This is a genomic window from Tardiphaga sp. GW821-FHT12E02 (assembly GCF_058807155.1).
The window spans coordinates 4,222,277-4,279,947 of sequence record NZ_JBXAQK010000001.1; the positions used below are offsets into that span (position 1 = coordinate 4,222,277).

42 protein-coding genes and 1 tRNA gene (2 of these 43 running past the window's edge) are annotated in these 57,671 nt (G+C 62.3%); 11 read left to right on the top strand and 32 right to left on the bottom strand.

Going from position 1 to position 57,671, the window contains the following annotated elements:
• The 6 genes from AC1RQ5_RS20040 to AC1RQ5_RS20065 all read right to left on the bottom strand — a co-directional run.
• Positions 1 to 298 carry the start of a 2-hydroxyacid dehydrogenase gene (locus tag AC1RQ5_RS20040; RefSeq protein ID WP_493201222.1) on the bottom strand. The gene continues 656 nt to the left of window position 1, outside the view, so 298 of the gene's 954 nt are visible here — the first part of the coding sequence; the start codon lies at positions 296 to 298; its stop codon lies beyond the left edge, outside the window.
• 83 nt (positions 299 to 381) lie between these two features.
• Positions 382 to 1,074, bottom strand: coding sequence for a 50S ribosomal protein L1 (gene rplA, locus AC1RQ5_RS20045; protein ID WP_493201224.1), 693 nt, complete (start codon positions 1,072 to 1,074; stop codon positions 382 to 384).
• 6 nt (positions 1,075 to 1,080) lie between these two features.
• Positions 1,081 to 1,509 (bottom strand): 50S ribosomal protein L11, encoded by a 429-nt coding sequence (gene rplK, locus AC1RQ5_RS20050; protein WP_398484288.1) that lies wholly within the window; start codon positions 1,507 to 1,509, stop codon positions 1,081 to 1,083.
• A gap of 244 nt (positions 1,510 to 1,753) precedes the next feature.
• Positions 1,754 to 2,284, bottom strand: coding sequence for a transcription termination/antitermination protein NusG (gene nusG, locus AC1RQ5_RS20055; RefSeq protein ID WP_493201227.1), 531 nt, complete (start codon positions 2,282 to 2,284; stop codon positions 1,754 to 1,756).
• 13 nt (positions 2,285 to 2,297) lie between these two features.
• Entirely contained in the window at positions 2,298 to 2,489 is a 192-nt protein-coding gene (secE, locus tag AC1RQ5_RS20060; protein WP_211909060.1) for a preprotein translocase subunit SecE, read from the bottom strand.
• A 311-nt stretch (positions 2,490 to 2,800) separates the two neighbouring features.
• Positions 2,801 to 4,915, bottom strand: coding sequence for a hypothetical protein (locus tag AC1RQ5_RS20065; protein WP_398480396.1), 2,115 nt, complete (start codon positions 4,913 to 4,915; stop codon positions 2,801 to 2,803).
• Between the two features lie 268 nt (positions 4,916 to 5,183).
• On the opposite strand from AC1RQ5_RS20065, the gene AC1RQ5_RS20070 reads away from it, so the two are divergent.
• Together AC1RQ5_RS20070 and AC1RQ5_RS20075 are read left to right on the top strand one after the other, a co-directional pair.
• A complete protein-coding gene (locus AC1RQ5_RS20070; RefSeq protein WP_398480398.1) occupies positions 5,184 to 6,347 on the top strand; it encodes a GGDEF domain-containing protein in 1,164 nt (387 codons plus the stop codon).
• 193 nt (positions 6,348 to 6,540) lie between these two features.
• Positions 6,541 to 6,852: a hypothetical protein gene (locus tag AC1RQ5_RS20075; RefSeq protein WP_493201230.1), complete on the top strand. Its 312-nt coding sequence runs from the start codon at positions 6,541 to 6,543 to the stop codon at positions 6,850 to 6,852.
• Between the two features lie 608 nt (positions 6,853 to 7,460).
• Here AC1RQ5_RS20075 and AC1RQ5_RS20080 read toward each other — a convergent pair.
• From AC1RQ5_RS20080 to AC1RQ5_RS20095, 4 genes are all read right to left on the bottom strand, one after another.
• Positions 7,461 to 8,393: an SDR family NAD(P)-dependent oxidoreductase gene (locus AC1RQ5_RS20080; protein ID WP_493201232.1), complete on the bottom strand. Its 933-nt coding sequence runs from the start codon at positions 8,391 to 8,393 to the stop codon at positions 7,461 to 7,463.
• A gap of 65 nt (positions 8,394 to 8,458) precedes the next feature.
• Positions 8,459 to 8,983, bottom strand: a complete 525-nt coding sequence (locus AC1RQ5_RS20085; RefSeq protein WP_493201233.1) for a TetR/AcrR family transcriptional regulator — start codon at positions 8,981 to 8,983, stop codon at positions 8,459 to 8,461.
• 252 nt (positions 8,984 to 9,235) lie between these two features.
• A complete protein-coding gene (locus AC1RQ5_RS20090) occupies positions 9,236 to 10,318 on the bottom strand; it encodes an MBL fold metallo-hydrolase (RefSeq protein ID WP_493201235.1) in 1,083 nt (360 codons plus the stop codon).
• An 83-nt stretch (positions 10,319 to 10,401) separates the two neighbouring features.
• On the bottom strand, positions 10,402 to 11,430 hold the full coding sequence (locus tag AC1RQ5_RS20095; RefSeq protein ID WP_493201237.1) for an NAD-dependent epimerase/dehydratase family protein: 1,029 nt from the start codon (positions 11,428 to 11,430) through the stop codon (positions 10,402 to 10,404).
• A gap of 88 nt (positions 11,431 to 11,518) precedes the next feature.
• On the opposite strand from AC1RQ5_RS20095, the gene AC1RQ5_RS20100 reads away from it, so the two are divergent.
• Positions 11,519 to 12,136 carry a TetR/AcrR family transcriptional regulator gene (locus AC1RQ5_RS20100; RefSeq protein ID WP_493201238.1) on the top strand — a complete coding sequence of 206 codons (618 nt, stop codon included), beginning with the start codon at positions 11,519 to 11,521 and terminating at the stop codon, positions 12,134 to 12,136.
• A 143-nt stretch (positions 12,137 to 12,279) separates the two neighbouring features.
• Here the strand turns inward: AC1RQ5_RS20100 and AC1RQ5_RS20105 are convergent, their stop codons facing one another.
• From AC1RQ5_RS20105 to tuf, 5 genes are all read right to left on the bottom strand, one after another.
• On the bottom strand, positions 12,280 to 12,951 hold the full coding sequence (locus AC1RQ5_RS20105; protein WP_493201240.1) for a dienelactone hydrolase family protein: 672 nt from the start codon (positions 12,949 to 12,951) through the stop codon (positions 12,280 to 12,282).
• A gap of 27 nt (positions 12,952 to 12,978) precedes the next feature.
• Complete coding sequence (locus AC1RQ5_RS20110; protein ID WP_493201242.1) at positions 12,979 to 13,707, bottom strand: SDR family oxidoreductase; 729 nt, start codon at positions 13,705 to 13,707, stop codon at positions 12,979 to 12,981.
• Positions 13,708 to 13,943: 236 nt separating this feature from the next.
• Positions 13,944 to 14,924, bottom strand: coding sequence for a LysR family transcriptional regulator (locus AC1RQ5_RS20115; RefSeq protein ID WP_493201243.1), 981 nt, complete (start codon positions 14,922 to 14,924; stop codon positions 13,944 to 13,946).
• Positions 14,925 to 15,889: 965 nt separating this feature from the next.
• Positions 15,890 to 15,965: transfer RNA gene (locus tag AC1RQ5_RS20120), tRNA-Trp, on the bottom strand.
• Positions 15,966 to 16,114: 149 nt separating this feature from the next.
• The gene (gene tuf / locus AC1RQ5_RS20125; protein WP_398480422.1) at positions 16,115 to 17,305 is read right to left on the bottom strand and encodes an elongation factor Tu; all 1,191 of its coding nucleotides are present in this window, start codon (positions 17,303 to 17,305) and stop codon (positions 16,115 to 16,117) included.
• A 166-nt stretch (positions 17,306 to 17,471) separates the two neighbouring features.
• On the opposite strand from tuf, the gene AC1RQ5_RS20130 reads away from it, so the two are divergent.
• Complete coding sequence (locus AC1RQ5_RS20130; RefSeq protein WP_493201245.1) at positions 17,472 to 18,695, top strand: serine hydrolase domain-containing protein; 1,224 nt, start codon at positions 17,472 to 17,474, stop codon at positions 18,693 to 18,695.
• A gap of 135 nt (positions 18,696 to 18,830) precedes the next feature.
• Here the strand turns inward: AC1RQ5_RS20130 and AC1RQ5_RS20135 are convergent, their stop codons facing one another.
• Together AC1RQ5_RS20135 and AC1RQ5_RS20140 are read right to left on the bottom strand one after the other, a co-directional pair.
• The gene (locus AC1RQ5_RS20135; protein ID WP_398484949.1) at positions 18,831 to 19,598 is read right to left on the bottom strand and encodes an SDR family NAD(P)-dependent oxidoreductase; all 768 of its coding nucleotides are present in this window, start codon (positions 19,596 to 19,598) and stop codon (positions 18,831 to 18,833) included.
• 169 nt (positions 19,599 to 19,767) lie between these two features.
• The gene (locus tag AC1RQ5_RS20140) at positions 19,768 to 20,511 is read right to left on the bottom strand and encodes a histidine phosphatase family protein (protein ID WP_493201247.1); all 744 of its coding nucleotides are present in this window, start codon (positions 20,509 to 20,511) and stop codon (positions 19,768 to 19,770) included.
• Between the two features lie 157 nt (positions 20,512 to 20,668).
• Between AC1RQ5_RS20140 and AC1RQ5_RS20145 the strand changes: the two genes are divergently transcribed.
• Positions 20,669 to 21,454 carry an SDR family NAD(P)-dependent oxidoreductase gene (locus tag AC1RQ5_RS20145; protein WP_493201249.1) on the top strand — a complete coding sequence of 262 codons (786 nt, stop codon included), beginning with the start codon at positions 20,669 to 20,671 and terminating at the stop codon, positions 21,452 to 21,454.
• A 55-nt stretch (positions 21,455 to 21,509) separates the two neighbouring features.
• Here AC1RQ5_RS20145 and AC1RQ5_RS20150 read toward each other — a convergent pair whose 3' ends face one another.
• The 5 genes from AC1RQ5_RS20150 to AC1RQ5_RS20170 form a co-directional block, all read right to left on the bottom strand.
• Positions 21,510 to 22,421 (bottom strand): DMT family transporter, encoded by a 912-nt coding sequence (locus AC1RQ5_RS20150; RefSeq protein WP_493201251.1) that lies wholly within the window; start codon positions 22,419 to 22,421, stop codon positions 21,510 to 21,512.
• Positions 22,422 to 22,606: 185 nt separating this feature from the next.
• The gene (locus AC1RQ5_RS20155) at positions 22,607 to 23,491 is read right to left on the bottom strand and encodes a DMT family transporter (RefSeq protein WP_493201253.1); all 885 of its coding nucleotides are present in this window, start codon (positions 23,489 to 23,491) and stop codon (positions 22,607 to 22,609) included.
• A gap of 179 nt (positions 23,492 to 23,670) precedes the next feature.
• Positions 23,671 to 24,615 (bottom strand): DMT family transporter, encoded by a 945-nt coding sequence (locus AC1RQ5_RS20160; protein ID WP_493201255.1) that lies wholly within the window; start codon positions 24,613 to 24,615, stop codon positions 23,671 to 23,673.
• Positions 24,616 to 24,717: 102 nt separating this feature from the next.
• Positions 24,718 to 25,779: a phosphotransferase family protein gene (locus AC1RQ5_RS20165; RefSeq protein WP_493201257.1), complete on the bottom strand. Its 1,062-nt coding sequence runs from the start codon at positions 25,777 to 25,779 to the stop codon at positions 24,718 to 24,720.
• A 156-nt stretch (positions 25,780 to 25,935) separates the two neighbouring features.
• Positions 25,936 to 27,171, bottom strand: coding sequence for an acyl-CoA dehydrogenase family protein (locus tag AC1RQ5_RS20170; RefSeq protein WP_398480654.1), 1,236 nt, complete (start codon positions 27,169 to 27,171; stop codon positions 25,936 to 25,938).
• Between the two features lie 330 nt (positions 27,172 to 27,501).
• On the opposite strand from AC1RQ5_RS20170, the gene AC1RQ5_RS20175 reads away from it, so the two are divergent.
• Both AC1RQ5_RS20175 and AC1RQ5_RS20180 read left to right on the top strand, forming a co-directional pair.
• Positions 27,502 to 28,149 (top strand): TetR/AcrR family transcriptional regulator, encoded by a 648-nt coding sequence (locus AC1RQ5_RS20175; protein WP_398480652.1) that lies wholly within the window; start codon positions 27,502 to 27,504, stop codon positions 28,147 to 28,149.
• A gap of 166 nt (positions 28,150 to 28,315) precedes the next feature.
• Entirely contained in the window at positions 28,316 to 29,053 is a 738-nt protein-coding gene (locus AC1RQ5_RS20180; RefSeq protein WP_493201260.1) for a YkgJ family cysteine cluster protein, read from the top strand.
• Here the strand turns inward: AC1RQ5_RS20180 and AC1RQ5_RS20185 are convergent.
• The 7 genes from AC1RQ5_RS20185 to AC1RQ5_RS20215 all read right to left on the bottom strand — a co-directional run bounded on the left by AC1RQ5_RS20185 (position 29,031) and on the right by AC1RQ5_RS20215 (position 50,348).
• Positions 29,031 to 29,534 carry a cyclic nucleotide-binding domain-containing protein gene (locus AC1RQ5_RS20185; protein ID WP_493201261.1) on the bottom strand — a complete coding sequence of 168 codons (504 nt, stop codon included), beginning with the start codon at positions 29,532 to 29,534 and terminating at the stop codon, positions 29,031 to 29,033. The genes AC1RQ5_RS20180 and AC1RQ5_RS20185 overlap by 23 nt on opposite strands.
• Before the next feature lie 8 nt (positions 29,535 to 29,542).
• A complete protein-coding gene (locus tag AC1RQ5_RS20190; RefSeq protein ID WP_493201263.1) occupies positions 29,543 to 32,428 on the bottom strand; it encodes an NHLP bacteriocin export ABC transporter permease/ATPase subunit in 2,886 nt (961 codons plus the stop codon).
• Positions 32,425 to 34,587 carry an NHLP family bacteriocin export ABC transporter peptidase/permease/ATPase subunit gene (locus AC1RQ5_RS20195; RefSeq protein WP_493201265.1) on the bottom strand — a complete coding sequence of 721 codons (2,163 nt, stop codon included), beginning with the start codon at positions 34,585 to 34,587 and terminating at the stop codon, positions 32,425 to 32,427. Before AC1RQ5_RS20195 ends, AC1RQ5_RS20190 begins: the two co-directional genes overlap by 4 nt.
• Positions 34,584 to 35,870, bottom strand: a complete 1,287-nt coding sequence (locus AC1RQ5_RS20200) for an NHLP bacteriocin system secretion protein (RefSeq protein WP_493201267.1) — start codon at positions 35,868 to 35,870, stop codon at positions 34,584 to 34,586. The genes AC1RQ5_RS20195 and AC1RQ5_RS20200 overlap by 4 nt, the downstream gene beginning before the upstream one ends.
• Positions 35,871 to 35,926: 56 nt before the next feature.
• Entirely contained in the window at positions 35,927 to 36,295 is a 369-nt protein-coding gene (locus AC1RQ5_RS20205; RefSeq protein ID WP_398480639.1) for a hypothetical protein, read from the bottom strand.
• A gap of 37 nt (positions 36,296 to 36,332) precedes the next feature.
• The gene (locus AC1RQ5_RS20210; protein WP_493201269.1) at positions 36,333 to 49,277 is read right to left on the bottom strand and encodes a hypothetical protein; all 12,945 of its coding nucleotides are present in this window, start codon (positions 49,275 to 49,277) and stop codon (positions 36,333 to 36,335) included.
• A 522-nt stretch (positions 49,278 to 49,799) separates the two neighbouring features.
• Positions 49,800 to 50,348, bottom strand: a complete 549-nt coding sequence (locus AC1RQ5_RS20215) for a cupin domain-containing protein (protein ID WP_398480633.1) — start codon at positions 50,346 to 50,348, stop codon at positions 49,800 to 49,802.
• A gap of 157 nt (positions 50,349 to 50,505) precedes the next feature.
• Here AC1RQ5_RS20215 and aptA point away from each other — a divergent pair, with 157 nt between their 5' ends.
• Positions 50,506 to 51,837: an omega-aminotransferase AptA gene (gene aptA, locus AC1RQ5_RS20220; protein WP_493201272.1), complete on the top strand. Its 1,332-nt coding sequence runs from the start codon at positions 50,506 to 50,508 to the stop codon at positions 51,835 to 51,837.
• 266 nt (positions 51,838 to 52,103) lie between these two features.
• Here aptA and AC1RQ5_RS20225 read toward each other — a convergent pair whose 3' ends face one another.
• Positions 52,104 to 53,228: a serine hydrolase domain-containing protein gene (locus AC1RQ5_RS20225; protein ID WP_493201274.1), complete on the bottom strand. Its 1,125-nt coding sequence runs from the start codon at positions 53,226 to 53,228 to the stop codon at positions 52,104 to 52,106.
• A 219-nt stretch (positions 53,229 to 53,447) separates the two neighbouring features.
• Between AC1RQ5_RS20225 and AC1RQ5_RS20230 the strand changes: the two genes are divergently transcribed.
• Entirely contained in the window at positions 53,448 to 54,062 is a 615-nt protein-coding gene (locus AC1RQ5_RS20230) for a hypothetical protein (RefSeq protein WP_493201276.1), read from the top strand.
• 493 nt (positions 54,063 to 54,555) lie between these two features.
• On the top strand, positions 54,556 to 55,680 hold the full coding sequence (locus AC1RQ5_RS20235; protein ID WP_493203493.1) for a metallophosphoesterase: 1,125 nt from the start codon (positions 54,556 to 54,558) through the stop codon (positions 55,678 to 55,680).
• A gap of 467 nt (positions 55,681 to 56,147) precedes the next feature.
• On the opposite strand, the gene AC1RQ5_RS20240 is transcribed toward AC1RQ5_RS20235, so the two are convergent.
• Entirely contained in the window at positions 56,148 to 56,327 is a 180-nt protein-coding gene (locus AC1RQ5_RS20240) for a hypothetical protein (protein ID WP_493201278.1), read from the bottom strand.
• 102 nt (positions 56,328 to 56,429) lie between these two features.
• Between AC1RQ5_RS20240 and AC1RQ5_RS20245 the strand changes: the two genes are divergently transcribed.
• Positions 56,430 to 57,086: a hypothetical protein gene (locus AC1RQ5_RS20245; protein ID WP_493201280.1), complete on the top strand. Its 657-nt coding sequence runs from the start codon at positions 56,430 to 56,432 to the stop codon at positions 57,084 to 57,086.
• An 85-nt stretch (positions 57,087 to 57,171) separates the two neighbouring features.
• Here the strand turns inward: AC1RQ5_RS20245 and AC1RQ5_RS20250 are convergent, their stop codons facing one another.
• A protein-coding gene (locus tag AC1RQ5_RS20250; protein ID WP_493201282.1) for a hypothetical protein crosses the window boundary here: on the bottom strand, positions 57,172 to 57,671 show its 3' portion. The gene runs 319 nt beyond the window's last position; 500 of the gene's 819 nt are visible here — the last part of the coding sequence; its start codon lies beyond the right edge, outside the window; it ends in the stop codon at positions 57,172 to 57,174.

The following is a 57,671-nucleotide window of genomic DNA, read 5'->3' on the forward strand; positions in this document are numbered from 1 at the left end:
CATTGGCGCCGGGGCTGTTGCCGACCACGATCTTGCGCTCGGCGGCGGCCTCGAAATCGACGCCGTCATAGCCGGTGCCGTAGCAGATGATGGCGCCGAGCGCCGGCATCATGTCCATCACCTCGGCCGGCAGCAGCTGACCTCCGGCGGTGATCATCGTGCGCACATCCTTCAGCTCGTCTGCCGAAAACACACTCAATGGCGGCTTGCCACCGGCATCGAGGAGGTCGAAGCGCTCGCCGATGCGCTTCATCTGGGCCTTCGGAAAACGCGAATAGATCAGGACCTTTTCGGCCATTTGCTCATTCCTGCTGCGGTCAAAAGAAAGGGCGGGATCAGTTGCCTGATCCCGCCCCGGTTTCTTGCAAGCCTTGTTCCGGCTTAGCTGAGCACGGTGTTCGGCTCAACCTTGACGCCCACGCCCATCGACGAGGACACGGCCACGCGCTGGACATAGGTGCCCTTGGCGCCAGCCGGCTTCGCCTTCACGACGGCGTCGGCGAGAGCCTTGATGTTCTGCACCAGCTTGGCTTCGTCGAACGATGCCTTGCCGACGCCGGCCTGGATGATGCCGGCCTTCTCGACACGGAATTCGACCGAACCGCCCTTGGCGCCCTTCACGGCACCGACGACGTCCATGGTCACCGTCCCGATCTTCGGGTTCGGCATCATGCCGCGCGGACCGAGCACCTTACCGAGACGGCCGACCAGCGGCATCATGTCGGGGGTGGCGATACAACGGTCGAAGTCGATCTGGCCGTTCTGGACCTTCTCGGCCAGGTCTTCCGCACCGACAACGTCGGCGCCGGCAGCCTTGGCTTCCTCGGCCTTTGCACCACGGGCGAACACGCCGACGCGCAGCGTGCGGCCGGTGCCGTTCGGCAGCGAGACGACGCCACGGACCATCTGGTCAGCGTGGCGCGGATCGACACCGAGATTGATCGCGACTTCGATGGTCTCGTCGAACTTCGCCTTGGCGCGTTCCTTGACCATCTTGATCGCTTCATCGATCGTGTACAGCTTCTCGCGATCAACGCCTTCGCGAATAGCCTTCAAACGCTTTCCGATTGCCATGATCGATTACCCCTGGACCTGGAGACCCATCGAACGGGCAGAGCCCTCGACCATCTTCATGGCCGATTCGATGGTATCGCAATTAAGATCGTTCATCTTCTTCTCGGCGATCTCGCGAATCTGCGCGGAGGTCACCTTGCCCGCGACATCGCGCCCAGGAAGCTTCGATCCGGACTGGATCTTGGCGGCCTGCTTGAGGAAGTGAGACATTGGGGGGGTCTTGAGGGCGAAGGTGAACGAACGATCGGCATAGATCGTGATCACCACCGGAATCGGGGTGTTCTTTTCTTCCTTCTGCGTCTGCGCGTTGAACGCTTTGCAGAATTCCATGATGTTCAAGCCGCGCTGACCAAGCGCTGGACCGATCGGGGGCGAAGGATTCGCCGCACCGGCCGGCACCTGAAGCTTCAGGTATCCGGTCACTTTCTTTGCCATGTGTTACTCCTGTTGTGCCGGCGATGCCGGCGGTTTCAGGTTTCGTGGTGCGGTTCAAGTGCGGTTGGCAACCGCCCTCTCCTCCCACGCCTGGTACTCCCTCTCCCCGTTCTTACGGGGAGAGGGTTGGGGTGAGGGGCAGCCACACGCGAGATCGCCTGTGGAGAGCCCCCTCACCCGAACCCTCCACGATGCTGCGCATCGCGGCGGCTTCGACCTCTCCCCGCAAGCGGGGAGAGGTAAACTAAACCTTCTCGACCTGACCGAATTCCAGTTCGACCGGCGTTGCGCGGCCGAAGATCGACACCGCGACCTTCACGCGCGAACGCGCTTCGTCGACTTCTTCCACCACGCCGGAGAACGATGCGAACGGGCCATCGGCCACCTTCACGTTCTCGCCGATCTCGAACGAAATCGATGTCTTCGGGCGCTCCACGCCTTCCTGCACCTGATGCAGGATGCGCATGGCTTCAGCTTCCGAAATCGGCATCGGCTTGTTCTCGGCGCCGAGGAAACCCGTGACCTTCGGGGTGTTCTTGATCAGATGGAAAGCTTCGTCGGTGAGCTGCATCTTCACCAGCACATAGCCGGGGAAGAATTTTCGCTCGGCTTCCATTTTGCGGCCACGACGGACCTCGGTCACCTTTTCGGTCGGGACCAACACCTGCTCAAACAACTCTTCGACGCCACGCTGCTTCGCCTGCTCCTTGATGGATTCGGCGACCTTCTTTTCGAAGTTCGAATAGGCGTGAACGATATACCAGCGCATGCTCATGATTCAGGTCCGTTTAGCGAATGCCGAGCAAGAAGGTCACAAGCAGGCGAATGATCTGATCTGCCGCGAAGAAGAACACCGACGACAGCGCCACCATGATGAACACCATGATGGTGGTGATGGTCGTCTCGCGACGCGAAGGCCACGTGACCTTGTTGGTCTCGGTGCGCACTTCCTGCAGGAATTTGAACGGGCTGAAAGCCATCGTTAGGTGATCCGCATCCGTCGTGAGACGATTGAATAGTTTCAGGAATCCAGACAGCCCTCTTGCGCCCGATCCATCACCGAAGGAACCAGAAGCACCTTCGTCGTGGATGAGCCGCCAAGCGAGCTCGTTTGTCTGGAGATCGAAGCCGCGTCGGAAGTCCGTGATACGGGCCGACAGCGAGTGGCGCTTTGTATGGCGACAACGCGAAAAGGTCAAGAACGCCAATGGGGACGGCTGGAACCCGCCCGTCCCGCCCCGTCGTCGTGACAGGAATCGCTAAATCCAAATATCTATATGATATCATTCATCTATTTTCGAACCACCGACCGGACATGCCGGACCACGTGATCGGCCACGATCGCGTGCCCTTCGGCGGTCGGATGCACCGCCCCGCTATACATCGCCGCATAGACCGGCTGCAGGATATCGAACTGGGTGAAGCCCGGCGAATGGACATTGGCGGTCAGGAACGCGTCATTCGGGGTCCGGAACAGGCGCCAGCGCGATGCATAGGGCAGATAGGCAGCCGGCGAGTAAGGCGTGAATTCCTCCTTGCCGAACCAGCGCCGCGGCATGGCCATTGCCTCGCCGTCGGCCTGTGGCCGTTTCGGATCCCGCGCGCAAAGGCCGCGCCTGGTGAACTCCGCCTGGTGATCGGTAATCAGCCGGAAACCGGTCCCGGCGCCGGTCGCCAGTGTCGGGCACCCGGCCCCACGCCCATTGGTGATGCAGGCGGTGCGGGCGAAGAAGTCGTTCAGGAAGCTCACCGTCTCCGCCAGCCGCTCGCGCGACAGCGACAGTTTCTTGTGCACGTCGAGGCCGAGCGTCGGCTGGGCGCCGCACATGGCGCCAGTCTCGTCGAATTGAATTGGCTCATAGGCGGTCTGCAGCACATTGGCCGGCTGCACGCCAAAACCGTCACGGAGCGCGTCACGCAGCGCCACCATGCGCTCGTCGAGCTGCTCCATATAGGCGCGCGACACCTGCGGCGAAAAGCGGATCTGCTTGCCGAGCAGGTTGGCGATCGGCGCGAGATCACCGGCCGAGTCCGTCATCGCGTAGACCATCAGGGGCGAGAAGCCGACATCATTGCCGCCGATGGACAGCAGCAGCGTATCGATCGGCCGCTTGCGCTCGGACGGTGCGCACCAGGCCTTCGAGACCGGTGTGTTCGCCACCTGCACACTGCCGCTGGCATAGGTCGGCAGATTGTAGGTCGCCCGCTGCGTGCGGCCTTGCGGCGTCCTGCAGATCAGGTCGGCAAGCTGATCGAGTTGCGAGCGCACCATCGCATTGCCGGCCCCCTCGCGCGCTTTCTTCTCGAGGAACAGGCCTTCGGCTACTTCCGCGCCGGTGCAGGCCAGACTCACAAGCGTCACCGAGCGATGCGGATTTTCCATCGCCATCTGCAGGCCTACGCGGAACGGATAGCCATATTGCGAGCGGTGGCAATCCGGGCTCAGCCAGCGCGCATTGGCGGCGTTGAACGCCTTGTCAAATTGCGCCGACGCGAGCGGGAAATACAGCTCCTGTTCTTCGTCCGAGAGTTTTCGCCGCGGCAGGTTCTTGTAGTCAAAACTTCCTGCGGGCGCTGCCGGCGTCAACTTCTGCAGCGACTTGCTGGTGCTGCGCGTCGCCATCTCCTCACGCATCAGCGTCGGATCATAGACCATTTCGCGCACGGCACTGAATGTCACCGGCACATCCGGATTGCTTTCGCCGGATGCAAAGGAATCGCCGAGCGCAACGATGAACAGATCCTCGACGGCGACCTGTTCGCTCAATGTCCGGCCGCCGGGCAAGGCAACCTGCACCGCAGCCCCCGACAGGTTGCGATCGACCGAGAATGGCAGCCGATTGATCTTCAGCGGCGTCGCACAGGATTGCGTGCGCGTTTCGGCCTTGCTGCCGGGCCGTCGTGGCGTCCAGCTCCAGGCGCAATCACCGGCACCGGCTTCCGCGACGCGCTCCGGCGCCAGCCGGATCACCACCGTATGCGCATCCGGCAGCACATAGTCTTCCTTCGCCGTGCCCCAGGAATAGCGGCGGTCGCACGTTGCCAGATAACGGCCCTGCCGGCTGTCGTAGCAGACCGCGTCGATGGTCTGCGCCGCCCAGCCGAGCCGCGAACGATTGTAGCCGGCGCGCGCGGTGTCGGCGCAACTCGTGAGACTGGTCTTGTCGATGCAATCGGGATCGTTCAGCCGCCGCTCGGTGCGCCACACCACATCGGTGGGCGGCAGCAAGGCCTCGTTGCGCGCCGCGGGATAGCCCCGCTCATACATGGCGAAAGACGCGGCGTTCTTGAAGAAGCGGAACGGGCTTTCCACCTGCCAGAGCAGGTCGGCAGCATAGGCGCCTTGGCCATTGACCGACACCAGCAACGCCGTGGCCCCCACGACGAACGTCACGAGCAATTTCATTTTGATTCCCAAGATCACGCAGCCACTGATCTGTCGCCCTGACGGTAAATCAGGTTCATCGCCGCGACGGCGCGCCACAGGAACAACCGCGCAGTTCCGCAGATGGAACATGCACTCTGCTATTGAAACAAATTGCAGGCCGTTACCGGCAAAAGCATTAACCAGCCGGCCAATCGTGCGCATTCCTGCACATCATGACACCACCATTGGTTGACGAAACAATCGCCTTAAATGGTTTGTATGGGAGTGTCGGCGCGAGATCAGAATCATGGTCATCATGTTGCCTGCCGCCAGTATCCGGACGTCCCCCAAAAACACCGCCATCAGCGGTGACGCACCTGCGCAGCCACCGCGCCGGGTTGCCCAGCGTCGGCCGGCCTATATCGCGCAAGCGGTCAGCTATGTCATCGATGCCGCTATCCTGTTCGCCTATGCCAGCATCGGCGTCACCACGGTCACCACGGGTCTCGTTTATCTGACGCTGCGGCTTGCGGTGGTCGGCGTCGCCTTCTTCCTCTCGGAAACCCGCGTGACGGATCGGTTGAGAGACCATTATCTGTTCGTCCCGCTCAGCCTGGTCAGCATCACCATCCAGATCGGCGCGATCTACCTCGTGCCGCAGATCGGATTCTATTTCATTGCGATCATCTTCGTCGTGCTCGGCTTCGGCGCGCTACGGATGTCCGCGAAGCAGACGGGCATCGTCTGGGCCTATGCCGCCATCGGCCTCGCCGTACTGTTTCTGCTGACAGACAAACCGATCAGCATTCCCATGGGCGATGAGACCGAGCGCGCGCTGGCGCTGGCTTGTTTCGTCAGCACCCTCGCCCGCTGCGCCGGTGCCGGGCTCTATGGCTCGTCCATGCGCGAGCTGCTCTATCGCCGCAGCAATGATCTCGCCGCCGCCAATGCGCGGATCGAGGAGCTGGCGCAGCTCGATGAACTCACCGGCGCTTATAATCGCCGCTATATCATGAAATGCCTTGGCGACGAGATTGCGCGGATTCAGCGCGGCGCCCATTGCTGCTGCGCCCTGATCGACCTCGATCACTTCAAGCGCATCAATGATCGCTTCGGCCATCCCGTCGGCGATGAGGTACTGCGCCGTTTCGCAGCCTCGATCTTCGCCAATATCCGCATGGTCGATAAACTTGGCCGCTATGGCGGCGAGGAATTCCTGCTGGTGTTGCCGGACACCAACACCGATCAGGCGCTACAGATCGTCGAACGCCTGCGCGGCACCATCGCCGAGCTCGACTGGTCCGCGATCGCACCCGACCTCACGCTCACCCTCTCCGCCGGCCTCAGCGAGATCGCTTCCAACGACACGCCGGAAGACCTGCTCGCCCGCGCTGACCGTGCGCTGTATCGCGCGAAAGATGCCGGCCGCAATCGCGTGCTTGCGGCAGCACAGCGACGCCGGTTTGGCTGAGTGAAATAATCATTCAAAAATATTATGCGCTGCACGCGGTGTGCGGCTACGCGCGCGCCGGTGTACAGTTACGCAAATTCCCGAACACGCGCGACTACTAAGGTTAAACTTTTCATCTGATTGAAGCCTTCGCGTTCACTCGCTCTCATCCATGCGTGCGCAGCAAAGCGCACGTCTAGACAGGAGAAAACGCATGAAGAAACTTGCAACTATCGTTGTTGTGGCGGCTTCGCTCGCGAGCCCGCCCGTCTTTGCCAAGGGTCTCAATCTCGGCATCGGTGCCGGGGTTGGCGTTGCGACCTCGGGCCTTCTCAACACGGCAATCGCCGTCAATCCGTCTGTCGCGGTCGGTGTCGGCGGCACCGGAACCGGCACGGGCGGCGCGGCAGCTGGCGTGGGCGTGAATGTGGGCGCAGCGGTCAGCAAGTCCGGACTGCTCGGTGGCCTGTTGAGCAAGGGTCTCACCGTAGGCGTCGGCGCGAGCGCCGCGGCCTGCGGCTGCTGATCCCGAACTAAACCTCTCCACTAACAAAGATGTGGGCGGGAAACCGCCCACATCACTTTGCATGCGTCAAACGTCTTGCAGCCAAACGCAAAGCGCCCGTCTATCGGCAGTCATCTGCCGACAGACGGGCGCTTTTTCTTCATCGTCAATGATATTCGTGCGGATCGTCCAGCGACACCCACACAGACGCCAGCAGCGACGCCCCGATGAACGGTACGAGACAAAGTCCAAGTCCGGCCCAGATGACGATCAATGCTGTAGTCATGTTCGTTACTCCCGCATGCTTTGATTTGCAGGGAGTTTGGGCGAACCCGGCAGGAGTGTGTTAACGGCGTTTACGAGCCTACCACCATACGCATCGATATGCCGTTTACGTTAAACACTGCGACTTTCCGGCACTACCACGCGCGCCATGCAGCGTCTGGAACGTCGCGGCGGCCGAGCGACCAATGTTGAAGTCATGCGCCCAGGTGGCACGGCCGCGCAGTGTGAGGATTGCATCGTTCAACGCGAAAGATTTGTCGCTGCGCAATCCGAGTTCGCTACGCGTCGCGCGTAATAACTCCTCCCCTTGAGCATTCAGAGGAGGGACTTAGAACTGGTGCGATTCAGCGAGCCTGAATGTTTGAGAGGAAGGCACGGGTTTCGTCGACGACGCGATCCTGAAACTTGTGGTCCTGCACCAGCGGAGAGCCCTGCATGGAACGACCGCCTTCGTCGTAGTAGATGCCGGTTTGGTCAGACGGATTGACCAGTATTTGGGTCAGCACGCGTGCGGCGCGCTTCGGAGTGCTCAGAATTTTGAGGAAGGGCATGAACAGCGGCACCAGCAGCGGAATGACATAGGCTTGCACCAGGCGCATGGTGACGCCGAGATCGGCGCCTCCAAGACCTGTCGTCGGATTGAAGCCCGGCTCGACCGCGATGAACTGCAGCCGGGATGTCTCGCGGGAGAAGGCCAGCGCTGCCGCGAGGATCGCCTGCTTGGACGTGGCATAGGCATCGAAGCCAGGCTTCGCGGAGCCACCCTGTTGCCATTCGCCCCGCGCACTTGCCTCCACGGAAATAAAGCGGCCGCCACGGAATCCGGCCGCGACGGCGGGCTTGCGGCCGGGGTCTTCGACGGCGGACACAACGAAAACGACCTTGGCGCCATCCGGGAGAGTTGGCACCAAGGCCTCCGTCAGCGCGAACGGACCAAGGTGGTTGGTCGCGAACGAAAGGTCCCACCCGTGCGGGGTTTTCGCAGGTTGCGTCAGCATGACGCCGGCATTGTTGACGAGGCCCGTGATCGGCAAGCGCAGCGCAGCGATCTCGCCAGCCGCTTTGCGCACGCTCTGCATGTCCGACAGATCGCACACCACAGACATGGCGTGTCCGCCGCTCAGCTCGATGGTCCCTTGCAACGCATCGAGCTTGCGCGGGTCACGTCCAACCAGAACGACGGTGCCATGTTTGGCAAGCTCAAGCGCGGTTTCGCGGCCAATTCCTGAGGTCGGGCCGGTGACGATGTAGGCCGGCAATTTCGGAAGCGACGTCATTGAGTTATCTGGCACCACATTCTCCATAAGTGTTTGGCTAGTCAGTCATTCAACGGACAAAAAAATCAGGCGATCATGCGCCATACGGCGTCGAATGCCGTCTTGCTGTGGGCGTCCGCGTTGACGGGATCCCGCGCCATCAACCCCATTGTCGCCTCGGCGACGCCCATCACAAGGGTGGCAACCAGGGCGATCGGTGCCTTGCGCATCGGTCCGTCGGCACAGCTTTGTTCAAGCAGTTTTGCGAGTGGCGCAAACGCGTGGTCTCCGTCCTTACGGCTCTGCGGTGTGATGTCGTCCGACACGCCCAGGATGGCCAGCACACGCCGTTTCTCCGGCTCCGAGACCGACCATCGCAGCCAATGCGACCACGCATGGCGCATCTGCTCGCGAAGCGCGCGATTGATCGGAAGTTCGGCCAAGGCGAATGCCGCAGCCTCCGTTTTGAGTTCGACATAGAGTGCGTTCAGCAGCTCGGTCTTGGTGTCGAAATAGGTGTAGAGCGACCCGCTGGCGACACCCGCCTCTTTGGCGATCAGAGCCGTCGGCGCGCTCAAGCCCTGAACGGCGATCACACGGACGGCCGCCACCAAAATCGCCTTGCGCCGATCATCGCTCTTTGGTCTTGCCATGACATCAGCAATATAGATGACTGGTCAGTCAGTCAATAGCATCGACGCCGAAAGCCCAACTGCCTGCATACGCGACCGGGAATTGCCGCAATGACCGACCGTGGCATGTCGACACTGACCGAAATCGCTGCCTCCTTCGAGGTCGCGACTTCCAAAAGTGCACATCGTAGCTCCCGAACATTGTCTCAGGTGTCAGTGACCTAGACGAGCTCACTTCGAGGTCGTTAAATGCAGACTCTCGCCTGGAAGGAACGTCGAAAAGCGTTGCGGAGACGTAGCGGTGCGCGTGAGCGCCTCTGTCAATGTCTGACGGGGATCGTCATAGCCCTCATTGCTCAATTGAAACGTGCCCCAATGATGGGCGATCGCCCGCTGCGCGCCGCAGAGTCGAAGCGCCTCGACGGCCTCGTCCGGATTCATGTGTTGCTCCTTCATGAACCAGCGCGGTGCATATGCGCCGATCGGAAGCAGCGCCAGCCGCAATTGCGGATGTGCCTGACCGATGTCACGGAAGCTGGAGCCATCGCCAAAACCAGAGTCTCCGACGAAATAGACTCCACCACCAGGCGCATCGATCACAAAAGCCGCCCATAGGGCATGTCGACGGTCGGTAAGTCCACGTGCCGACCAATGTTGCGCGCGTCGCAGGGTGACGACGACGCGCGGGTTCAGGCGAAAGCTGTCACCCCAGTCGCCACTTTCGACGGCGATCGAACTATCGGCCTGGCGAATGACGGCATCATTCCCCAGCGGCACGATGATGCGCGGCTTGTCACGTTTCCAAAGCTTGCCGACGGTCACAAGGTCCATGTGATCATAGTGATTATGACTGATCAGGACGGCGTCGATACGCGGCAAGTCGTCGAAGGCAATTCCCGGCGGTGCGTGCCGCTTTGGCCCGGCGAAGGAGAAAGGACTGGCGCGCTGTGACCGGACCGGGTCGAGGAGGATGTTGACTCCATCGATCTGGACCAGAAATGACGCGTGGCCCACGAACGAAACGCGGCAATCTCCATTGTTGACACGGGCGGGCGGCTTATCCGGCGCCATTCGTGGTAATTCGTCTGGCCAAGCCGTCGCATCCGATCCCATGCGCCATTTGAGCACATCGACCAGTCCCTGATCTTCGTTCGGGCTACCTGGATTGAAAAATCGCACCCCATCGAAATGATCGCTGACGGGTCCTCGATAATAGGAGCTTTGACTTGCCAGTGCCGTGCGCGGCAATGCGCTGGCGGCGAGACCCGCCAGGCCTGCGAGCAATCGGCGGCGTGATGTTGGAAAGCCCGTCATCGTTCTCTCTGCTAAATTGAAGGCCTCTCGGAGGCCGCCGCATGCGTCCGCTGTTCAGAACAGGAGGACGCGTTTGTCCCGGCTCAGAATGCGCGCGGCGGCGTGGTGGCGACCGGAGCGGACATGTCCGAAATGCCGCGTGCCCATGACATTGTCGGCGCGTATTGCAACTCCCGGCGGGCCTTGTCCGTGCTGACCGTGAACGGCTTTCCGATCAGTTGAAGCATCTGGCGCGTGATCGGCGGCTCGCCCTTGAGGCGGAGCAGACGCCAGACAAATCCCATCACGCCGGCAAGCCGCCACGCCATCGCGAACGAGACGGCCTTGTCAGCGGCCTTGACGTTCCTCGTCGCCAGCAGACCGCCCATCACGCTCTTGAGCGTGCCGGTTTCGGCATCCGCCACGAAGTAGGCCTCGCCTCCGCGGCCGTGATCCGCCGCAAGCAGCAGCGCCTCGACGAGATTATCGACGTGACAGGTCGATATCGCCTGGGTCCCGTTCTCCACCCACTGCCACTGCCCGGCCTTCACGGCGTCAATCATCTGATCGAGCATCGGCATGTCAGGTCCCCAGATCATCGGCGGTCGGATGGCAATCGTCTCGAAGCCGGCGCGGCGACCATTTGCCGACAGCAGCACCTTTTCCGCCTCGGCTTTGGATGAGCTGTAGGGCGCAAAGTCCCGGCTTTGACGCGGGGCGGTCTCGTCCACTGCCAGGAACGGCTTCGGATCGCCCATCACCACCGCGGCAGCACTGACGGCCACCAGCTTCCGGACGGATGAAGTCGCGACCGCAGCCTCCACGATGGTCTTCATCCCGTCGACATTGACGAGGTCGAATTCGGAGCGCGGTCCCCACATCTTGAAATGGGCAGCGACGTGGAAAATCACATCGACGCCCATGAGACCAGCTTCCAAAGCGGCGCGATCGCCCAGTTCCCCGCGCACTGCTGTTGCGCCCGCATCCGTGACCGCCTGCGCAGCCTTCGTGCTGCGGGCCAGGGCCCGCACCTGCCAGCCCCGTTGGATCAAGGCACCAATGAGTTTGCCGCCCACAAATCCGGAGCCGCCGGTGACGAAAGCAACCCGTGCCTTGGAGGTATTTTCATCCATTTCAATACTCCGGAAACAATTTTCAAAGAACATATTATGTTATTTGTTCGTTGTGTCAATATGCGGCTTTTGGGATATACAGGTCGCCATGAGTAACGATAGCGAAACAGGAACTTCGATCACGACCGCGCGCATCCTGGATGCGGCGAAGTCGCAGATCAGGCGCTTCGGCGGGCAGAAGACCAATATCGTTGATATTGCAAAGGTTTTGGGCACCTCGCACACGACGATCTACCGTCACTTCCGCTCCAAGGCGGAGGTTTTCGACGCGATCGTCGCCGAGGCGATGAACGACGAACGGGAGCTAGCCGCGACATTTGTCGCGGCCGCCGGCAAAGCATCGGACCGGCTGCTGGGCCTCACGGTCGCGCTCCACCGTCGCAAGTGCGAGCGCTTCGCCGAAGACTTTGAGGTCTACCAGCTCTATCGCCGGGTCATCGATGAACGGCCGGATCTGGTCCGCGACTACGGCACGGCAATGACCGGTCTGGTGGAAGCCATCCTCGCTGACGGCGTGCGTCAGGGTGAGTTCAAGATCGACGATGTCGTCGCGGCCGCAGGAGTGGTCCGTGACGCTGTCACGGTCTTCATCCATCCGGCGCACGTGGAGGCGGCACATCGCGCAGGCATCGAGATGGAGCCGATGCTGCGACGAGTCATGGCGGCACTACAGGTGGCCTTCGAGACCGGCATCGCATTCGAATGACTCTGTTCGGCGAGCGACGTGCAGTCGCCCGCCGAGGTCGCAGGCGCATTACCAACCGCAGGGCGCTATCGACAAACAACTGTCGATTGGTATCCTTTGGGCGCAAGCGTCCCCGCGACCCAAAGGATACCAAGCCGAGCAGGTCAGGCAGCGCCGAACAGCGCCAACGTCCTTTGCCTTGCTGCCGTCGCGCTCTTCTCGTGGTAGTCCGCGCGTCGATCCGAATTGAACCCGTGCCCGGCGTCGTAGACATAGGTCGTCACGCCTTCCATCTTGTCGAGCGCGGATTTCACCTCGTCGACCGGAATTTCCTGATCGGCGTCGCCGAGATGCACGATGGTCGGGCACCGGGGCGTCTCGGTCTTGAGCTTCGGTATCATGCCGCCGTAATAGCAGGATGCGGCTGAAAGATTGTCGGCCCGGCAGGCGACGGCGTAGGAGACCGATCCGCCGTAGCAATATCCGACGATCCCGACCTTTCCTTTGGCCGCCAGGATGTCGATGCAGGTGCGGGCGTCGGCAACAGCGAGATCCAGCGAATGAGCGCGGACGAGATCGATCGCCTTGTCGATATCGGCTTTGCTGTAGGACAGCTTCAGCCCCGGTGCGACCCGGTCGAACAAGGCAGGGGCCAGCATTTCGTAGCCGGCATCGGCGTAGATCTGGCACTGCTCCCTGATATGGTCGGTCAGCTCGAAAATCTCCTGAACAAGAACGACACCACCCTTGCGCTCGCCGACCGCCGCGACATGCCAGGCGTCGAGCGCCTGGCCGTCGGACATCGTGATCTTCTCCATCTGTCCCGTGATTTTCATGTCATTGCTCCGATGTCGACTGCGTTGTTACCAGGGCTGCACGTCGGCGCCGTGGAAGAACGAACCCGTCGGACCTTCGCTACCCACCATGGCCAGCATCACGCTCGTCGCGGCCCCCTCGTCTGCCGCCATCGGCGCATCGACGCCGTGCAGGGCCGTCTTCACGAAGCCGGGATGGGCTGCGTTGACCTTGATGTTCGTGTCCCGGAGTTCGTAGGCCAGATGCACGGTCCACGCGTTCAGGGCCGTCTTCGAGATGTTGTAGGCCGGGATCTTGAAGTCGTAGAAGGCCGAGGTCGGATCGACATTCGCGGCCATCGATCCCAGAATGCTGGAGACGTTGACGATGCGTCCGGCGGCCGACTGCCGCAGCAGCGGAAGGAAGGCCTTGGTCACGGCGACCACGCCGAACAGGTTGGTGTCGAACGTGTCCCGCCACATGCCGAGGTCCTGGTCGGACGGCTTCTTGTCGAAGGCGTCGCGCATGACACCGGCATTGTTGACGAGCACGTCCAGGCGACCATGACGAAGCTCCACGGTCTTTGCGGCCGTGTCGATCGTGGTCTGGTCGGTCACGTCGAGAACAACGCTCTCGGCAGACAGTCCTTCGGCACGGAGCGCAACCGCTGCCGCCTCGCCCAGCCCGGCATCGCGTGCGGCGATGACGACATGAGCTCCCTGCTGTGCGAGCTGACGGGCCGTTTCGAAACCGATGCCCTTGTTGCCGCCGGTGATGAGTGCGATCAGGCTTTGCATTTCAGTGTTCCTCTTGGTTGGTGACCAAGAGGTACGGCGCGCCACTTCATTGCACAAATCGATCCGCCCGATCGTCTCTATCGAAAATTCGAATGGGTGCACCGCCTGCCATCGAGTCGTCCTGAAGGGTGCTGCAAGCCTCGGCTTCACAAGCACCTTCTGCATAACGCACTGAAGCCGTTGGCCTTCTCAACCAACGGCTTCAGAATGTCGGCGACCGTAGCCGCTCCGAGCGGTCAAGCAGCCTGCGCGCGCCGCGTGCCATGGGCGGCCGAGACCTCGATGATCTGCTCGCGCAGCCATGCGGCTGACGGCTCGTTGTCGGTCTTGGTGGACCAGATCAGGGAGATCGCAGGGAGCGCCAGTTTGACCGGCGCAGTTTGGCAAACCAGGCCGAACACCGACGCGTAGCGTTCCGCGATCTGCATGGGCATGGTGACCACAAGCGGCGCCTTCGCGGCCGTCGCCAGAGCGGTCAAGTAATCGGGAACGCCCATCACGATATCGAGGCGGTGTCCCGCCCCCGTCAGCATGCTCCCGATACATCCCTGGATGTCGTCGTCCTGCGACACGAACACGTGGCGGCTCTCCAGATACGTCTCACGGTCGATCTTGTCGTCGACGTCGATCAGGGCCGGGCTGTAGCAGCAGGCCAGGTGCTGTTCGAACAGAACCTTGTGTCGGTATCGATCCGGAGACGGCGGATAGCACCCGATCGCAAGATCGATCAGGCCCTCGTCGAGCTCCCGTCCGATCTTTGATGCAAGAACACGGTGGGAGATCAGCTTCACGCCGGGCGCCGTGTCCGTGAGCTGAGCACTGAGGTCAGGCATCAGAAGCAGCTCCTCGCACGAGAAGCCGATCCGGAAGATCTTGTCGGACACAGCGGGATCGAAACGTTCGGTCGACAGCACGATCTTCTGCATCTGCCCGAGAACCGCGCCGACCTGCTCGGCCAGCACCTCCGCCTTCGCGGTCGGCTGCATCAGGTTGCCCACGCGCACGAAGAGCTCGTCATCCATCAGCAGCCGCAGCGTCGAAAGATTATGGCTCATCGCCGGCTGCTGGATCTTCAGACGCGCTGCCGCCTTCGTCACGCTCCGATCCTTGAAGAGAGCGTCAAAGGCTACGAGCAGGTTGAGGTCGAACGAGCGGAGATTGAAGTGATTGATGTTTTCCAAAGTCGTTACCGCATATGGTCCGAAGGAAATACGCAATCCTTCAATATTGCCTGTCGCAACGATAGACAGGGGCGCTAGACGCCGACGGCTTCCAACCTATCGGGTTTTCCGGCAAGTGGCTATGCCCCGGTGAAGAACCAAGAGCCCATCAGTACCGGAGGCGTCGCCAACGATCTCGCCTCATCGCTTTTAAGACAAGGCCATCAAAGTCTGGAAAGCCGAGCGCCAGATCATCGGCTACATCGACACTGTCGGACATCAATGAACACATTCTCCGGGTTGCCTGTCGCCGCTGTGAACGAGTCATTGAGATCCAACGGGCCGACGCGATCCGCCTCTTCACCGCTTTGGCGACGTCAAACTACTCGATCCCGAAAATATTGCGGAAGCGGTTTCCTATATCGTGACGAACCCCCGCAATATTGCGATCCACGAAATCGTCATCCGGCCAATCGATCAAGCGTGACTGCATCGGCCGACGATGGCGGTCGGGCGAGACCGATGTTCATTCGCGTGGGGACAGCTCAAGGTCGAGCTGTCCCCACGAAGGCCAGTTCGGTTGGCCCGACCGCCCGGCGAAAGTGAACGTCATTCGCTGGACGACGTCAGACATTTGCCTGCCGTCGGCCCTCCCCCTTCATTCGGGACGTGTGATTTCGTCGGCTACGCTTGCAGAATTTCACAGTGGACAACCTCGCTGCGGCCGAGGCTCCACAACGCTGCCTTTGGTCGGCGCTTCTGACCTGCGAAATGGTGCCTAACCTTCGGTGCGCTGATGCGTGACCGTCTGTGTCATGCAGGCCTCTCTTGCGAATGTACCCTGAGATGTTCGGTACGTAAGGCGGCATAGGTCGAAGGCCGCTGCAGCGACTGAGATCGCACTTACCGCCCCCAAGACAGAGACAGAACAAACGAACCCACGCGCCGGTGGCAATCGGCCAAATCGAGATTTTTCTAGAAATTGCCCCAGGCTGAAAAACGTTTCAGATCAGGCGGTTAAATGGCAGGGGCGGTAGGGCTCGAACCTACGACAACCGGTTTTGGAGACCGGTACTCTACCAACTGAGCTACACCCCTACAGAACCTTGCCTTGGCACTGGTTCGGGCCGTTTGAAGCACAGGCGGCGCCTGATTTGCAAGAGCCGTTGTGCACAGTTCAGGAACAAAACGCTCCTGGAATCAAAACGGCGAGCAAGGGAACTCCCCTGCCCGCCGCCTTTAATCGGTTACTCGATGATCGAAGCGACGACGCCTGCACCGACGGTGCGGCCGCCTTCACGGATGGCGAAGCGCAGCTTCTCTTCCATCGCGATCGGCACGATCAGGTGCACTTCCATGGCGATGTTGTCGCCCGGCATCACCATCTCGGTGCCTTCCGGCAGATGCACCACACCGGTCACGTCGGTGGTGCGGAAGTAGAACTGCGGACGGTAGTTGGTGAAGAACGGGGTGTGACGGCCACCTTCGTCCTTGGTCAGAATGTAAGCTTCTGCCTTGAACTTGGTGTGCGGCTTCACCGAACCCGGCTTGCACAGCACCTGGCCGCGCTCGACGTCTTCACGCTTGGTGCCGCGCAGCAGCGCGCCGATGTTGTCGCCAGCCTGGCCCTGATCGAGCAGCTTGCGGAACATTTCAACGCCGGTGCAGATCGTCTTCTGGGTGGCGCGGATACCGACGATTTCGATTTCCTCGCCGACCTTGACGATGCCGCGCTCGACACGGCCGGTCACGACCGTACCACGACCCGAGATCGAGAACACGTCTTCGACCGGCATCAGGAACGGCTGGTCAACCGGACGCTCCGGCTGCGGGATATAGGCATCGACATTCTTCATCAGCTCAAGGATCGCGTCGTGGCCGAGCTCCTTGGAGCTATCTTCCAGCGCGGCCAGGGCCGACCCCTTGACGATCGGAATGTCATCGCCCGGGAAGTCGTACTTCGAGAGCAGTTCGCGGACTTCCATTTCCACGAGCTCCAGCAGTTCCGGATCGTCGACCATGTCGCACTTGTTCAGGAACACGACCAGCGCCGGCACGCCGACCTGGCGGGCGAGCAGGATGTGCTCGCGGGTCTGCGGCATCGGGCCGTCGGCAGCCGACACGACCAGGATCGCGCCGTCCATCTGGGCGGCACCGGTGATCATGTTCTTCACATAGTCGGCGTGGCCGGGGCAGTCGACGTGGGCATAGTGGCGGTTGGCGGTCTCGTATTCGACGTGGGCGGTCGAAATCGTGATGCCGCGGGCCTTTTCTTCCGGCGCCTTGTCGATCTGGTCGTAAGCGGTGAACGACGCACCGCCGGACTCCGCCAGCACCTTGGTGATCGCAGCCGTCAGCGACGTCTTGCCGTGGTCAACGTGACCGATCGTGCCGATATTGCAGTGCGGTTTGTTACGTTCAAATTTTGCTTTGGCCATTGATCCACCTGTTTTGCCGACGCCCATGCGTGGCACACCAAACCGGCGGCTGGTTACTAAGGAAAACGCCCCTATTCAAGCCCGAACTTATGGGCCAAGCTCCCCAGACATGCCGGCTAAGCCCCTTATTTAGGCTGGCAAAAGACAAGATCAATCGGGAGCCACCATGAACGCCCAGACTGCCGCCAAAACCGCCACTTCCCCCCAGACCCCCGCTTTGCCCGCGGCCCGCCCGGAAGCGCTGGGCCTGTCATCAAACCGTCTTCAGAAGGTCTCCGACGCCTTCAGGCGGGAGATCGACAAGGGCACCGTTCCGGGCGTCACCGCCCTGATCGCCCGCCGCGGCCAGATCGGCTATTTCGAGGCCTTTGGCCGCCAGGCGCCGGATGCCGCCACCCCGATGGCCCGGGACAGCCTGTTCCGCATCTTCTCCATGACCAAGCCGATCGTCTCGCTGGGCATCATGCAGCTGGTCGAGGATGGCCATATCCTGCTGAACGACCCGCTCAGCAAATATATCCCGGAATTCGCTGCCACCAAGGTGGGCATCGAGCGCAACGGCGCGCTTGAACTGGCGTTGCCGGTTCGCCCGATCACGATCCAGGACCTGCTCCGCCACACCTCCGGTCTCTCCTACGAGATCACCGGCAACGGCATGGTGCAGCGGATGTACCAGAAGTCGAATCTGCGCAGTCGCGACATCACCAATGAGGAACACGCACGAATCGTCGCCGGCCTGCCGCTGATCTGCCAGCCCGGCGCCGAATGGAATTACAGCCGCTCGACGGACATTCTCGGCCGCGTCATCGAGGTCGTGTCCGGCAAGTCGCTGGGCGCTTATCTCACCGACAACATTCTGGCGCCGCTGCAGATGGCCGAGACCGGCTTTCACACCGCCGCCGAAAACAAGGGCCGCATCACGCATCCCTTCCCCACCGATCCCTGGACCGGCGACAAGGTGGCGCTGTTCGATCCGCTGGAGATTCCGAAAATGGAATCCGGCGGCGGCGGCCTTGTCTCCACCACCATGGACTATGCGCGCTTCTGCCAGATGCTGCTGAATGGCGGCACCCTGGATGGCACCCGCGTGATCGGCAGCCGCACGCTGCATTTCATGGCGTCGAACCACCTCGCCCCGAATGTGAAGCTGGAAACGCATCTGGTCCCGCCCGGCCACAGCTTTGGTCTCGGCTTCGCCGTGCGCACCGATGACGGCATGGCGCCCTATGCGGGCTCCGCCGGCCAGTTCTTCTGGAGCGGCGTGGCGGGGACGTTCTTCTGGATCGATCCGAAGGAAGAGCTGTTCACGGTGTTCATGTCGCAGGGGCCGGGCCAGCGGGAATATTTCAGGACTCTGATCCGCAGCCTGGTTTATGCGGCGGTGGAGTAGTCCACTCTGACTGTCATGCCCCGCGAAAGCGGGGCATCCAGTAACCGGAGTCCTTTATCGGACACGTTAGGCCTGGGCATACTGGATCACCCGCTTTCGCGGGTGATGACAGTGAGAGTATGTCCGTGCCTTACATCAGCTGATCGTCGCGCCACCGTCGATCACCACCGTCTGCCCGGTCATGAAATTCCCGGCAGCCGATCCCATGAACACCGCAGCGCCCGCGATTTCATCCGGGATGCCGATGCGCAGCAAGGGCGACCGTGCCGTGGACTTTTTCAGCGTGTCCGGATCGTCCCACAGCGCCTTGGCGAAATCGGTCTTGATCAGGCCCGGCGCGATGCAGTTCACGCGGATATTGTGCGGGCCATATTCGCAGGCGAGGTTGCGCGCCAGCTGCATGTCCGCCGCCTTCGACACGCAATAGGCGCCGATGGTGGTCGAGCCCTTCAAGCCCCCGATGGATGAGACGATGATGACCGAACCATCCTTGCGTTCGATCATTTCCGGTACGACCATCGAGATCAGCCAGTTGTTGGCAACGATGTTGTTGCTGAGGATCTTGTTGAACTGATCATCGGAAATGCCGGCGAGCGGCCCGTAATACGGATTCGATGCGGCATTGCAGACCAGCACGTCGATCTTGCCGAACGCCTTCTTGCTCTCGTCGACGAGGTTCTGCAGGTTTTCCTTGCTGGAGATATTGGCGGCAATAGCCACCGCCGTGCCCTTGCCGAATTTCTCGTTCACGTCCTTCGCGACGTCGTCGCAGACATCCTGCTTGCGCGAGGAGATCACGACCTTGGCGCCATGCTCCGCCATCCGCTCGGCGATGGCGCGACCGATACCGCGGGTGGAGCCGGTGATGACGGCGACTTTGCCCGTCATGTCGAAGAGCGTCATGTGGTTTCTCCCTGATGTTTGTGAGTTTTGTAAATTCAGTAGCGCGGCATGTCTCCTCGCCCCGCCTTTGCGGGGAGAGCGTTAGGGAGAGGGGTGCCTCCGCAAGCTCGGAGCAAGTAGAGTGTCCCCTCTCCCTGCCCCTCTCCCGCAAGCGGGAGAAGGGACACGACTAGGCGAGCTTTGTCGCTGACGACCCCACTTCCGGCCCCGCCGGCTGATGCATCGCCGCATGCGACGGGTCTGCAATCCACGGCTGCTGATTCACCATCGGAATGCGCCAGCCGGCATGGCCGTCGCTGGCGAGGTGATCGAGCCGCGTGATCGAGCAGTTGTCGATGGTGAAAGCCAGCCCGCGATCCGGCTGGTTGTTCAATGCAAGCCCGATGGCCGCCTTGATCGTTCCGCCATGGGCGACGGCGACGATGTCCCTGCCTGCATGCGCCGCGGTGATGCGATCGATACCGCGGCGGACGCGGTTGTAGAGGTCCATGAAACTTTCGCCATTCGGCGACGGCTCGTCGATGGGCGCGAACCAGTAGCTGCCGACATTGACGGGACGGCTGGCGAAGAAATCGGCGCGGTTCATGCCCTGCCAGTCGCCGAGATGCTGCTCGGCAAAATCCGTTTCATGCGGCATGCTGTCGGGCTTGGGGAAGCCCGCATCCCAGATCGCATGTGCGGTCTGATGCGTGCGCTTCAAGTTGCTCGACACCCACACCGCATCGCGCGGCAGGATCTTGCTCACCGCATTGAACACGACATGGTCGGTGCAATCGCAATCCATGTCCTTCTGGCCATAGATGTTGCCGCCGTCATTGCGCACGGGCGCGTGCCGCACCCACCACCACCGCGTCGCCGTCACGCCAGAGGGAACACTGTGTTGCGCGACGAACGGTTTTTCGGTGTTGGACATCGGACCCACCCTTCAATATCGTTTCGTTTGTCGTACGTCAGCGCGCGCGATGCCTCAAGCATCTTCGCGCAACACAAGGTGACGCGCGATGATGAATTCCATGTGGCGGCAGTCCGCTCAAGAAATAGACAACGAAACAACAACTCGGGAGAGAAGCATGGGACGCCTTGCAGGCAAATCCGTCGTCATCACCGGCGCCGGCAGCGGCATCGGCCGCGCCGCAGCGCAGCTCTTCGCCAGGGAAGGCGCACAGCTGATCATCGTCGATCGCAGCGACAGCATTCATGAGACCGCAAAGCTCGTCACCGATGCCGGCGGCACCGCACAGGCGGTCAGCGCCGATGCCGGTTCCGAGAGCGACGTCAAAGCCTTCATCGACAAGGCCGTGTCCAGCTATGGCAAGCTCGATGCGATCTGGGCCAATGCCGGCGTCTCCGGCGGCCTGGTCCCATTGCTGGAACAGACCGTCGAGCAATGGCAGGAAATTCTGCGCATCAATCTGATCGGCCCGTTCCTCGCCATCAAACATTCGATGCCGCATATGACCAAACAGGGCTTTGGCTCCATCGTGCTCACGGCGTCCGTTGCGGGCCTGAAGTCCGGCGCCTCGGGTCATCCCTATGCATCGAGCAAGGCCGGCGTGATCAGCCTCGTCCAGACAACCGCCTATTCGCTGTCCGGCACCGGTGTGCGCATCAACGCCGTGTGTCCCGGCCTGATCGAGACCGGCATGACCAAGCCCGTGTTTGACCGCGCCAAGCAGCGCGGCACCGAGGACAAGATCGGCCAGCTCAATCCGCTCAAGCGCGCCGGCCAGCCGCATGAGCTCGCGGCCATGGGCCTGTTCCTGGCGAGCGATGAGGCGTCATATGTCAATGGGCAGGCGATCCCGGTGGATGGCGGTCTGACGGCATCGATGCCCTATGCGGGCAAGCCGATCTGACTCGTCCAGTCGTCACCATCGCCCGGTCAAGCCGGGCGGCGGTGACGGAGAGATACTACACCCCGTCAGGCGGCGACGGCGGCGTGTTGCTCGCCAGCAGCCGGTTTCGCACGCGCTCGCGGTGAAACGTATAGATGCCGGACAGCACGATGATGGTCGCGCCGATGACCATCGCGGCATCGGGCACGTCGCCGAACACCAGATAGCCGAGCAGCATCGCATACAGCATCTGCGAATAGCGCATCGGCGCCACCGACGACACGTCGCCGACGCGCAGTGCGAGGATGCCGCACTGGAATCCGATCACCGTCGTCGCACCGGCCATTGCCAGCAGCAAGAGCAGATGCGCGGACGGCACCGTCCAGTCGCCATGCACCGCGGTGAAAGCAGCCCCCGCCAGCGCCACGGCGATGGTGGTGAGGAAGGAGATGAACAGGGTCGGGATCTGCGTGGGGATCTGTTTGGTGACGAGATCGCGCATCGCATAGAAGCCGACCGACAGCAGCGCCACCAGCGTGAACTGGCTGAACCCCTCGGCGCCCGGCCGCACGATGATCAGCACGCCGATGAAACCCGCCGCGATCGCCAGCCAGCGCCGCCAGCCCACCGGCTCGCCCAGCAGCAGCACCGCGCCACACGTCAGCACCAGCGGCATCGCCTGGACGATGGCCGTGACATTGGCGAGCGGCAGCGCACTCACGGCAATCAGAAACAGCGCGGAGCCACCGATCTCCCCGGCGATGCGCAGCGACACCGGCCACGACCGCAGCACGCGGAGCGACCGCAACGCCCCCTGGTGCACGACCAGCGCACCGATCAGCACGCTGGCAAACAGCCCGCGCAGCATCATCACCTGGCTGAAATGGAGCTGGACGGTCAGGAATTTGGCGATCGCATCATTGATGCTGAAGCTGGCCATGGATGCTGCCATGAGCAGAATTCCACGGATATTGGGCGAGAGAGGCAAGACGGCGTCCGGGGCGATCGGGTTGCCGCGGCGGAAATTCGCTGCAGCGCAGCATGCTCTGTGCGGGATGCCGCAAGCGAGGTCAAGACGAAGGCCTGCGCATGCCTCGCTTACATTCTGAGCATAGGTCCTGGATGCCGGTCGAGACGCTGCGCGCGCATCTCAGGATGGCGGCCGAGAACGCGTCACACCCCTTCCGTCGGAGGTGCCGATGCTTTCGCCGCCACCAGCATCTCCCGATTGCGGATGCGCTCGCGGTGGAAGGCATACAGGCCGGAGCCGACGATCACCGCAGCGCCGACGATCATCGCGGCATCCGGGACGTCGCCGAAGATGAGATAGCCGAGCCCCATGGCCCATAGCAGTTGCGTGTAGCGGAACGGCGCCACGGCGGAGATCTCCCCTGCCCGCAGCGCAATGATCACGCATTGGTAGCCGATCAGCACCAGTACGGCGGCGACCAGCAGGAAGCTCATCGAGCGCCCCGACATCGGGGTCCAGCCGCCGAGCGGCACGATGAGACAGCCACCGACAATGGTGACCACAAAGGTCGTCAGCAGCGTGACGAACACCGACGGCACCTCCCTGGGGATGCGGCTTGTGGCCAGATCGCGGACCACGCAGAAGCACACCGAGATCAGGGCCAGCACGGTGAACTGGTTAAAGCCCTCGGCGCCCGGCCGCACCACAATCAGGACGCCGACAAAGCCGGCCACGATCGCCAGCCAGCGCCGCCATCCCACCGGCTCGCCGAAGATCAGCGCTGCGCCGAGCGTGATCGCCAGCGACAGCGACTGGAAAATTGCCGAGACATTGGCGAGCGGCAGATGGGTGATCGCCGCCAGGAAGGTCGCGGTGCCGCCGATCTCGCCGCATACGCGCAACGCCACCGGCAGCTTGAACAGCACGCTGACCGGCCGCAACGCCTGCTGATACCAGGCCAGCGCGAACACCAGCACGATGGAGAGCGAGCCGCGTACCAGCATCACCTGGCCGAAATTCATATCGACGGTGAGATATTTGGTGGTGGCGTCGTTCATGCTGAAGCCCGCCATGGCCACGGCCATCATCAGGCTTCCGCGCATATTCGGAGAGAGAGGCAAGGTTTCCGCCCGGATGTTTCTTGAGAAGAGTTGCCGGAGGAGCCCCGGAGCCTGCGCGTGACGCACCGTCATGTGCACGAAAAACGCAGCGCAAACCAGACAGCACACACGCCGGTGGGCTCAGCAGATCTGCATGACGCGCGCGACTATGGCCCGTCGGTCGGCGTGCTCCCGGCCTTCGCAACCATCAGCATCTCGCGGTTGCGAACATGTTCGCGATGGAAGGTGTAGAGACCGGAGGCAACAATGATCGCGGCGCCGAGGATCATCGCGCCATCGGGCATATCGCCGAAAATGAAGTAGCCAAGCAACATCGCCCACAGCAGTTGCGTGTAGCGAAACGGCGCGACGGCCGAGATATCGCCAATACGCAACGCCATGATCACGCACTGATAGCCGATCAGCACCAGCACGGCGGCCGCTGCCAGCAGCGCCAGCGATGACGCTGATGGCGTCGCCCAGCCGCCGAGCGGCATCATCAGCAGGCCGCCCACCAACGTCATGGAGATCGTCGTCAGCAGTGTGACAAACAGTGCCGGGATTTCGGTCGGGATCTGCTTGGTCGCGAGATCGCGCAGCGCGTAGAAGGCCACCGAACAGAGCGCCAGCAATGTGAACTGGTTGAAGCCGGCAGCGCCCGGCTTGACGATGATCAGCACGCCGATGAAGCCCGCCGCAATCGCGAGCCAGCGCCGCCAGCCAACCCGTTCGCCGAACAGCAACACCGCGCCCAGCGTGATCGCCAGCGGCTGCGACAGGATAATCGCCGAGACATTGGCGAGCGGCAGATGCGTGATCGCCTGCAAAAAGAAGATCTTGCCCACCACCTCGCCGATGATGCGCAGTGCCACCGGCCGCACGACTAGCACGCGCAGCGGCCGCAGCGCGCCGCGATGCGCGGCCAGCGCCGTGATCAGCGCCCCCGCGACGATGCCGCGCAACAGCACGAGCTGTCCGAAATTCATCTGCGGCAGCAGGAATTTCGAGATCGCGTCGGTGGCGCAGAAGGTCGCCATGGCGCCGGCCATGAACAGACTGCCGGTGAGATTGGGAGACAGCGCCAAGATCACCGCCGAGATGGAAGAGAGCATGTCAGATGGGCAACGGCGCGTCTGCGCCGTGCCCACCAAAGCGTCTCGGCTGAAAAGAGCGGGCCAGCACCGCTTTGCGCACTCTTCAGATCGACAGATCCGCTATTTGGCGCCGGCGAGCTGCGCGTATTTCCACGACGCCTGGGCGAGCGGCACCGTCCGCTTGGCCGATTCCATCGCCTTGGCGGAGGATGCGGTGCCGTCGCGGACGCGGCCGGCGATGCCCTGCAGAATGCCCGTGAGCCGGAACAGATTGTAGCAATAGTACCAGTTCAGATCCGGCACATCCTTGCGGCCAGCATAATCGCAATAGATCTTTGCCGCCTCATCCATGGTCGGGATATCGAGCGCCTTGTAATCAAGGTTTTCGAGACCCGGCATGATCCACTGCATCAACAGATAGGTGAAGTCCGCCATGGGATCGCCGAGGGTGGACAGCTCCCAGTCCAGCACCGCCTGCACTTTCGGCTGCGCCGACTGGAACACCATGTTGTCGATGCGGTAGTCGCCATGCACCACCGACACGCGCTCCTGCTCGGGCACCGAGGTCGGCAGCCATTCGATCAGCCGCTCCATCTCGGGGATGAGCTGCGTCTCGGAGGCGCGATACTGCTTGGTCCAGCGATCGACCTGGCGTGCAAAGTAGTTGCCGGGACGACCGAAATCACCGAGCCCGATCTTTTCGGGATCGTAGCTGTGCAACTGTGCCAGCGTCTCGATCTTCGCGGTGAAGATCGCGCGGCGCTCGCCTCTGTCGACAGTGGGAAGGGCGGGATCCCAGAAGATGCGGCCGTCTTCCATCGACATGATGTAGAAGGCCGAGCCGATCACGGCATCATCGGTGCAGAGCGCATAGGCCTTGGCCACAGGGAAGCCCTGCTTGCCCAGTGCTGCGATCACCTTGTATTCGCGATCGACCGCATGCGCCGATGGCAGCAATTTGCCGAACGGCTTGCGGCGCATCACATAGGAGCGCTTCGGCGTGTTGAGCCGATAGGTGGGGTTGGACTGGCCGCCCTTGAACTGCAGCACGGTCAGCGGGCCTTCATAGCCCTCCACATGCTCCTTCATCCAGGCTTCGAGGCGCAGCTCATCGAAGCGATGCCGATCCTCAACTGGCCGCGTACCGTTATATTCGTCGTCGCGCTTCACACCATCGGTCACGTTGTGTCCTCGTTTCTTATTGTCGCCACGCCTTCAATTGTCATCGCCCGGCTTGACCGGGCGATCCAGTAAACGCTGACGTGTCGATTACAACAAACGCCGGTGTCTACTGGATCCCCGCTTTCGCGCGGATGACAACCGAATGTCGTGCGGTCTTCAGTGCTTCGCCTCGTTCGCGTACTTCTTCAGTTCGAGCCGTGCGATGGCCCGATTATGCACCTCATCCGGACCGTCGGCCAGACGCATCGTGCGCATGGACGCATAGTCCTTCGCAAGCCCCGCATCATCCGACACACCGGCGCCGCCATAGGCCTGGATCGCATTGTCGATGATCTTCAGCGCCATATTGGGGCCGGAGACCTTGATCATCGCGATTTCGAGCTGCGCGGTCTTGTTGCCGACCTTGTCCATCATGTCGGCGGCCTTGAGGCAGAGCAGACGGTTCAGCTCGATATCGGTGCGGGCCTGCGCGATGCGCTCTTCCCACACCGAGAACTCGATGATCTTCTTGCCGAAGGCCGTGCGCGACTGCAGGCGGCGCACCATCTTCTCCAGCGCTTCCTCGGCCTTGCCGATGGTGCGCATGCAGTGATGGATGCGCCCCGGACCGAGACGGCCCTGCGCGATCTCGAAGCCGCGGCCCTCGCCGAGCAGGATGTTTTCCTTCGGCACGCGCACGTTTTCGAGCAGCACCTGGGCATGGCCATGCGGCGCATCGTCGAAGCCGAACACCGGCAGCATCTTTTCGACCTTGATGCCGGGCGTGTCGAGCGGCACCAGGATCTGCGACTGCGCCTGATGCTTCGGCGCATTCGGATCGGTCTTGCCCATCACGATGGCGATCTTGCAGCGGGGATCGCCGACGCCGGACGACCACCACTTGCGACCGTTGATCACATAGTGATCACCGTCGCGCTCGATGCGGGTTTCGATATTGGTCGCGTCCGACGATGCGACGGCCGGCTCGGTCATCAGAAACGCCGAGCGGATCTCGCCATTCATCAGCGGCTTCAGCCACTTCTGTTTGTGCTCCTTGCTGCCGTAGCGCATGAACACTTCCATATTGCCGGTGTCCGGCGCCGAGCAGTTGAACACTTCCGACGCCCAGCCGATATGGCCCATCTGTTCGGCCAGCAGCGCGTATTCGAGATTGCTCAGTCCCGCGCCGTGGAATTCGTCGTCTTCATGCGACGACGGCGGCATGAACATGTTCCAAAGGCCTTCGGCCTTCGCCTTCGCCTTCAATTCCTCGATGATCGGGATGACCTTCCAGCGCTCGCCCGCTTCATCCTGCTGCTTATAGATCGGCACGGCTGGGCGAACATGCTTGGTCATGAAGGAGGACACGCGCTCGAGCCATTCGCGCTGGCGGTCCGACATCGTGAAATCCATGGGACGTTCCTCTTTGTTTCTTCAAAATCTTTGGCGGCACTGTTGTCCCGTCGATGCAGGTCCGCAAGCGAAAAATACGAGCGGATTGTCGCTCGCCTTTCACACCGGACACGCATCGCGGGGGCGACGGGATGAGACGGAGATGGATGCCACGCGATCGCCCACGACATCAGGCGGCCGCATTGACATTCCGCTCACTCAAACGATAGTTTCATACAGATGTTTGAAAAGCAATCTTCCTGATCCGCGCCCCTCGCATGGGGCCATGTTGCGCCATGACGGGCGCAGGGGACGGATTGCACGGGACGGGATTTGCGCAGGGATCAAGGCATGGCAGCAGACCGCACACGCACCTCCATCATCACCGCAGCCGAACGGCTTTATGCCGAGCGCGGCTTTGCCGATGTGACGATGCGAGACATCGTGGCGGCGGCCGACGTCAATCTCGCCGCGGTGAATTACCACTTCGGCTCGAAAGACGAGCTGATTGCCGAATTGTTCGTGACGCGAAGTATCGCCACCAATCGCGAACGCCTGCATGAACTGAAGGCCGCGGAAGACGCCGGCGGCGGCCGCGCCTCCCCACAGGACATCTTCTCCGCGCTGGTTGGCCCGACCCTGCGCGGCTGCCTCGGCGAGGCCAAGCAGCGTTCCGATGCCGCGCGCTTCATGATCCGCGCCTCGATCGAATCCGTGCCGCCGATCCGCAAGATCAAGAACCGCGAGGTCGATCATCTCAAGCGCTTCGCTGGCGCCCTGCGTCGCGCCCTGCCCGATCACGACCCGGCCGACATCTTCTGGGCGCTGCATTTCGCCCTTGCGATGGCGCACCAGACCATCCGCGACACCGAGCGGCTGACGCGCATGTCGGACGGCCTGTGCGATCTCGACAATGTGCAGGCGATCATCGACCGCGTGGTGTCAGTGGCGGTGACGGCGCTGATGGGCAAACCGGCGCGGGCAAAAGCACGGGCATAGACCGTCTCTCTCACTGTCATTACCCGCGAAAGCGGGTAATCCAGTAGACACGGACATACGCGTGACACTCCGAAGCCCGAGTGTACTGGGTTGCCGGGTCAAGCCGGGCAATGACAGAGAGCGCTTCCCTCTTACATGCCGGTGATTCGCAGCGTATGCCGCTGCCATGAGCGCACAGGACGCCATCGACTTCGTCTCGGACAACATCGCGGAAGTGGGCGAGCTGATGCGCTCGCTGTCCGGCCGCTATGAAGCCATTTTCGGCAATTTTCGCTCGGCCTGCGGCGTCGTCTGCGAGCGCGCCCCAGGCCTGCCTGAAGCCGCGCGCGACATCGCCGATCTCGCCGGCGCCGCCAGCGCCAGCGTCTATGCGCATATCCCGAACCAGCCACTGCTCGCCTGCAGCAGCGGCTGTGCCGCCTGCTGTCATCTCTATGTGCAAGTCCCGCCCGGCATCGCGCGGATGATGGCCGATCACATCATCACCCATTTCTCGCCGGACGAGCGCGACGCATTGCAGGGCCGACTGGAGGTCGCTGCTGCCGCCGCGCGTGACGCAGACGATCCGGCAAAACTCCGTCACCGCTGCCCCCTGCTCGGCGCCGACAATCGCTGCACCGTCTATGACGTCCGCCCACTGTCCTGTCGCGCCTTCACCTCGCGCTCGGTGACGCGCTGCAATGATGTCGTTTTTGGCGAGATCGCCGACGGCTCAGGCGTCGAGCAAAACGCCGCGCATTATCGCATCCATATGGAGGCGACCTTCGCGCTCGAACAGGCGGCGCGGGATCGCGGGCTACCGGCGCAGCAGAAGGGGCTGGCCGAGGCGCTGCTGGCGGAACTTCCCGCGACGGATAAATCAGCCGCTGCGAAAGCTCAATCTACGCCGTCATCAACCGCTTGATCATGCGGTCAAAACGGCTGCCTGCAACGGTGACCGTATCCAGCAGCGACATGTCGATCTCATCGTCGTCGAGCTCCGCCCCGCTCCCATCGCTCGATCGCGCATACATGGACTGCAACGCTGCAATCGCCCGATAAAGCCGCCCAGCAAGGTCCGGCTCGGCATCGAACTTTGCGTGAAGGACGCCACCAGCAATATGCAGCACGTGGGTCGGCTCGATCGCCGCTGCCGTCACCGACGGTGGCTCACCGTCCACCAGCGACGTCTCGCCGAGCATCTCGCCGCTGCCCCAGATCGCTGTCCGCACGCCATCGACCTCGACGCCGATCTTGCCATCGAGCAGAAACATCAGCGCACCGATCGGCTCGCCTTGCCGGACCAGAATGTCGCCCGGCTCATAACGCCTGCGCTCGCCGGCTTCTGACATCCAGTCGACGTCTTCATCGGTCAACTGGCTCAGAATATGAAGTACCTTGCGCATATGCGGCCTCAGATCAGCTGGCGTTTGGCGAATTCGGCGAATGGCCCTGGCGCCTTAATCAGGTCATCATATGTGCCGTGCTGGGCGATGCGCCCCTTGTCGAACACGTAGATCTGGTCCGCCTCGCGCACCGTCGTGAGGCGATGCGCGATCACCACGCGGGTCACTGCAAGCTTGGCAACGCTCTCGGTGATGATCGCCTGGGTGACATTGTCGAGCGCACTGGTCGCTTCGTCGAACAACAGGATGCGCGGTTTGCCCACCAACGCCCGCGCGATGATGATGCGCTGGATCTGGCCGCCGGAGAACGCCGCCGACGCCTCGGTGACGACGGTGTGCATGCCCATCGGCATCGCCCGGATATCGTCTTCGATCCCCGCCTGCCGCGCCGCGTCCCAGGCATCGTCGATGGTGCCGTCGAAATTGCCCATGATGTTCTCGAACAACGTGCCCGGGAACAGCCTGCCATTTTGTAACACGACGCCGATCTGACGGCGTACCATTTCCGTATCGAGATGACGCAGATCCTGGCCATCATACTGAACGGTGCCCTGCATCGGCTGATCGAGGCCGAGCAGCAAACGCATCATCGTTGATTTGCCGGAGCCGGACGGGCCGACAATGGCGATAAATTCGCCGGCTGCGGCCTGCAGTGACACGCCTCCGAGCGCTGGTGGCGTGTCGGGTCCGTAGCGGAAGGCGACATTGGTGACGTCGATCTTGCCGCTGAGCTGTCCAGGATCGCGCCGCACGGCCGTACGCTCGGGCGTTGCCCTGAGCAATGGCGCGGCACGTTCCCATGAGGTCTCGAGGCCAACCAGCGTACCGACACTCCGCACGATCTGCATCGAGTTGCCGGAAAACGCGCCATAGGCTGTGACGAAGGCAATGAATGCGCCGGTCGTGAACTGATCGCCGGGCAGCAAAGCGAGCAGCAGGAACATCCCCGCCCAGCACAGGAGATCAATACCCGATAGCAGCATCTCGAAGGTGGTCGAGAGCTTGCGCGAGCGATATGAGCGCGCCCGCAGTTCCGCGAAATCGATACCCCAATGTGCGAAGGCACGGGCTTCCGATCCCGTGGTGCGCAATACGCCGATTGCCTGCACCAGCTGGAACACGATGTTGAACACGTCGGATTCCAGCTGCTCGCCACGCCGCTGCGTCTCGCGTTGCAGGCGTGCGAACAGTGCAGACAGCGCGCAAAGAAACAGAAAGCAGCCAACCGCCACCAGTGCGGCCCAGGGCGCATAATAGAACAGCAGCGTTCCATTCACCAAGGTCAGGAACAGCGCCGGAATGCCAGCGAGCACCACATTGGACAGCGAGCGACGGACCTGATCGGCCGAGGCAACACGTGACGCGAGATCGGCAGGGCCAAATCGCAGTGCCGACTCCGGCAGTCGCAGCACGCGGTCCATCACCGCAGCGGCATGCCCACCGCCGGCGCGGCCATCGATCCGCAACGCCGCACGATCATAGGCAATGCGGAATGTGATGGATATCGCTGCCGCAAGCACCAGACCGATGGCGAGCTCGATCAGCTGCTGGCCGTTATGGCCGGGAATAAAGCGATCAAAAGCAAGGCGCATCGCCAGCGGCGTTGCCAGCGACAGAGCAGCGCTGGCAGCAGCGGCGAACACGGCAAGGCCGAGATCGCGCCAGTTCCGGCGCATGCAGAATTTGAAAAACTGCCAGAAGTTGATCGGCGTATCCGGCAATGTCGGATACAGCATATGCGCCGTCGGCAGAATGCGCGCCGCCATCGCGGCATCGACGATCTCGGACGTGCCCTCCACAGGATCGACAACGTTCCAGCGATTGGTCCCTGTCGGCAGCAAAGCGACAACGCGACGCTCTTCATCCAGAAAGGCGACCAGCGGGCCGAGATCCTCCTGCCACCAGTCCCCCCGCAGTGCCACCTGGCGCTGCCTGACGCGCGCAGTCCGCACCGCGCCCTCGAGCGTCATCTCTCGCGCGATCTTTTCGCGCTCGCGCTGGGGAATATCGAGGCCGATTGCATCCGCCACGATCATGAAGACGGCGAGCAGTCGCTCATCCTCCTGCGCGCCATGAGCCCATGCCCGGCGACCACGCTTGGCGACGCTGTGAAACGAACCCACGACTCGATTGGTCAGCCGATCGCTGTTCTGCGATCGCGCTGCGATGCGCTCCTCGATCTTTTGCTGCGCGCCGGTGACGACGCCACCGATCGCCCGGAAGGCGTGCCCATGAAAGATACGCAGCGTCTCCGGCCATGTCGGTCGTTCGGTGAGGACGTCGCCCGTTGCCATGGATGACAGCGTGCCTGCTCCGCCGGCGGTCACCCAGGTCCCGGGTGCCACGACCATCGCCGTGACACCATCGAGTGACGCAAGCCTACTGCCATCGCAATAATCCAGCGCGGCATCACGGCTCTCGATCCACCCCACACCGGACCTGACGGTGACCGATGCTTCGGCCTGACAGTCAATCTGGTCGCCGGGCACCAATGCCCGCGCATCCGGCGGCGGCATGCCAATGACAGCGCGCAGCGCTCCTGCAACGCCCGCGATCCAGCGATCGACCTTCTTGGCGGCATCAGCACCACCGCGCACCAACGTCTCGGCGCCGAGATGATCGAGCTTGAACGGCGCCAGCACGCTCGGTTCCGGCGTGATCAGGATCAATTGCAGCGGCGCGAGCTGCTCCAACGGAGGCAGGACAATATCGTTGGCGCGCGCCTCGAGGATAAAATGGCGTTGCGACACTTGTTCGCCGTCATCCGTCGCCACCAAGAACAGTTCGGCACGGCCGGACTTGATGATCCAGCCGGTATCGACGCGATCGAAGCGAAGCTGTGTGCCGGCCTGGGTCTCGATTTCGTCGATCTTGATGGGAGTCATCGTATTCATTGTGCACCCACCAGTCGGCTATAGCTGCCGGCGGCGGCTAGCAATTCGCTGTGCCCGCCGCGTTCAACGACACGGCCTTGATCGAGCACGAGGATCTCGTCGCAATCCCGCACCGCGCTGATGCGATGCGCAATCAGAATGCAGGTACAGCCGCGGCGACGGATATTATCGACAACATTCATCTCGGCGATCGCATCCAATGCGCTCATCGCTTCATCCAGCACGATGACGCAGGGATCCGACGCGAGCGCGCGCGCGATTGCGAGACGTTGCCGTTCGCCACCGGAAAAGTTACTGCCATTCTCGCTTAGTTTGGCGTCATAGGCATTCGGACGGCCTGCAATCACATCATGCACGGCCGCATCCCGCGCGGCAGCCATGATACGATCATCGGAGATCGAGCTATCCCACATGGTGAGATTGTCCCGGATCGATCCGGAAATCAGCGTCGTGGTCTGATCGACATAGCCGACGGTGGTGCGCAAGGCGGTATTGTCGATCTTGTCCAGCGCCACGCCATCGAGGCGGATCTCACCATCCTGCGGCGTCGCCAGCGCCACCAGCAATCGGCCCAGCGTCGACTTGCCGCTACCGGACCCGCCAACGATGCCAATGCGAGATCCGGGCTTGATCGACAGCGATATATCGACCAGTTGCGGCGGCGAGATTGGCGAATAGCCGAACGAGACCTTTTCTACATCGACACGGCCGGTGAATGTCGGCAATGGCGCAGTCTCGCGATTTGCGTCGAGCATCGGATCGGTTGGCTGACGCAGCACGTCGCCGATGCGATCGGCATAACCATGGGTCTCCTGCAACTGCGCGCCGATGCCGACAAAGCTGGCGATCGGCGCATTGAACAGGGACGCCAGTGTCTGGAAAGCGACGAGCATGCCGATGGAGATCGTTCCCTCCATCACGCCAAACCCGCCGAACAGGACGATGGCCACGCCAGCGACCGAGTTCAGGAAGATCGGTGCATTGTTCAACAGCCGCCGATAGTGGTTCATGTTCTGCTCGGCGCTCAGCATCTTGGCATGCGCACCGGCCCAGCGGCGGAAGAACAGATCCTCGGTACCACTGGCGCGATAGCTGTCCAGATTGGCAAAGCCCTGCACCATCGTGCCCTGCAGGCGCGCATCGTCCTGCAATGTGCGGCGATGCAGGTCCGCCAGAAACCGAACCATCCACAGCAGCAGCCCGAGATTGACGAGCGCGAAAGTAACGACGATCAGTGTGAGCTTCGGACTATAGCCGATCATCACCAGCGCATAGATGGCGATGGTCATAAGATTGACGACTGCGAAACCGACACTGCCCGAAAGCAATCCCGTAAAGCGATCTGCAATGCTGGTCCGACCGGCGATCTCGCCGGCATTGCGCTGGGCAAAGTAATTGGTGGGCAGATGCAGGATGTGCCAGAGCAGCTGGCTGTTCGATGTCACCCCCAGGCGCAACTGCAGGCGTGCCATCAAGTGATGCTGCAGCAGCACGATGGTCGCGCGGGAGATCGCCAGCGCAACAAGACCGCCGATGATCCAGAACAAGAAGGTGTCCTTCTTGGCGATCAGGAAATAGTCGGTGAAAGCGCGCTGCACACCTGGCAGCAACAAGCCGGGAACAAGCAGCAGGAAGCCGGCCAGCACCACGCTCGCCAGACCGACACGCACGCGTCCCAATTGCGCAGCAATATTGCCAAACAGAGATGGCGGGGTGCCGCCCGGCTGGAATTCCGGCGTCCGCTCGAATGTCAGCACCACGCCGGTAAAACCTTCATCGAACTCCGTGAACGTCATGACCCGCGGCCCGGTGGCGGGATCATTGACCCAGACCTTGCCGCCTCGCATGCCCTCGACGGTGATGAAGTGATTGAAATTCCAGAACACCACGACAGGCATGGTCATCGTGGCGAGATCTTCCGGCGCCTTGGTAAATCCCCTCGCCGCGATACCGTAATGTTTCGCACCGCGGACGATATTGCTTGCCCGGGTGCCGTCGCGATTGACGGCGGTGACATAGCGCAGTTCTTCGAGCGACACCCAGCGGCCGAAATGCGCGAGCACCATGCCGAGACAGGCAGCCCCGCATTCAGCGACTTCATGTTGCAGAAAGGTCGGCGTCCGCTTCCGCGCGGCGCTGCTCATCATCGCGGCTGTCATGACTTCGACGCCAGGATCTGGCGCAGCGGCGGGATCACGAGACTGAGCAGCGGCATGTCCCGCACCTCGATATCCGCACGTGCGAGCGTGCCGTCATTCAGGCGAAGATCCGGACCACGCGACGACGACCACTGATAGCCGCTCGGCGTCGATGCGTCCTTCTCAAGATCGACAGCGATCTCGATCGGTGCTGCATTGTTCGACAGCGTCTGCACCAGTTGCTTGTTCTTGAGCGTATACGCCATACCTTCCGGCGTCGCCGGTACTTCGGCGACCCAGCGGACTTTGCCGATCAGGAAGCCATATTCCTCGCGCGGCGCCACCGAGGGCGATAGCGCCACCCGCATGCCCGGCTTGATCTGCTTGCCCTCGCCTGACGGCACGTAGACGATCGCCGTCAGCTGTTCGCCGATCTGGCCAGTCGCATTGGCGAGATTGCTGGGGATCACGGTAAAAAGCGATGAGCCGCGCTCGACGATTTCGCCAAGCTTGACCCTGAGCTCGACCACGCGACCATCATAGGGGCTGCTCACGATGCTCTCGCGCGCCAGCTGCTCCGCCAGATTGTCGTGCTTGCGCTGGGCCGACGCGACCTTGAGCTCGATCTGCATCAGTTCCTGATCGTCGGCGACGCGCTGCTTGGTTTCCTCGAAATCGAGATCCTTGAGCCCGTTGGTGTCGCGCTGGCGCTGATCCTCGGCCTGCCCGATCTCGAGTTGGGTATCGAGCAGCTTCTGCACGGCGATATAGCCCTTGGCCATCAGGTCGCGATTGGCCGTGTCGCGCACCACCAGCTGTTCGAGACGATCGCTGAGAAACTTGATGTGATCCTGATAGGCCTGCCGCTTCTGTTGCGTGACCGCCGCCAGCATGGGCTTCTTGCGCGCCTGGAACGCGGCAATCTGATCGCGCTCCGCCTGAAAATCCTTCAGCTCGGCTTTTGCCGTTTCGAGCTGCGATTGCATTTCGCTCTGGTCGAGCTTGGCAATCTCCTGCCCCGCTTTGACCTTGTCTCCCGGCGCAACGCTGAAATTGATGAGACGGCCGCGGCTGCCGCTGGTGACTTCGAACAGGCCACCACGCTCGAGCAGGATGCCGCTGCCCCCCACCATGATCGGGACCCGGATCATCCAGGCCCAGATGGCGCCGCCGACGATCAGGGCAATCAGCGCGCCCAGCCCGATCCGCTCGGCCGAGCCGACGATCTTGAGTCCCTGATCGAGCCGATCCGGCGTCGACAGCCGCTCCAGCGCCGCGTCGCGAAAAATCTTTTTCTCAGCCACTTACGTTCCCCAACGTCTCTTGCGGGCGCCGCATTGGCGTTCCGCGAACCCGAAACTCAGTTTGACTTGACTGTCTTGGCCTTCTCGGCCTCGACCTTCTCCACCACCTCGGGCAGCTTGTTTGCGAGACTGACGATCATCGACACATAGGTCGCGACGCGCTCGCGCATCTGGTCGGCATCCTTGCGGCCCTTGGTCAGCGCCTGCACGATCACCGCGAGCCGGGTCGCATCGATCTGCGCTGTGCCAGGCAGCATCGCCAGAACCGCCGTCATCGACATGATCGCGACCTGCTGCGCATCCGCCATGTGGGCGAGATGCTTCACCGAGTCGCCAAAGACCATGGACAGGCCGTGAATGGCTGAATCGCGCGTTGGCGGCTGCTGGGCCGCATCCGCGCCGTTTGTCTTCGTCGTGTCCGACATGTCTGCTTCCTTATCGTGTCATCGGGTTGAAACGGCCTCAGAAGGTGAGACCCATGAGCCACATGGCCATCAGCGCGGCCTCGGCATCGAGGCGGAGTGTTTCCGCCATCTTGTCGAGGAATTTGTCGAACTGGGCATCGACGACTTGAACCAGCTTGTTGGATTCCAGCATGTCCAGCGCCGCCTGGCCGAGCGCGCGGGCATCGTCCGCGAGATTATCCGGATTGCCGGACATCAGATCGACGAAAGCTCGCCCCGCCGCCTCGCCCACACCGGAAATGCCGTCGAGGCTGAAGCCGGTGACGTGCTGGAACAGCTCGCGGCCGAGCTCCTCCGCAGCCGCGCCGACATCGCCGCCGGTCACCGCGGCCTTGAACGTATCGAAGGTTCCTTCCGCTAGGTTCAGCACGGTGTTCGCCGCGGCATGCACGCTGCCCGAGATGATGCCGCTGATCAGCGAACACGTATTGGCCAGTGTCTGCATCGTCGCCAGCGTCATGCCGCCGTCATGCATGCCGTTCTGCACGGCGGGAATGCCGAGCACGATGACGGCGACATTGCTGGCGATGGTGACGCCGGTAAAGACGCCGCCCGCACCGGCGCCAAAGGCTTCGTTCAGCATCGCCGACTGAAGGCCGCTGGCCCAGCCCGGCAGGCCGGCACCCGCCGCATTGAAGATGCCAGCTGCGGGCACGCCGCCGACCGCAAGATCGACGCCGAGATCCACCCACTTCTGAACGCTCGCGGGATCGCTGGTGAGATAATGGATGTCGCGGGCGGGCGCCCAGGCGCGCTCGATGGCGTCCAGCGCCACCGGCGCGTAGCTGAGGCCGATGGTGAAATACTGGCTCGCCATCTCCGCGCACATGATGATCTGCTGTACGGCCGGCGGCATATTGGCGAAAATATCGATGCTGCTACCGCTGCCGGACGGCGACGTGCCGGCCCGCGCGTGCTCCGCCATCATCTGGTCGACCAGCACCTGCGTGACGTGCTGCGCCAGCGCGAGGCCGGCACCGAGATCATAGGACGTGGCACCACCCGCGACCTGCAGCGCGCCGAGGCCGGTGAGCAGCTTGGCCGCATCCGCGGTTTCGAGCAGTTGCTGGATTCCCGACGATGTCGGCCCGCCATGCATCATGATCTGTTCGGGCGTCGCATGCGGATCTATCTGTCCGCTCGCCGACAGGTCGAGACGTGCCAGCGCGATGCATTCGAGGATCGACGCCTCGGTGGCCGGAAGGCCTTCGGTCGCAACCGCGATCTGGTCGCGCAGCATCTCGACAGCATCGGCCGCCGACAGCCAGCCACGGGACGCCATCGTGACCAGCGAGTCCGCGGTGGACTCGCCGCTGATGCGGCTGCCGATCTCGGCGCGCACCGCATCCAGCGCCGCATCGCCGGCGGCATGGCCTTCGAGCCCGTGCGCCAGCGCCAGCAGGCCCATGTCCTTTGCATATTCGGAGCCGCCGCCAGCGCGAAGGATGGCGTCGACCGCCTCGTCGCCGGTCATGTGACCGCTGAGGACGGCTTCAATCGCCTGCGCCGACGCCACTTCGGCCTGCATCATGCCGACCGCATTGGTGATCGTGAAAGCCTCTTGCTGCCAGGTGGTGTTCCAGCCGGGGAAATGCGCGTCGGCATACCAGACGGACATCTCCCCGTTCATCACCGCCAGGGCCGTCGCAGTGGGAGGGATGGTAGCGGTCGTTCCCAGCTCGCGCATCAACCCCGCCGCGTCCGCCAGCGAAAGCGAGCCGCCGAGCACAATCTCCGCCACGGCATGTGCGGCCGAGCCATTGACGATGTGATTGTAGATCTCGGTGCCGATCGCCGTCAGCGCCGCATTGCTCGACACTGGCAAGCCTTTGGTATCGATGTTTTGCGCGACGCTCTGATAGACCGACAGCAGCAGGAGATCGACGGACACGCCCGTGCTGGTGGCGATCGCCTTGATGTCGTTGATGGCATTTGCTGCCGAGGTCGTACCACGCACAAGACCGACAAAGTCCGGCACCACCTGCGTCAGCGCGTCATGCATGGCCGTGTAGACCTGCGACGTCGGCGCAACGCCCCAAACCAGCAAGGTCAGCGCGGCGAAGCTGGAGACGAAGGCGGATTCGGTCGTGCCGTTATGTGCGAGAATATTCGTCACGACCGCGAGCTGCTGGTTGGCATCGAGCGGCGCAAGCGCATCGAGCACCTGCTGCGCCGTCAGCGAACCATGGGCCACCATGTCGGCGAGCTGTTCGCCGACCAGTCCAACACTGACCCATCCATTCTGCAGCATGGTCACGAACTGCGTGAGCGCCTGCTGCGGCGCCATCACTTGCGCGATAGCCGTCAGGAGTTGACCGTCAATACTGCTCGAGAGCAGCTTGAGGTCTGCATCCGCGGCAGCCTGCGCGCTGGCGTTCGTGGTGGCATTGACAAGGCCTAGCAGAGTGAGGGCTGCGGTATTCGATGACACGGTCTTCTGGTCTTCCGGCCGCGAGCCCGGTGTCGTGACGGCATCCTTCCACGATTCGGTGCCTTTGATGGCACGGTCCACCGTCGACATGACTTCGCGTGCCAGTATCGCTGGCGGAACCAGCGAGTTGAATGACTCGAGCATCGCTGGATTGATCATCCGCCCGATGATCTGGCCGATGTAATATTGCACCAGCGCGGTCGGCGCGAACTCGATTAGATACCTGGTGAGCAGGGTCGACATATTGGTCGCGGCGGACAGACCGCCGTTATACTGCACGTCGTTGCGCAAACGGCTATCCACATAGCTTTGTACAGCGGCATCGCCATGCGCGCCGACACTCGCGATCCAGCCGGCCGCCGCGACAGGCGTCAGATTGGCCAATGCAAGCGCGTAGAAATTATGGATATTGTTGGCCCCGATCGGCTGGCTCAGTAATCCTGCCAAAGCCGTTGCCGCAGCGTCGATGATCGCCGTGCCCTCCGTGGCGAAGCCGGTGAGCAAGCGTAGCGCAATGGCAAACGGGGCATGCGCGACATCATCCATGGCCTGCGACGCACCAATGGCGCCGGATCGGATCATCGAACCGATCTGGTTCAACACCTGCGCATCCATCGCCGTATTGGCCGAGGCCAGGCCAACCAAGGCAGTGACGATCTGATCGGCACTCAGGGCCGAACCGGTCAGGATGGTCACGACCTGCGCAAACGAAATCACATTCGCGCTGATCAGCACATTGAGTTCGGTACCGAGATAGCCGAGATGCGCAACCGACGTCGCGGCCAGGCCACTGAGGACGATCACTGCACGGTCCGCGGTGATCTGGTGCGCCGTCACCATCGCCAGAATTTCGCCCGAAAGTGCGCTGGCGACCACCGCATCATTCTGCAATCCCGACATCGTCAGACCCGCTGCGATGGTCGTGATGATGGCCAGCGCCTGATCCGACGTGAATATCGGATTGGTGGTCACCCCATGGAATGCCTGTGCGAGCCGCCCATCACCGAAGTTGAACGTCCACACGGCGATCTGCTGTACAGCAGGGTCGCTGCTCAGCGCCATGGACGCATAGATCAGGTTGGCCTGCCCCTGCGTCAGGCCGCTGGTCGCGCCAACCGCCCAGGCGACCGCATGCATCGCCGATTCATTGACGATCAGTTGTTGCGTGACGAGGGCACCGATGGCGCTGGCAGCCACGAGCGCGTCGCTGACTGCAAGCCGGCCGACGAGATTGGCGATCAGCGAGGCGGCCTGCTGGCCACTCAATGCATGAGCTGTCGCCAACGACACGATCTCGTTCATCGCCGCGGCCGGGCTGATCAGGGCCGGCATGCTATTCGCGCCGGTCATCAGTGCCTGCAATTGGCGGATTGCTGTATTCGCCAGTTCGGGATCGGGTCCCGTGATGCCGTTGTAAGCCAGCTCGGGATTGGCACCGTCGCCGAAACCATAGCGGACTGCAGCTGACGCCAGAACCTGAACTGCCTCCACCGCCGTCAATACGCCGGCCCGCACAAGCCCCGTCATCAGGGTCTGGGCATAGTCTCCAATCGAACCTGCCAGCGCGAACGTCAGTGCTTCCTCGCGCGACATGACTTGATTGGCGACAGCATCAGCCAGAAGCGGCACCCAGGCCGTGAAGCTGCGTACGACCGGGCTCGCTGTTGTCTGGTCAGCCGCCCACATCGCTGCCAAGGCGCGACCAACGGTTTCGGCCATCGTCACCGAGTGGCCCGCCATGGCGAGCAGCGTCGCCTGCACACTACCGCCATTCGTCATGAGCGACGTCGTCACCAACACGACCTCGCCAAGCATCTGGCTACGCGTGTATTTATCAAGCGCGAGCGCCAGCCCGGTCGCGCCAGCACCGATGTCGGCGGTCGCCGCGGCGGCAATATTCAGCGCCACCTGGAGCGCGCGCTCCGGACTGATCACGTTCTGTCGCGCCGCGTTGTCGATCAGCGCAGCCACGGCTTGCGCATCAACCTGCCCGCTATGCACCAGCGTCAAAATGCCCACACCGGAGGCAGCCTGCGCCGCAGCGCTGCCGTTCACCGACATGCCGATGAGAACGCCGAGCTTTTCGGACGTCGCAAGCGATGTCGCCGTGCTGATGGCCTCCGACACTTGCTGATCGGTCAACAGGCCACGATCCGCCAGCGTGGCGAGCATGCCGCCGACCAGGCTCTGCAGTGCAGTCGAACCATGGTGCGCAGCGGCGAGCAAGGCCGACGCCGCACCAGCAGCGTCAATATGGTGATTGGTGACAAGCGCAGCCACCTGCGCGAGGATGGCGACCCGCATCGCGCTGTCGCCCGCTTCTTCGAGATGCACGAGCGCGGTCAGTACTTGCGCCGCATTCAGCCCGTGACCGACCGCGCCGTCGATCACAGCAAGAACCTGCGCGATCGTGATCGCCGCGTTGGTCACCTGCGTCTGTATCAGCGCCGCCATCTGCGTCTGCAGCGCCGATGTACTGGCACCGGCGATCGCGCCGGTCAGCAACACGACGGCCTCGCTTTGTGACAATGTCGAGGCGGCAAGCTGAACCGCGAGCGCCGATGTCGATCCGGTCACTTGCACGATACGTCCGACCACCAGACCCGCAGCCGCTTGCGTCGCTGTGTCCCCGTTATCGGCGAGGCCAAGCAACAGCCTGATAGCTGCAACCGCCGACAGCGCGCCACTCGTGAATGCCGCATCGACGGCCTGAGTGACCAATCCACCATCGGTCGTCAGACCAATCATGATGGCCGCAGCGCCGGTCTCGATCGCGGCCATGCCGCATCCCGCGACCGTCATCAGCAGCGACATGGCGTTCGCCTCAGAGATGCCCTGCCCGATCAGCGCCGAAATCGCATTGCCGATTGCCGCGGTGACGCCCGCACCCGTATTGGCAGTCATGCCCGCCAGCAGCGCGACGGCCTGGCTCGCAGTCAGGGCCTGGGCCTGCACGGCCGCAAGGACGCCGCTGATTGCACTCGGCAGATCGGTCGCGTTCTGCGCGATGGCGAGGCCGAGCGCTGCACCCGCCTGGATCTGCTGCGTCACGCTGCCCTGATGCGCCATCGCGACCAGCGTGGCGACCGCCTGATCGATGGTCAGGCGATGGGCTGCGACCAGAGCGGCGATCTCGCCGCCAACAGCCGTATGAATAACGTCGGACGCGGTGAGCGGGATGTTGGCGAGCAGCGCCACCGTCCTGGCCGCGTCGAGCGTGCCTGTCGCAACCGTGGCATCGATACCGCTGATAGCCGCGGTGAGATCGAGTTTGTTGCCGGCAACCAGGCTTGCGATGGCGTCAGCCACGGTCGCGAGCGCAGTCGGATTGCTGCTGATGGTTGCGATCCGCGCCAGCAATGCTGCGGCGTCGCCGCTCTGCAGGCCACCGGCAAGGTAGCTCGCTTGGTCCTGGAACACCGTAGGAAAGGTCGAGCTTAACGCATAGGTCGCCAGCGCAATGGCGTCGATCGCCTGCGCCAGTGTGAGACGGCCGTTCGTGATCAGCGCATCGATCTGGTGCGCCACCGCCGCTTCCACGGCAGCATTGCCATTGCCGTCGGAATAGATGCCGGCCAGCAGCGCCATTTCCTGGGCGACGCCGAGACCATGGTCGATGCATGCATCATGCAGGGCACCGAGCACCTCCGCCCCCGTCAGCATGCCGCTGGAGATCAGATAGGCGAAGTCGGTGCGTATATGCGACAGCAGATTGACCGATGTGGTCGTGCTGAGTTGGGTAAGCAGGTCGATGGCCTGCACTGCCGTGATGCCATAGCCGATGGCGCCGATGATGGCGTCCGGCCCGGTCGCCGGACCATTTCCGATCAGCCCCTTCACAACCTGAACAGCAATGTCGGCGAGTTCCTCGCTCTGTGTTCCGATCGAAACGATCTGAGCGATGGCGCCCGCCGTGGTGATCGCGTTGGCGATGACGAGCGTGTTGACGTCACTGGCGACCCGTGCAGCAAAGTTGCCGCCGAAGGCGAGCGACGCAGCCGGATTCAGCGCCAGGAGGGTCAGCGCCCTGACCGCTTCCTGTGCCGACAGCGGCCCCGTTGCGGCAGTCGTGAGCGCCGTCTCGATGATCGACCACACCGATGTCGTGTCTGCCGTGACGATGGTGATCAACATGTCGATCGCGTCCGCGGTCCGGCTCGTCATCGCAGCAAGCAGGGTGATCGCGGTGCTGAAATGGATTTCGCCGGTTCCGCGCAGGCTCGCCGGCGTGCTGCCGTCGATCGCCGTGGAGGTCTGAAACAGGCCACCATGAACCACAGCTGCAAAGGCGGCTATCGTGATCTGATGGTTCGCGATCAGATCACCGATCGCATGTCCGGCGGCTGATGGCGCGAGGACGCCGTAGGGCGCGAGAAAGCTCAACGCCTGCTGCGCCGACAGCGCGCCGCTCTGCAGCAGCACCTCAACCGTCTCCACCACCGTTGCCGGCGGGATCTGCGTGGGCACCGACTGGTTGCCGAGCATTGCCGCCATCTCGCTGAAGGCGGCAGGCGTATCGATCGCAGCAGCCACCTTGATCAAGAGACGCGCCGCATCGTCCGCATGCAGACCATTCGATGCCAGCGAGATCGAGTCCACCACAGCGCCGACGGCCATCCACATGGTAAAGGTCGGGCCGTTGCTGGCGAGAATACCGGCAATATGCGTCGCTGCGCTGTCCTGCAACGCGTCATGGGCCGCCAGCGCCGCGAGGATGGCGACGCCATTGGTCGGGCTGATCGTCGCGTTGCCATAGGCGGAGATGCCCTCGATCGCGCTGCCGATCGCATCCGCGGACAGGCCACGATCTGCCAACACGCCGAGCGCATAGACGGACGACATGATCCAGTTGGTCGCATTGGTCGAACCGACCAGATAGATTCCGTTGCTCGTCGTATGTGCCAGCGCCGAGGTGATCATCGTCAATGCCTGGCTGGTGGTGAGATTGCCGGCTGTGACCGCCGCGACAATGAAGCTCATCACCTGCTCGGCATTCGATCCGCCAGCCGCGATGATGGCGGTCAGCTCGCTGCCGACCGTCGCCATGTCGGCACCGGTTTCCGCCGCGACATTGATCCGCATCTGCGGACCGATCTCGTCTTCGAGCGCGTCGATCTCAAGATTCACCGCCGCCTGGATTTGCGCGCTGCTTTCTCCGACGGCTTCGAGCGCAGCCGCAACCGCCACGTCGCTCACCCTGAAGCCACGGATCATCGCGACGAGTTCATCATGAACCAGCGGCAACAGGCTGGCGCCCGTCCCCGGTCCAGCGCCGGCGGCGAACAGGCCTGCCAGCAGTTTCAGTTCCTGCGCCGCCGTGATCGTGCCCGGCGCATTCGGCGTGATGACGCCCTGCGCATAGGCATTCTGGATGAAGGCAAAGGCGTCGGACACATGCATCTTGCCGGCGGTGACCGGCGACCCATCGGGAACAATCAGGCCCGCGATGAAACTCGCAAAAGGCAGCTGAAGCGTCGTGAGATTCTTGACGGCAAGGTCCAGCGCGAGCGGGATTCCGAGATCCGCCGCACCGCTGAAGGCGACACCAATGGCGCTGAACGGGCTCATGCCCTGTGCGCCTGGGTTCGCCGTCAACAGATCGGTCATCCCATCGACGACAAGGTCGTGGCGCTCCGGATACGACTTGGCCAGCATCGCATAGAGCGCGAACGCGCGCTCTATGGTCGCGCTGCCATCGTGGACAGCCCCGGTGACGGCATCACGCAGCTGCTGCGCGGACAACACATTGGCGTTGAGAAGCACGGACAACTGCGCCGCAATCGGGCTGTTGACCGTCCCGACCTGGCTTTCGTGGGTCGCGGCCACGCTGGCGAACAGCGCGACTGCCTCGTTGATCGTCAGCACGCTGCCGATGGCACCATTGATTTCCCCGATCGCCACCACGCCGTTGATCGCACCGGTATAAATCATCGATCCGATCATGGCGCCCGCAGCAAGCATCACGGCGGGACTGATGGCGGCGAGCTTGATATACGTGTCGAGCAACTCGCTTGCCGTCTGCGACGTCGCCTGACCGATCGTCTGCGCGGACAAAATGAGTTGCTGGGCCGTCATCAAGTGATCCGCGATCAACGTATTGATCGTGGCTGCGACATCAGGCTGAACGGTGTTGCCGGTGATCATGCCGAGCAGCAATTGCGCGGCCTGCGCTCCCGTCAGCGTGCCGCTGCGGATGGCGTCGGCGATGCCCGACAGGACGTCGGTGCCGGGATTCGCCGCGGCGATGGCGCTGATTTCCGCGCCCACCGCCTGCGACAACACCGCATAGGTGGGTGCGTCGAGCATCCCGGCCGCGTTGCTCAACATGCCGTTGAGGGCCAGCACGGCAGCCGATGCCGAGATGCGACCCGGAACCATGGCGGAAATCTCGCCAAGTGCATCATGCAGCAGCGTGCCGTTGGTCACCGATCGCTGGGCGATATTGAGATAGAGTCCGAGCGCCGTGGTCGCCGGCAGGCCATCCAGCGCATCGGTCACGTCTGCAAACGCGACCGTGATGTTCTCGATCATGCCTTTGAGCATGCTCGCGAGTTGCGGCAGCGTGTTCGCATTCGAATTTGCGGCAGCAGCAATCACGAACGAAAACGCCGTGGCGGGCGACGCGAAAAAGCCGTAGGTGGGATGTGCCAGCGTGCGCGCCAGTTCGGCCGCGGCGACGGCCGAGGACGGATCGCTATGCGCGATGAAGCTGTTCAGCAGGTAGGTCATCTGCACGATGCCGATGCCTTCCGAGCCTTGCAGGACATGCGCATTTTTGTTGGCGGCAAGGCGCACCTCGTCCAGCAACAGGCCGGCCGTCACGCTGCCATCCGCGACCACCGCCGCAAGAAGCGCGCCTGCCATGGTGGCGAGCGCGAGATTGCCCTGATAGGCAAATTGCAGGCTGATCTGCTTCGCGGCGGCGGCGCCGAGATCGCCATGCGCCAGCATCTCGACCAGACCAGCAGTCAACAGCGCGACGTCATATGTATTCGCAGTGACCGCACGAAGGACGGCATCGTAAAGTTCGCCCGCCTGCTGCAAGACGACGAGCGCGTGATCAAGCGTGATGAGGCCGACCGAAACCAGCGGCCCAAACGCATAGCCGTCATAGGCCACCAGAACCCGCTCCACCAGCGATGCCTGATTGACGCCGGCAGCGTCCAGGACCGCGTCGAGACTATTGACGCTGATCTGACCGTTGTGAAACGCGGTAGCGAGTTCGTTGACGACAGCCGTCTGCACGGCCGCATCGCTTGATGACGCCAGTGCGGACAGCACGCGCACATAGTTTTCGACACTGACGGCCGTCGCATTCCAGCCCGCGAGCAGCCCCAGATGCAGGCTGTTGACGAAGTCCGCGGCGGTCACTGTTCCGCCCGAGATCAGGCTCTGCAGCTCGGTCATGACGGCAGGAGTCGATGATATCCCGGCCAGCACCTGGATCGCGTTATCGGACTGCCACCAGCCGGACACGATGGCAGAATGAACATCCGTCATCGACACCTGCGCGTTGCCAATCAGGCTTTGCAGCTGCTGCGGCGCATTGAACTGCGGCAGGCCCGTCATCACGAACACGGCGCGGATCAGCTCCGCTCCGCTCATCGCATGGCTGGACGCGATGTCGCTGATCGACGCGGCGACGGTCCCGCTCATGGCCAAGGGCATTTGCTGGAACAGGATCGGGACGCCAGACCAGTTGCCATTGAGCAATGTCTGCGTCGCCAGCCAGAACGCGGAGCGCACGGGTTCGGTGGTCGTCGATGCGCCGAGCGCGCCGATGACGAAAGTGAGTGCCGCATCCGCGTTCATCGGATATGCGACCGTCGGTGCCGCCGATTCCGGCTTGCCGCCAAGGCCGATGCCCAGGCAGGACAAGATCGCGGTGGAGAGATCCAGCGTCATCTGGCCGGCCGGTACGAAGATGGCCACGCCTGCGTCGGCGACGATCTTCGCGAATTCGGCACCGGCCGCTGTTTGCGTGGCCGCATCGCCGTGACTGGCAATATTGATCAGCAATTGCGCGACCTGCGGTGCAGTCAGGACGGCATTCGTATAAGCGAGATCGATGCTTGCCATGATCGACGTCACGGGCGACTCCCCGCTTGCGATCAAAGCGGCGAGCTGGCTGGCCGCGGTTTCGAGATCGGCGAAGTTCGTCGTCGAATTGAGTCCGTTGAAGATCGCGGTCGCCGGATCGCCGGAGGCCAAAACAGCGAGCTGGGAATCCAGAATGGCAACGAAGGCAGCATTATTCGCAGTCTGGGCGGCGTCGCGGATGTCATTGAGGATGTCGACCGCATGGCCGCGCTGAAGCAACGGCGTCGTGCCGGTCACCAGCGCTCGGATCTCATTGTTGATGGCGATCTGCGCCGTCGAGCCCGCACTCGATGCGAAATGCGCAAGCATCACCAGCGCCAATGCACCGGTGGTCAGGCCGCTGACAGTGGAGTTGTGGATCGCATCGGTGATCGCAACCGGCGCGATATTCTTGTTGGTGACGAGCCAGGACAATCCGGCACCTGCGATATCCGCGGGGATCGCCGTCTGCCCATTGCCGACGGCTGCACTGAGCAGCGCAACCGCGGCTTCGACCGACAATGTCGAAAGGCTGCCGATCCAGTTGGTGACCGATCCGACCAAGAAATTTGGCTGGGACACCGGCCAGTCATTGGGATCGAGCATCCCGGCAAGGGCGCCACCTGCCGCAGCGGCAAGATCGTGATTGTGGCCGGCCAGGAAGGCCAGCAGCAGGATCGTGTTGTCGGAACTGGCGGCCGGCCGAACCGTCATCACGTCAGCCATGATCTGCGCAGCACTCAGCGGCGGCACGGCCGCAGCAGCGAGCGCGACGATGGCATCGGCGATCGCTTCCCGGCCGCTCGCGCGTATGGTCGAGGTCGCGACATCGGCGAGGGTTTCGATCGCCTCGTGCACCGTGAGCGCCCCGGACGCCACCAGCGCCGAGACCTGATCGAAGACGATCGGACCGATGGCTGGATCATAATAGATCGACGCGGTACCGCCGACCAACCCGACCAGCCCATGAACCACGGCGACGCCGCCATAGGTCGATACCAATGACTGGACTGCAGCGGTGACCGCATCAGCAGCATCGGGCACATTGGCCGTCCCGACCATCATCAGCATTTCGAGCGATCGGCTTGCGGTGGCATTGGCCAGCAGATCCGTCGCTGCCTGAGCTGCGGTGATCTTGCCACTCTCGATCAATGCGACCAGCTCGGCTTCGGCCGTCGGCGCAAAGGTCGGGCCATAGCCACCATTGGTCGCGAGGCCATACAGCAGGGCCACGGCCCCGTCCGCCATCGCCGTCGTCGCGGCACCATTGTGGATGCCCGTCATCACCTCCGTCATGCTGAAGACGTGGGTCTGTACGACGAGCTGCACGATCAGTTCGGCGGCCCATGCCGTCCTGTTGCCATGCGCGACACCGATCAGCAAAGCGATCGCGTCGTCGGATGCGATACCGAAATCCGCGACGGCCGCCTTGAACTGGTTCATCACCGGCGTCCAGGAGAAGATGTCGCCCGCCATCCGTTGGGCGAGGATGCCGCCGGCCATCTCCGCCAGGCCCTCATTCGCCTCGACCATGGACAGGAAAAGCCCCGGCAGACGGGTATCCGTACCGAAGATGTTGTCGTTCAGCACCGTCCTGATATCGTCGGGGTCGATATTGTGCGTGCTGGCGAGATCACCGATCGCGTGTCCGGCCAGGTCCACGTAGGGCGCCGTGCCCGTCAGGGGCAGATAGGTCGTCAGGGCGGTCAGCACCGCAATCGCCTGCAAGCCCGTCAGGTCGTGGTCATCGACCGCGGCGGTGACGTCAGCCACGATGTCTGCCGCAGGCATCGCATATTGCTGTGCCATGTTGGCAATCTGGTTCATCAGCCCCCAGTTCAGGTATTGGTCCTGACCGGCCAGCGCCGCGAACGTGGTCACCGCCTGATCCGCGGTCAGCGCATGGTCCCCGATCAGATTGCTGATCTCGGTCGCAGCCGCTGGCGCGAGCGCGGGATAGTCACCGAGCATGGTGTACTGCGCCTGGATCACGCCACCGAGGATGCCCGCCGCCTGCACGCCGGTCAGGCTATGGGTCTGGGTGACAGCCTCATGCAGATCGGCCATGGCCGCCGTCGCATCGATGAAACCGCGCGCGATCAGCGTCGCAATTTCTGCGCCGGCAATGGCCTGCATGGCGTGGTCGGGCTGGCTGCCGATCAGGCTGGCGATCTGGGAGATCGCCTGCTCGCCGGTGATGGCGTGGCTGCTGACCTGATCTTCGATCTGCTGCAGCGGATTGGGGAGATTGTCCGGAGGATGCACGACCGGTGGATTGTTGCCTCCGCCGCCTTCGCCGCCCTCGGACATCAGATGCAGCTCGCCGCCCTCGGCGCTGCGACCACCGACCACGCGATCGAGATCGTCCAGGGACAGCTCGTCCTCGACAAACCCTGCCAGATGCATCGCGCCCTGCCCCGAGCCTTGCGACATCTTCAAATCTCCATTCGCATCTGCGAAATCCGTGGCCATCTGCCGTGGTTGATCCAATCGGGTATCGGCAGCGTCCGTGCCGCGATCCTTGCGGGGGTCATCAGCCGATCGAACCACCATCTCGTCGTCCAGTTCTTCCGATCGGTCCGGGTGCCACAGGCCTTCTGCCTGGCGCCGCAGCGCGAGCGTGGTGATGCACGCCGACGCAAAAACCGCGGATTGCGGCAGGTCGCCGATACCAATGCCCCCATCTAGAGTCCTGATGGGACAACGATATTTTTCTGAAGGAATTCTGATATTTGCGATTTGGCCGCTATTTCCGGGCAGCCACGCGGCGGAATTCGACCCCGGCACCCGATTGCACGCCACCAAGAGCTGACGCTTCAGCCCGTGGAATCACGCGGCCATGCGCGCTCCGGCGACCACCCACAAACGGTCTGTGACCAGGCCGCCTCAACGTCAAAGAGGTCATGACTGCGGTCAACGAACGCCGCGGTCAGGGCCGCGAAGACCGGCGGTCGCTTAGAACGACGGCGGCGTGCAGGCGCTCACCACTTCGCACGCCTTCGTCCCCACACAGCGAAACCTGTGCGGGCGCCGGCTCTCGAAATAATAGGCATCGCCGGGATCGAGGATGCGGCGCTCGTCATCGACGATGACTTCCAGCCGGCCCGCAATCACGATGCCGCCCTCCTCGCCGTCATGCACCAGCGGCACCCGGCCGGTATCGCTGCCGGGCTCGTAGCGCTCCTTCAGGATCTGCAAGGCGCGGCCAAATAGATTGTCGCCGACCTGGCGATAGGAGATCGGCGACTTCCCGATCTCGGTCAGTTCATCCGCGCGATAGAACGCCTTGCGCGGCCGGTCCGGCTCGATGGCGAAGAATTCGGCGAGGCCCATCGGGATGCCGTCGAGAATGCGCTTCAGCGCGCCGACCGATGGATTCATCTGGTTGGATTCGATCAGCGAGATGGTCGAATTGGTGACGCCGGCGCGCTTGGCCAGCTCGCGCTGCGACAGCTTGTGGCGACCGCGCACGAAGCGCAGCCGTTCGCCGAGATCGATGGTCACGCCCAAATCCTGTTGCGGGTGTTGCGGATCCGGCAAATATGGCCCGCTCCGCTCAGCAAAATCAACAGCTTGATCGGATCAAGAAAAGGACTTGTTGCAATGTTACGAACATGATCCAGATGCGAAAATCAGCCTGACATCACCCTGGGAGCGCGCCGTGACCGTCCATCAGATTCCGAACAGCCTGCAACTCGACACGTTCTGGATGCCGTTCACGGCCAACCGCCAGTTCAAGGCGGCGCCGCGCATGTTCTCGTCGGCCAAGGGCATGTATTACACCACCGAAGACGGCCGCAAGGTCATCGACGGCTCCGCCGGCCTCTGGTGCACCAATGCCGGCCATGGCCGCACCGAGATCGCCAGCGCCGTGGAGAAGCAGCTCTCCACCCTCGATTTCGCGCCGGCCTTCCAGATGGGCCATCCGCTGGCCTTCGAATTCGCCAACCGCCTTGCCGAGATCGCCCCCGAAGGCCTCGACCGCATCTTCTTCACCAATTCCGGCTCCGAGTCCGGCGACACCGCGCTGAAGATCGCGCTGGCCTATCACCGCGCCAACGGCCAGGCCTCGCGCACGCGCCTGATCGGCCGCGAGCGCGGCTATCACGGCGTCGGTTTCGGCGGCACTTCAGTTGGCGGCATGGTCAACAACCGTCGCGCCTTCTCCTCGGCCCAGCTGCCCGGCACCGACCATATCCGCCACACCCATGATCTCGCCCGCAACGCTTTCTCGAAAGACCTGCCCGATCATGGCGCCGAACTCGCCGACGATGTGGAGCGCATGGTCGCGCTGCATGGCGCCGACACCATCGCGGCTGTGATCATCGAGCCGGTGCCCGGCTCCACCGGCGTGCTGCCGCCGCCGAAGAACTATCTGCAGCGCCTGCGCGAGCTCTGCACCAAGCACGGCATCCTGCTGATCTTCGACGAGGTCATCACCGGCTTCGGCCGCCTCGGCGCGCCTTTCGCGTCGCAGTTCTTCGGCGTGACGCCGGATATCATGACCACCGCCAAGGGCATCACCAACGGCACCGTGCCTTGCGGCGCCGTGTTCGCCCATCGCAAGGTCTATGATGGGTTGATGAACGGCCCGGAAGGCCAGATCGAGCTGTTCCACGGCTACACCTATTCGGCCCATCCGGTCGCCTGCGCCGCCGGCATCGCCACCCTCGACATCTACAAGAACGAAGGCCTGCTCACCCGCGCCGCCAAGATGGCCGACTACTGGCGCGACAGCCTGCATGCCCTGAAGGGCCTGCCGAATGTCATCGACATCCGCAATTGCGGCCTGATGGGCGCCGTCGAACTCGCCCCGCGCAAGGATGCGCCGGGTGCACGCGGTTATGAGGTCATGGTGGATTGCTTCAACACCGGCCTCTATCTGCGCCAGAGCGGCGACGCCTTTGCGATGTCGCCGCCGCTGACCGTCGAGAAGAACCATATCGACGACATGATGGAAATCCTCAGCGCCGCCATCAAGCGCGTCGCGTAAGCGGCGGCAGCCAAGCACAACGCAAAACCCCGACGGAGCGAAAGCGCCGTCGGGGTTTTTGTTTGTGAAGCCATTGCTTCGATACGAGACACCCAGAGCATTCCCATGTTGAAATGATGGGCCTCCACGAACTCCTCCTCATCCTGAGGAGCCGCGCGCTTGCGCGGCGTCTCGACGGATGGACGATAAACGCCATGGTTCGAGACGCGCGCCGATCGGCGCGCTCCTCACCATGAGGACGGCGGTGGTCTCCATCCGAAAACGCTTCAACCCCGTGCCGCGATCAGCTGCCGGATAAATTCCGGCGCTTTGGCACTCGGCAGCCAGCGCGTAACCGCGATCATGTCGGAGTCCCGATCGATCCAGATCATGTTGCCGCCCGCACCCAGCGCATAGACGGCCGTTTCCGGCGCGCCCTTGTTGGCATGCGGTCCGCGGTTCAGCCACCACAGGAACCCGTAATTCGGCTGCAGCGCCGACGGCGTCCACATCGCATCAATCCAGCTCTGCGACAGCAGCCGCTTGCCGTTCCACTCACCGCCGCGTGCCATCAACAGGCCAATGCGCGCATGGTCCTCGGCGCCGATGAACATGCCGCCACCCCAATGGCCCCCGCCCGGCACCGACTGCATCCGCTCACCATCGATCTCGACCCAGGAATTCTCGTAGCCGACCCAGCTCCAGTCCGGCGAGGCGCCGATCGGATTCATGATGCGGTCACGCAGCACATCCGGCAGTGGCCGCTTGAACAGATGCAGCAGGCTGAGCGACAGCAGGTTCACGCGCACATCGTTATATTCGTAGAACGCGCCCGGCTTCTGCAGTTCGCGGAGCTCGCCCTTGCGGCTGTTGTCGGCATTCGGCGCGACCAGGCGGTTGTGATCGATCTGGTCCGGTTTGCCGAACAGCTCGCCGCGCCATTCGCTGGTCTGCTGCAGCAGATGCCGCCAGGTGATCGGAGCATTATGCGCATCCGCAAATAGCGGTCCCGGCACGCGCTTGGCGACGGGTTCGTCAATCTCCCCGATCAGCCCGTCATCCACTGCAAGCCCCGTCAGCGTTGCGAGATAGCTCTTGGCGATGGAGAAGGTCATATCCGCGCGCGCGATATCGCCCCACGATGCCAACAGGCGCCCGCTTTGCAGCACCAGGCCCGCCGATCCGCCGCGTTCCTTCACTGGCCCCAGCACCGCGCTCCATGGGCCCGTTTCATTCCAGTCCACATTCGGCGCGTAACGGCCGTCGTCGTAATAGAAGCCGCGCGGCCACGGCGTCTCATTCGCCTGCACAAAGTAAACGGCTGCAGCGAGCCTGTCCGGTGCATAGCCGGCCGCCTGCGGATCGATGGTGTCCCAGCCGCCGGCAGCCGGGAAATAACGTGCATCTGTCATGGAGAATTCAAGCTCGCTGGTGTCAGTACGCCCCGCTTATCGACCGGATCACCACCGGCGGCAACCTGTACCGGCGCGGGTGGTCTTGCGACAGCACGCGGATCCGTGAACCAGAATGCCGGCGGATCACCCCGTCGTGATGCCGGCCCTGCGTAATCATCGCGATCCCCGAACGTAACGCTATTGGCACAAGCCATAGCGGCACGTGAAAGGACGAACATGAAAGCGTTTTCTGCGGCAGTCACCGGGCTGGGCATTGCCTTGCTCAGCTCAGCCCTCATTCCTGCCGCGCACGCAGCCGACACGGTTCGCGTCCGCGGCACGGTCGAGCGCGTCGAAGGATCCAGCCTGACGGTGAAGACCCGCGAGGGCAATTCCACCGCCATCAAGCTGAACGACAACTGGAAAGTCACCGGCGTGGTCAAGGCCTCGCTCAACGACATCAAGCCCGGCGACTTCGTCGGCATCGCCTCGCTGCCCAAATCCCGCGGTGGCGACGGCGCCCTCGAAGTTCTGATTTTCCCGGCCGCCATGAAAGGCACCGGCGAAGGCAGCTATCCCTGGGACCTGAAGCCCAACAGCACGATGACCAACGCCACCGTCTCCAACGCCGTCAAGGACGTGGACGGCCGCAACATCACGGTGACGTTTCACGGCAAGGAAAAGGTCATCTCGGTGGCGGAAGACACGGCCGTCGTCACCTTCGGCCCTGCCGCACAAGGCGACCTGAAGCCCGGCATGGCGGTATTCGTCCCCTCACAAAAAGCAGCAGACGGAACGCTCTCCACCGGCAATGTGGTCGCCGGCACCAATGGCGTCGTGCCTCCGATGTAAAGGCTTCTCTGGCACGATGCCCGCATCGTGCCAGAGCTGCCCTCGGCCACCGCCGCACAACGGACATGTTTTGCCGGACGATCGAGCTCCAAGGCAGGAGCATCATGCATCAAGATCCGATCACCCCACCGACGCCGCCAACGCCGAACATGGATGACACGGCCGCAGCGTGGGGCCCGCGACCGTCATGGCAGAGGCTGCTCGTCACTGTCGTCCTTGTTACGATCGTCATCGTCGTTTTGCGCTGGATAAAGCAAGCATAGTGCCGATGAGCGCAGCGACGTCCAGGGACCGAACCAATGGTCGACGATCCACGTGATGCTCGGCCTTGGTTTCGCAACGGCCGTTATGACAGCCCGTTCAGCCGGTGTCAGCCGGACCTTCTCATCTCAATCACCTGAAACGAGCGCACGGCGCCTTCGCCCGCGATTGCGGTATCGCACTTGTATGCCTAAGTGCTTCTCACCGCATCGGTCGATTTTGGAGGCGTCCAATTTTCCATTTTGTTTTTGCCCTGCCCTGGTTGTTCGTCGTCACCCGCTTTCTTTGGCCCCTTCATCTTCCGCTTGTTGCAACATGCGTCGCCGGACTGATTCTGCTGGTGGCGTCGCAATTCCATTTCTGGAACAAGCTGTCATCGGGATCGGTGCTGTGTCCTGAATTTCCACGCCCGGTCGTCGTCCTTTTCAACTGGGCATTCGGTGGCATTATTCTGCTCGCCTTGATGCAACTATTGCTGGACGCAGCGACGCTCGTCGGTGCGCTGATCCCCGGTGCTGGCATCAGCGTGTCCGACGGCTTCCGCTACGGAATGGCGGGTCTGGCCGCCTGCCTGGCCGCGATCGGCGTGACGCAGGCCACACGCATTCCGCCGCTGAAAGACATCGACATACGCATCCAGGGGCTTCCGCCGCAATTCGACGGCTACACGATCCTGCAACTGACCGATCTTCACATCAGCCGCCTGTTCCCTGCCGCCTGGGCGCGGACCGTCGTCGCGCATGCGAACAGCCTCGGCGTCGATCTGATCGCCATCACCGGCGATCTCATCGATGGCACGCTCAAGGTCCGGCGCGCTGACGTCGAGCCGCTTCGCGACCTGCGCGCGACCGACGGCGTCTATATGATCCCGGGCAATCACGAATATTACTTCGGCTATGAGGCCTGGATGCAGCATTACGCGTCGATGGGCATGGTCACGCTGGAGAACAGGCACGTGGTTCTGGATCGCGACGGCGGGCAGCTGGTCCTTGCCGGCGTCACCGATCGTGCATCGCGCGGTGGCGGCTTCACCGCGCCGGATATTGAATCCGCGATCCGTGACGCCCCCGACAACGCTCCCGTCATCTTGCTCGACCATCAACCCAGCGAAGCGCGGCGCGCTGCATCGCTCGGCGTTAAACTTCAGCTCTCCGGACATACGCATGGCGGACTGATCGTCGGGCTGGATCGGCTCGCCGCGCGCGCCAATGCGGGCTACGTCTCGGGCCGCTACCAGGTCGGCGGGATGACCCTTTATGTGAACAACGGCACCGGACTCTGGCCGGGATTCGCGCTGCGCCTCGGGCGCCCGTCCGAACTGACGCGGATCACGCTTCGCCGGGCCGATGGCGCTTGATGCCCGTGTTCGTCAGCGCAGCAAAGGTAGCCCGGATCTGCGCCCGATGGCCTGAGAAAGCGCTTATCCAGGACACGCCGACATTGATTGATCGCGACCGAACCGCGCACAACCTATTGATCGCAATGAGTTCCTGGGAGACTGGAGCGGGTAGAGGGAATCGAACCCTCGTATTCAGCTTGGAAGTCCAAAAATACACGCTTCTCGGTACTTCACGCTCATTCATCAAAACGCACTAAACTGTACAATTACAACACGTTATTTGCTCTGCCCTCCGCACGGAAAATCACGCAAAACACCCCAACTACACGGCTTACTGCGTCCTATGTGCGCCCTAAACTTTTCAGTATTCAGCCTGGGCGGCGTCGAACTCGCCATCGAAGTCAAGCCGTCGTCCGGCGAGCCGACAAAATAAAAGCGGCGCAGGGATCGCCCACGCGCCGCTCAACCTTCCAGCTCTGCCATCCTCACTTCACACCGAGCTTGGCCTCCAGCTTCGCCAAATCCCGCTCTGCCGCTTCCCGTAATTCCTCGGTCTCCGCTTCCTTGACCCGCGCCCGGAAGATCATCAGCAGCTTCAGAAGCAGCGGGATTTTCTGGGCCTCTTCCTCGGCGGGCCGGGCGGATTTGAAGAACAGGATTTTCACGCTGAAATTATTCGGTCACGACGGTCGAATCCGAGTATTTTTAAATTGCAACCCGAACAATATTCATCCACGACGCGAAATCCGGTTAGATCTGAAAGCATCATGAACTCCGAGAAAGAAGACACGAGGACAGACTCGCATGAGGCATTAAGCGACGGCCAACTTCGAGCTTTCATCGAAAAACTGAAACTCGAAGTGGGCGACAACCCTGACCTGATCAAACAGTCTATAGCCGATCTGAACGCGCTACAGCGTCAGGACTCGCGAAACCACTTTGAATCTCAGCTGGAATACGTGAAACAAATCGCAGAGCTGAAGGTAACAGCTCTGACTGGAATAAGAGAATACGGCCTTCAAACTCTGAAGTGGCTATTTCTTCTAAATGCCGGGGCTATTGCCGTTATACTAGCCTATGTCGGCTCCTCCCTCGGGAAGCTACCGTCTTCATCACCATCGCAAATGATAGCATTTGCCCCGATCCTTAAAGCGCTATGGCCATTTGCAGTCGGTTGCGCGATGGTCGTTTTGGCCGGTGCAGCAGGCTTCTTCAATTTTTCCTACGCTGAAATATCTCTCCCGTCACCAGAAGCACTGCATAATTTCTTTCAGCCATCTTCAAAGAAATCATGGCCGCAGCCAAGAATGTCACCGGGGTGGAAAACAAATGGGACGCGCAACGCCGCGATTGTATTCACTCTTTGCTCGACAGGGTTCTTCATCTACGGCGTATTTTTGGTGCTGCGCATAGTTACGACCTAGCGTGCCGACATCACCATTTTCACGCGGCAGTGAAAAGATCCATTGGGGGTGCGCAGGTCGAGCGTGCATGGCCGCGATCCGCGCGCTATGCTTTTTCTTCCCTTGGGCCGCTTGGCAACTTCCCCATCAACTCAGACCCAAACAGAAACGCAGAAAAAGCGATCTCATTAAAGTCGGTCGCAGTTATCTTAAGCCTTTCATTGAGCTTGAACGAGCGCTCCCTCAATGAAATTCGCATGAGCAGCATAACTTCATCGCTTCCGTCTTCAGCATTGACAGGGATACCTGTCTCTACCTCAACTTCCTCGCCACGACGCTCATAGAAAATGCGCACGTAGGGAAACATCAGACGCATAGTTCCTGACTCGTCCACGTCTCTCGCGCCCACTATCCCGCCTCGATGTTCAAGACAGTTTCTAGCATTCTGAAGTGATCGGTATGCATCTGAAAAGTTAAGTGGCTCAGTAAGGCTCTCGTTCACATGTTTCAGGAGATCAGGGAAATTCAAATCCGACGCACGCCTTTTAAACGGCGCAATAAACTCGGCGAGTGTCGATCCGGATTTTACGCGGTGAGGTTTCCAAG

Excerpts from the sequence above, each read along its gene's own strand:
- AC1RQ5_RS20070 (WP_398480398.1), top strand. The coding sequence starts at position 5,184 with ATGGTCATCATGTTGCCTGCCGCCAGTATCCGGACGTCCCCCAAAAAC.
- AC1RQ5_RS20140 (WP_493201247.1), bottom strand. The coding sequence starts at position 20,511 with ATGTCCAACACCGAAAAACCGTTCGTCGCGCAACACAGTGTTCCCTCT.
- AC1RQ5_RS20245 (WP_493201280.1), top strand. The coding sequence starts at position 56,430 with ATGAACTCCGAGAAAGAAGACACGAGGACAGACTCGCATGAGGCATTA.
- AC1RQ5_RS20230 (WP_493201276.1), top strand. The coding sequence starts at position 53,448 with ATGAAAGCGTTTTCTGCGGCAGTCACCGGGCTGGGCATTGCCTTGCTC.
- rplA (WP_493201224.1), bottom strand. The coding sequence starts at position 1,074 with ATGGCAATCGGAAAGCGTTTGAAGGCTATTCGCGAAGGCGTTGATCGC.
- AC1RQ5_RS20090 (WP_493201235.1), bottom strand. The coding sequence starts at position 10,318 with ATGACGGGCTTTCCAACATCACGCCGCCGATTGCTCGCAGGCCTGGCG.
- tuf (WP_398480422.1), bottom strand. The coding sequence starts at position 17,305 with ATGGCCAAAGCAAAATTTGAACGTAACAAACCGCACTGCAATATCGGC.
- AC1RQ5_RS20195 (WP_493201265.1), bottom strand. The coding sequence starts at position 34,587 with ATGACAGCCGCGATGATGAGCAGCGCCGCGCGGAAGCGGACGCCGACC.
- rplK (WP_398484288.1), bottom strand. The coding sequence starts at position 1,509 with ATGGCAAAGAAAGTGACCGGATACCTGAAGCTTCAGGTGCCGGCCGGT.
- secE (WP_211909060.1), bottom strand. The coding sequence starts at position 2,489 with ATGGCTTTCAGCCCGTTCAAATTCCTGCAGGAAGTGCGCACCGAGACC.
- AC1RQ5_RS20225 (WP_493201274.1), bottom strand. The coding sequence starts at position 53,228 with ATGACAGATGCACGTTATTTCCCGGCTGCCGGCGGCTGGGACACCATC.
- AC1RQ5_RS20175 (WP_398480652.1), top strand. The coding sequence starts at position 27,502 with ATGGCAGCAGACCGCACACGCACCTCCATCATCACCGCAGCCGAACGG.
- AC1RQ5_RS20145 (WP_493201249.1), top strand. The coding sequence starts at position 20,669 with ATGGGACGCCTTGCAGGCAAATCCGTCGTCATCACCGGCGCCGGCAGC.
- AC1RQ5_RS20160 (WP_493201255.1), bottom strand. The coding sequence starts at position 24,615 with ATGCTCTCTTCCATCTCGGCGGTGATCTTGGCGCTGTCTCCCAATCTC.
- AC1RQ5_RS20080 (WP_493201232.1), bottom strand. The coding sequence starts at position 8,393 with ATGACGTCGCTTCCGAAATTGCCGGCCTACATCGTCACCGGCCCGACC.
- AC1RQ5_RS20130 (WP_493201245.1), top strand. The coding sequence starts at position 17,472 with ATGAACGCCCAGACTGCCGCCAAAACCGCCACTTCCCCCCAGACCCCC.
- AC1RQ5_RS20180 (WP_493201260.1), top strand. The coding sequence starts at position 28,316 with ATGAGCGCACAGGACGCCATCGACTTCGTCTCGGACAACATCGCGGAA.
- AC1RQ5_RS20065 (WP_398480396.1), bottom strand. The coding sequence starts at position 4,915 with ATGAAATTGCTCGTGACGTTCGTCGTGGGGGCCACGGCGTTGCTGGTG.
- AC1RQ5_RS20170 (WP_398480654.1), bottom strand. The coding sequence starts at position 27,171 with ATGGATTTCACGATGTCGGACCGCCAGCGCGAATGGCTCGAGCGCGTG.
- AC1RQ5_RS20190 (WP_493201263.1), bottom strand. The coding sequence starts at position 32,428 with ATGAATACGATGACTCCCATCAAGATCGACGAAATCGAGACCCAGGCC.
- AC1RQ5_RS20095 (WP_493201237.1), bottom strand. The coding sequence starts at position 11,430 with ATGGATGAAAATACCTCCAAGGCACGGGTTGCTTTCGTCACCGGCGGC.
- nusG (WP_493201227.1), bottom strand. The coding sequence starts at position 2,284 with ATGAGCATGCGCTGGTATATCGTTCACGCCTATTCGAACTTCGAAAAG.
- AC1RQ5_RS20135 (WP_398484949.1), bottom strand. The coding sequence starts at position 19,598 with ATGACGCTCTTCGACATGACGGGCAAAGTCGCCGTCATCACCGGCTCC.
- AC1RQ5_RS20155 (WP_493201253.1), bottom strand. The coding sequence starts at position 23,491 with ATGATGGCCGTGGCCATGGCGGGCTTCAGCATGAACGACGCCACCACC.
- AC1RQ5_RS20105 (WP_493201240.1), bottom strand. The coding sequence starts at position 12,951 with ATGAAAATCACGGGACAGATGGAGAAGATCACGATGTCCGACGGCCAG.
- AC1RQ5_RS20100 (WP_493201238.1), top strand. The coding sequence starts at position 11,519 with ATGAGTAACGATAGCGAAACAGGAACTTCGATCACGACCGCGCGCATC.
- AC1RQ5_RS20185 (WP_493201261.1), bottom strand. The coding sequence starts at position 29,534 with ATGCGCAAGGTACTTCATATTCTGAGCCAGTTGACCGATGAAGACGTC.
- AC1RQ5_RS20210 (WP_493201269.1), bottom strand. The coding sequence starts at position 49,277 with ATGTCGCAAGGCTCGGGGCAGGGCGCGATGCATCTGGCAGGGTTTGTC.
- AC1RQ5_RS20205 (WP_398480639.1), bottom strand. The coding sequence starts at position 36,295 with ATGTCGGACACGACGAAGACAAACGGCGCGGATGCGGCCCAGCAGCCG.
- AC1RQ5_RS20075 (WP_493201230.1), top strand. The coding sequence starts at position 6,541 with ATGAAGAAACTTGCAACTATCGTTGTTGTGGCGGCTTCGCTCGCGAGC.
- AC1RQ5_RS20110 (WP_493201242.1), bottom strand. The coding sequence starts at position 13,707 with ATGCAAAGCCTGATCGCACTCATCACCGGCGGCAACAAGGGCATCGGT.